The organism is Paraburkholderia sp. BR14374, assembly GCF_040948685.1.
GTDB lineage: Bacteria > Pseudomonadota > Gammaproteobacteria > Burkholderiales > Burkholderiaceae > Paraburkholderia > Paraburkholderia youngii.
The window spans coordinates 1-57,671 of sequence record NZ_JBFPKF010000014.1 but is presented as its reverse complement, the minus strand read 5'-3'; the positions used below and the strand labels follow the sequence as shown (position 1 = coordinate 57,671).

Here is a 57,671-nt window from a genome sequence, read left to right as displayed (position 1 = left end):
ATGATCGATGCGGAATTGAACACCAGTACGGCACCTGCGCCGATCGATAGTGCGAGCCGAACCGCCGCGTCGGCAGTCAGGGAGGTGACGGCAAAGTACACATAGCCCACGGTCGCCCACAACAGGAGGAGAGCGATTTGCGCCATACGCTTGTCGCGGGAAAACATTCGATCAATACGCTTACGGATTGCGTGTTCCATGTCGTCCACTCCTTCCTGGGGTTACGCCGGAGACTCCGGCAAAGATCACTGATCGGGCTATCTTCCTGGTTCTGTGGGGTCAACAGAGTTTCGTGACAATATCTGTGTGTCCGGGTGGCCTTGTCAACAACGGGCAAGGGGTAGCCCGTTTAAGGGTGACTGCGCCTACCTTTTTGGAGGTACTCGCGTTTCGTACTGCTCGACGGAGTTCGCGACCGATGCGCGTGATGGTGAGGCGAATCGTGGGGAGGGGAAAAGTATTCCTAAAGTCGTGGTGGGGCGGGCTTTCGACCTGCCTGTCTGGGAGACGGCAGCGCTTGTGCGAGTGAGCGGCAATTCGAGGCGATACCCCTTAGGGTGTACTCGTGTTCCCTGACGAGAAAAAAAGGTGATTGGCGTTGACGCTTTGGGTGTGCTTCGCTACTGTTGGTCTCTGCCATTTCTCATTGATTCGCGTGACAGCGCAACGATGATGTTTCTTCATCCACGGACACGGAAACCGGCCAATGAACAGCAACCGAGCGTCTTCTATTGAACAGCCTCACATCATCGATGGCGTAGCCGCGGCCTCGAATGTCGTCGAGTCAATCAAGGCGAAAGTGCAGGCCGAAAAGCTACGGCCCGGTCTGGCCGTGGTTCTCGTGGGAAGAGACCCGGCAAGCAGCGTCTACGTGCGGAACAAAAAACGCCGTGCCGAAGAATGCGGATTTCTGTCCCGTCAGTACGATCTACCCGAGGCCACCAGGGAGGTCGAACTGCTCGCGCTCATACGGGACCTCAATCGGGATCCCGAGATTCACGGCATCCTGGTGCAGCTCCCCCTTCCACCGCAAATCAATCCCAATGCTGTTATCGAGGCGATTGCCCCGAACAAGGACGTCGATGGATTTCATTATTCAAATGCGGGTCGCTTGGGAACGGGAGACATCGAACAAGCCATTGTTCCTTGCACGCCACTTGGTTGCCTGCATTTGCTAAAGCAGGTGCTAGGCGATGGTCTGCGCGGCAAGCATGCGGTCGTGATAGGGCGCTCCAACATCGTCGGCAAGCCGATGGCGAACTTGTTGATGCACAACGATTGCACGGTCACCATCGTCCACAGTCGTACGGTCGAGCCGCAGAACATTTGCCGTCAGGCTGACATCGTCGTTGCCGCGGTCGGTATCCCGAAGCTCGTGAAAGCGGACTGGATAAAAGAGGGAGCGGTCGCAATTGACGTAGGTATTAACCGGGTCACGAGAACCAATGGCGAATCCGGCCTCGTCGGCGACATCGACTACGACAACGTGTTGCCGCTAACCACCGCAATTACGCCGGTGCCGGGCGGGGTTGGCCCGATGACCATCGCGATGTTGATGCTGAATACGCTGAACGCTGCGGCGCGTTCGAACCAACCAGCCGCAACGTTGACAGTTTGAGTGGGACAGTGTCTTGAACGTGTATATCGTCATTAGACCGCGAGACTGCGCGTGATAGCGACCACGAGGACCCCCGCGATGATCGTCCAATAGGGCAGGAGTCCCGCACGCCTGCTCGATTTGCCTTCTTCAGTCCGATGCATGTCCTCCATCATCGTTTCGGGAAAAATCCCTTTATCAGTGATGTAATGGCGATAAAGAAAAACGGGAATAATTATTGCGGCGAAAGCGAGGCCAGAAATGAGCGTCCCCGAGCCCCAGATGTTCGACCCCATGCCGAGCAGTCCGAGATTGACGAATGAGAATAACGTTCCGAGCGCCAGCAGCCAGTTAGGAGCGCGGAACGGCCGGTGCCAGTCCGGGCGGTCGCGCCGGTGAATCCAGGCAGCGTTCAGATTCAAAAAAATGAAGATGATATAGCCAACGTTGGACATGGCCAGCACGAATACATAGTCCGACATCAAGAGGAGGATCAGGTTGAAGCACAGGTCTGTCCACATCGCCCGGGTCGGAGCACCGTCTTGATTGACGTATGAGAGGTATTTCGGCAACCAGCCTTCCCGCGAAGCCTGATAGAGCGTCCTGGAGGACCCCGCCATCGCTGTCATGATGGCCTGCACGAGCGCCAGCACCAGCATGACCGCGAGCACGCGTTCTACAAGCGGGCCACCGTGGATCATCGGTGCCATTGCCTTCGCGATACCCAGACCGCTATAGATGCCGGGGGCCAGCATGCCGCTATAGACGGCCGGTGTCACGACGTGCCCGGCTGCGTCCTTGACTTCAGGGGTGACCAGGTGGCCCAGCCCGAGCACACCCTGAAAGGACAGAGGCAACACCGTGAATACGAAGATGCACAGCAGGCCTGAATAGAGATTGGCCTTGAACGTATCGACCTTCGGATCACGGAATTCGCGCGTATAGCAGATGGCTGTCTCAAATGCATAGGTCGAATAGCCGGCGATGAAAAGTCCACCCGCCATCAGGGTGATCCCGGCGCGTCCCCATGTGCCATCTACGATCTGTCCGCTCGCGTCTCGCGCGAACGGAAGGAGCGGCAAAAGGTTGTGAAGCGGCAGATCAGCATGCAGAAGGGGCACGGTGCCAACGATGATCAGCGGTATGAGCGCAAGGACGCCGAGCGTCATCTGGATGCGCGCCGTGCGCAGGATGCCGCGATTCTGCATCGCAAAGGTGACAAGCAGAATCGCTGCACCTAGTATGAATGTCGCGTTGATCCGGAGGCTCAATCCGCTTCTCAACCAGTCGAGATTGACGAGTGTGATCTGCCAGGTATTGATTGCGGCTTCCGGCGGGAACATGATTGTCAGGACATAGCCTGCCCCAAGTCCGGATCCAATCGCAATCACCGGCGACCATCCGAACCAGCTGCACCACACAGATAGCGGTGCGAGCAGTTTTGCGTAGCGCACCCATGCGATTGCACCGTAGACCGAGGCACCACCAGACTTGTGCGGGAACAGCCCCGCAATCTCCGCATAGGAAAACGACTGGATAAAGCCGAGACCTATCGAGATCATCCAGACCGCCCACGAGAGTTTGCCGACTGTGGCGGCAATCGAGCCGATTGAGAAAAGGACCAGCGCCGATGCGCCGCTTGCCACCCAGAATGCGCCCGTCCACGTTATGCTTCTTTTTAACGAACCTTGCGGTTCGAGGGCGTGGGGTTCGGGAATCGCGCTCATTGCTGTCTTCCTTTGCCGATGGGACACCTCGTGGGATGCCCCTTTCCATTGGTCGATTGAGGGAAAAAACGATCGCGCGAGTGCGCTACGGTTCGTGTGCGCCTTATGGCACAGCGAGCGCTTGTCGGTAACCGAATGTAGCACGCATGTGCCGATGGAAAAAAATCATGCTTCTGCGGCGCGAGCCCATTCGACAGCGAATCGGGCCTTCAGTCACTCTGACTGCCAGACGGACGTTGGCTGGGGCGCCGGTCAACTTTGCATGTACCAACGTCTTACGAGTGCAGTTAAGCTGCTATACGGGCCGTTTCGCTCGGGCGACGCGGCGACGAGAACCCGTCTGATGAGTGGCTTCCATCCGCTTTCAGGAGCGGGCCGGTTGCCGCTCCGCGAACGCTTCTCTGCCATGCCCGACACTACGGCGTGCCTTGGAGAACGCGAAGCTGCGCCTGCCGGATGCAAGGACGAAGCTCTACTGCCCGAACCGCCGAGGCGTGGCCGAAGTGCGTTCACCAAGGCGTTGGAGGTGCGCAGCAGCCATGCGAGTTGTTCTGCGTCTCGCGCGCGACCAGTCAGGTTTAGCTCAATTTCAATTTCCGGATATTGCGCCAGAAATTCAAGAACTAATGTGTTCAGACGCAGTTCACCACGGCCCATCGGCGCGCTGATCGTCAATCTGCCGACCGGTCGAAGGCTACAGTCCGACCGGGACGCGCAGTCGGTACTGCCAGTGCTGGCGGCCGCCGTCGGCGACCCGACGCTGAAGATCGTGGCGACGCGCATCGGTTCGGGCGCTCAACTCGGCATGCTGGTGGCACCGAAATCAACCATCCGCACCATCGCGGATCTGAAAGGCCGCACGGTGTTCGTTTCGTCGGCACGCGGCAGCATTTCGCAGTTCCAGTTATACGGTGCACTTGCGGAAGCCGGACTCACGAAAGACGACGTGACGGTGCGCTTCATCCTGCCCGTGGATGCGTTTGCGGCCTTCGCATCCGGCGCGATCGAAGTGTGGGCGACCTTTGATCCGTACTACGGCATCGCTGTGCAACGTGGCGGCCGGATCCTGCGCGACGGCTCGGGCATCAATAGCGGATTGGGCTTTATCACCGCTTAGAGCGCATCGCTGGCTGATCCGCGCAAGCATGCCGCTATCGCTGACGTGCTCGTTCGCTATCAACGTGCGGGCGACTGGGCGCTCGCGAATCCAGACGCCTACGCGCAAATCTACGCGACGCTTACACGCACGCCGCTCGATGCCGCCAGGCAGATCACGCAGCGCGCGTCGCTCAAGCAGCATTTCGTCACCGACGCCGATATCGCAGCACTGCAAAAAGTAGCGGATCGTGCGCATCAGGATGCGATCCTGCCGCGCCGCATCGACGTGCGCGCGATCTCGGAGACGCATCTTGCCAGCGCATGAACCTGGATTGATCGACGGAGCACGATGACATGTCCACGCAAACACAAACGCTTGAGCTTGCTGGTGTCGCAGAAGAGGGCAAGCGCGACGGACGCGAGCACGGCAAACGCCTGGTCGCGTTGGTGGCCGCGCTCGGCTGGCTCGGCGGCGCGGCCGCTACACGATGGTGGCCCGCGCTTGACGACTGGCCTTATACACGCGAGCTGTCGATTCTCAAGCTGCTGTTGGCGGCATTGTCGCTTGCCATATGCATCGCGGGTTGGCGTACGAGCAATACCCGAAGCGCGCGCGTCGAAGCATGGCTCAACGGTGCGCCGTGGCTGCTCGCGCTATCCATCGGATTGACCGCATGGGAAGTCGTCACCGCGCAACTCGAATGGCTGCCGCGGCCATTCTTTGCGCCGCCTCAAGCGTTGATCGCCGTTTATGCGGACGACCTCCCACGCCTCGCCGCGAGCGTCGCACATTCGTTCGAATTACTCGCATATGGCTACGTGCTGGGCGCGCTGACGGGCTTCGTGATCGGCGTGAGCATCGGCTGGTCGAAGGCAGTCGGCTACTGGCTGCATCCCGTGCTGCGGCTGATCGGTCCGCTGCCGGCTCCGGCCTGGCTGCCGCTCGCGTTCTTCTTCTTTCCGTCGAGTTTCAGCGCGAGCGTGTTCCTGATCGCGCTGGCGACGGCGTTTCCCGTTGCGGTGCTCACGTGGTCGGGCGTCGCGAGCGTCAATTCAGCGTTCTACGACGTGGCGCGCACGCTCGGCGCGAACCCTTCGTTTCTGATCCTGCGCGTCGCGATTCCCGCTGCGTTGCCGTCTGTTTTCGTCGGGCTGTTCATGGGACTTGGTGCCTCGTTCGCCGTGTTGATCGTCGCGGAGATGATGGGCGTGAAAGCGGGCCTCGGCTGGTATCTGCAATGGGCGCAGGGGTGGGCTGCCTACCCGAACATGTATGCCGCGCTGCTGGTGATGGCATTGATGTGTTCCGGCTTGATCACCTTGCTGTTCCGCGTTCGTGACCGATTGCTCATCTGGCAAAAAGGAATGCTGAAATGGTAGCCGCTTCTTTGTCTCAAACGTCTCACGCGAAGCGGGGCGCGCGCATCGACGTGCGCAACGTCACACATCGGTTTGCGCTGCGCGGTGAAGCGCTGCCCGTGCTCGACGACATCAGTCTGACAATCGAACCCGGCGAATTGGTCGCGCTGCTCGGACCGAGCGGTTGCGGGAAGTCCACCTTGCTGCGGCTCGTGGCGGGTCTCGATGCTCCCGCGCAAGGCGTCATTCATGCGGACGGTGAAACCGTCACAGGACCCGACCCGTCACGTGTGGTCGTGTTCCAGGACCCGACGCTGTTTCCGTGGCGCACGGTGCGCGACAACGTGGCGCTCGGTCCGCAGGCTCAGCGTGAGCAGCGCGCGGCAAAGCGTATCGATGCCGCGCTCGAACTCGTGGACCTGTCGGCGTTCGCGAAAGCCTTTCCGCATCAGCTCTCGGGAGGGATGGCGCAGCGCGCGGCGCTCGCGCGCGCTCCCGTCAACGATCCGCAACTTCTCGTACTCGACGAACCATTCGGCAAGCTTGACTCGTTGACGCGCATCCGGATGCAGTCCGAGTTGGTACGTCTCTGGCAGGCCGAAAACTTTTCGATACTGCTCGTCACGCACGACGTCGAAGAAGCGCTGTATGTCGCGAACCGGGTGATCGTGCTGAGCGAACGCCCGGCGCGGATCGTCTTGCAAGTGCACAACGACGCACCGTGTCCGCGTCATCGCGACGACCCCGATCTCGTCAGGTTGCGCCGCGAAGTGCTGGGGCTGCTCGGCCTCGACACCTGAGCGGCGCTAACCAAAACAACTTCACTTAGGGGAAATCACGCGATGAAGCATTCAGGCGACAACACACCATCGAACGCGGCGCGCCGCACGTGGCTGCGCAACACGGCATGGACAGTAGGCGCTGCGGCTCTCGGCGGCGCGACGTTCGGACTGCCCGGCGTGCGCGCATCCGCCGACGAAGCATTGAAACCGCTGAAACTCTCATGGAATGCGGGCGCCATCTGCACGGCGCCGGTGCCCGTCGCCGTGCAGCAGGGGTTTTTCCGCAAGCATGGCTTGCAGGTCGAACTGATCAACTTCGCGGGTTCGACCGACCAGCTACTCGAAGCGATCGCTACGGGCAAATCCGACGCGGGCGTCGGCATGGCGCTGCGCTGGATCAAGCCGTTGGAGCAGGGATTCGACGTCAAGCTGACGGCGGGCATCCACGGCGGCTGCATGCGCCTGCTCGCGACGCGCGCATCGGGCATCGTCGATCTGCAAGGGTTGAAGGGCCGCACTGTCGGCGTGAGCGACATGGCGAGCCCGGCAAAGAACTTCTTCGCGGTCTCGCTGAAGAAGATCGGCGTCGATCCCGACAACGACGTGCACTGGCGCCAGTATCCGGCGCCGCTGCTGGGTGAAGCGCTGAAGAAGGGTGAAGTGCACGCGATCGCCGATGGCGACCCGACCATCTGGACATTGCGCGTGGCCGATCATCTGCAGGAAGTGTCGAACAACCTGTGCGGCGAGTATGCGAACCGCGTGTGTTGTGTGCTAGGCGTTCGTGGCTCCCTCGTCCGCAAGGACCGCGCGACGGCTCAGGCGCTGACGCAGGCCTTGCTGGAAGCCACCGAATGGACCGCGAATCATCCCGCCGAGGCCGCGGCGATCTTCGCGCCGAATGCGCCTGGCGCGAACGTCGCGCAACTGACGGAGATGTTGAAGAGCCACACGGATCACCATCATCCCGTGGGCGATGCCTTCAAGAAAGAGATCTCGCTGTACGCCGACGATCTGAAATCCGTAGGCGTGTTGAATTCGGGGACGAACTCGGAGCGGTTTGCCACGCGGGTGTTTGCCGACGTATTGGCTTGATGGAGGAACGCAGCGCGCCGGCGTCGGCGCGCTGCGTTTGCGCAGAGTGCGGAAAATGAGCTAAGCGGGAAGGGCTTCTCGCGTCCGGTTCCTATCTGCGACCGCGTTGCGTACGAGCGGCAATAGATCACGCCCGTAGGCCAATGCATCCTCGAGCGGATCAAATCCACGAATGAGGAAGGTCGTTACTCCAAGTTTGTGATATTCGACCAGCGCGTCGGAAACCTGTTGCGGTGTGCCGACAAGCGACGTCGAATTTCCCGCTGCCCGCGTGAGTGCGGTGATTCCCGTCCACAGACGCGTGTCGACCACGCTTCCCTTGTCCGCCTCAGCGAGCAATCGCAATGCGCCGACATTCTTCGGCTCCTTTGGTCTGCGCGTGAAATTCGGCGAGGCAGCGACGACACCCTTCGCACGCTCCAGAATCGACTCGGCGCGCGCCCATGCGGCCTCTTCCGTCGCGGCGATGATCGGGCGAAGCGACAGACTGAAGCGGATGAGCTTTTCCCGTCCATGGCGCGCAGCAGACTGGCGCACCTTCGCTATCGTTTCTTCGACGGCGGCGAGCGATTCGCCCCACAGCGCATACACATCGGCATGCTTGCCCGCGACCTCGATTGCGGCGTCCGACGAGCCGCCGAAATACACGGGCAAATGCGGCTGCTGCAACGGACGGATCTGTGACTTGTGACCCGCGACACGATAGTAACCGCCTTCGTGATCGAACGGTGTTTCACTCGTCCATGAACGCCTGACGACGTCGAGATATTCGTCCGTGCGCCGATAGCGCTCGTCGTGCGACAGAAAATCGCCGTCGCGCTGCTGCTCGATGTCGTCGCCGCCCGAAATGATATGGACGGCCGTGCGTCCCTCGCTGAAATGATCGAGCGTAGCAAGCTGACGTGCCGCGAGTGTCGATGCGACGAAGCCCGGACGATGCGCGAGCAGGATGCCGAGGCGCTTCGTCTGTTGCGCGACGAACGAGGCGATCTGAAAGCCGTCGGGCGACGCGCTCGAATGCGCAATAACTCAATGATTTTCATGCAATACCATATCGGTAGAAATTAGATCGGTGGGCGCGCGGGCAGCGTTAGCATGCACAACCTTCCAGATAGTCTCTCTGCTCCTCGAAACAAGTGAATGGTGCGTGTCGAATCTCCGTTATGGAGCGCAGGCAATGAACGATATCGTTATCGAGCAGCCGGCCGTCGTCGAGGCCGCGTTGAACTATCTGGTTGCGAACGGCGAAAAGCCCGCCACCTATGCGTATGAGCCGCCCGATGGTGCGCCGTTGCGTAGCGGCGTCTACCGGACGCAGCGCGTGAATGTCAGCAACGCGCGCATAGCGCCGCCGCCGGGTGGTTTGTCGCTCGATCGTAACGGCTTCGAACTACACCATCACCCAAGTGCATTGAACGATTTTTCCGACCCGACGGCGATCGAACGCGTTTATTACCCGGAGTCTGAAACGCTGCTCAAACGGGCACGGGCGCAAAGCGCACCGTGATTTTCGATCACACGCTGCGCGATGGCCGGACCGAGCGGGCCGACGGTGTGCGCGAACCCGTCAAGTTCATTCACAACGATCAGACTTTCCTGTCGGGCCCGCGCCGCGTGCGCGATCATCTTCCACCGCATGAGGCGGAAGATCTGCTGAAAGGCCGCGTCGCGATCGTCAATCTGTGGCGGCCGATCGGAGGGAGAGTCGAGTCGTCTCCGCTCGCACTGTGCGATTCGCGCAGCATCTCTCTCAATGACCTCGTGCCGTCGGACCTCATCTTTCGCGACAAGGTCCGCGAGACGTATGCGTTCGTGTTCAACCCGCGGCACCGCTGGTACTACTTTCCGCTGATGTCGCCGGACGAAGTGCTGCTGCTGAAAATCTACGATTCGGCGGGCGACGATGTCGCACGGCTGACTGCACACACGGCGTTCGATGATCCGTCCTCGCCGCTTGATGCGCAGCCACGCCGAAGCATCGAACTGCGCGCGCTACTGTTCTTCTGAGCGTTTGCGGAACCGCCGTACGAGTTCAAACGCAGAAAAAGCCGCCCGTCGGCCGAAGCTGACCTGTCAATGCGCTTTGCCCGAGCGACTTCTCCTTGTAAAGGCGTGGATTGTGCGAAGCGATGAGCTTGATATGCGCCAGTGCCGGTCCAGCCCGCCCGCGCGGGGGACGACGGAGCCTCAGCCGAGATCGATGAGCCAGCTGACGGCGAAACAAGTCGCGGTCCGCCGTTAGCCATTTTTATTTCGCCCATGCGCGAGCCTTTTTAAACCTTGACGCTGTAATCTGCGACCTTCATGCGCGAGTTGATGATCTTGCGTTCCGCGAGCCAGTCGGCGGCGCGTTGAAACTGCGCGATAAAGGCTGCCTGCCACGCCCGACGGGTGCGAAGGGAAGCTTCCGTTTGAATCCCGAAGCCCGTTTTTTGACCCGAGAAGCGATAAGCGTTTAAGACACTATGACTTTCCGTGAGGCAGAGGCTGGCCCGCCGTGAGGAATCAAACGCGGGTTAGCATCTCTGCCAGAGCCGCACGGTGTGGACAGCGCCACACCCGGCGATTTCCGGCACGGAGGCCAGCATGGAAAACGATAGCACGGTGTACGTCGGCCTGGATGTTCACAAGGAATCCATCACGGTTGCCTATGCGCTTGGCACGGGCGAAGTCGAACTGCTCGGCAAGACCGGTACGACGAAGACGGATATCGATCGCCTGTGCAAGCGACTTCAGTCGAAAGCGAGACACGTACAGATTGTCTACGAGGCAGGGCCGTGTGGCTACGGCCTCTACCGTCAACTGGTGCAGAAGGAGTTCGACTGCATGGTGTGCGCACCTTCACTGATTCCCCAAAAGCCCGGAGAGCGCGTCAAGACAGATCGGCGCGATGCCGTCAAGCTTGTGCGATCCCTACGGGCCGGGGACCTGTCAGCTGTCTACGTGCCAACCATCGAGGACGAGGCATTTCGCGACCTCGCCCGTGCATGGATGACGGCCAAAGACGATTTGAAGCAGGCGCGACAGCGGCTCAAGTCATTCCTGCTCGCGCACGATGTACGGTATACCGGTCGCGCCGACTGGGGACCAGCTCACCGGCGCTGGGTGAGCCAGTACGCGTTCGCTAGCGAATGGCAACAATTCGCGTTCGAGGAACTTCGGCGCACGATTGAAGATCGGCTCGCGCAATGCCGGCGTGTTGAATCCGCCTTACGTGAGGCAGTGACAAACTGGCGGTTCTATCCAGCCGTCCTTGGTCTGCAGGCTATGCGCGGTGTGCAGTTCACAACGGCCGTTGGAATGCTCGCCGAACTCGGCGATCTGTCACGCTTTGAGCATCCGCGTCAACTGATGGCGTGGCTCGGCGTCACCCCATCGGAACACTCTTCGGGTGACAAGCGACGGCAGGGGAGTATCACCAAGACCGGCAATAGCTATGCAAGAAAGCTGCTTGTGGAGGCCGCCTGGAGCTACCGCCATCCGGCACGTGTCAGCGCCGACATTCAGCGTCGTCATGAAGGCATTCCCAAGCCCATCATCGATCGCGCCTGGGACGCGCAGATTCGACTGTGTCGCCGATATCGGCGGCTGGCCGCGCGTGGCAAGCATGCCAACACCACGGTCGTGGCCGTCGCTCGCGAACTGTCGGGTTTCATCTGGGACATCGGGCGCCTGGCGATGTCGCTCGCAATACCTTATCGTAGAGAGGGAACCTGATTACCAGACACCACGTCGCTCCCCCCTATAGATTCACGAGTTTCCTGAAGGCGGCGTAGCCCGGCTACTCGAGCAACCCACGGCATAATCCCGCAACGGATACATCCGACTTGCGGCTTAAGAATGCGGCAGGCTCATGAGACGGTCCACTGTAATGCGGTAACCAACCCGCGGATATCAGGATGATCCACCGTCGAGATTTACTGCTACGTCGCCCTCAGGGAATTCATTTGCGTATGCGAACACTGCGACCCACACATCCCGATTGACAAGGAAAGTCATATCGGGTTATTCGATGCCTGCCCTTATTGCGACGATGGGCGAAACTGCCCGGCTAAGGCAGGGCTTGCTGCATTACCTTCATCTTTTCACTTGCTCATCTGCAAAACCGCCCATCTTCCCTAGGCACCGTGCGTGCGGGTTTATGCCCGTAATATTCTGTAGGAAATTTTGTTTACAATACGCGCGCCTCCCGGCATATCGCGACGCCTGTCCCGTCGACGACAACCATACAAGGCGCAACTAACGTTGCCGCCGCGCGTAAGCAGAGACCACCGGCCTCAGCGACAACGACGAGGCGCCGCGCGTCTATGCGCACACGCACGATCCGTGGCGGCGCCGAAACGAAAAATATCATGCATGACTTAAGCGAAATCGCCCAATGGCTGGAGAGCCACACTATTCACCACGTATCTGACGTTCACGCAACACTGCCGGATCCCACCTTCATTTCAAATGGGCGTCAATTCGTTTCGTTCAGTTCGAACAATTATCTGGCACTGGCGAATCATCCCCGATTGGTGGCTGCCGCCAAGCAGGGACTTGATCGCTATGGCGTCGGTAACTGCGAGTCGCGCCTTCTGGGCGGCGATCTGGAGGTCTACCGCGAACTCGAGGCACGCCTGGGTGCACTCAAGCACAAAAGTGACGCAGTACTGTTCGTGACTGGCTACATGACCAATCTCGGCGTGCTCTCGACGCTGGTCAAAGCCGCTACGCTGGCGCGCTTACACGGCTACCGCCCCAAGACTCGCCGGAAATATGCTTACTACTCGGATGAGTTCAATCACGTCAGCATTCGGGAAGGCATCCAGATGTCCGGCGCACTGCGGCACACCTACCGACACCGCGACCTGAATCATCTGGAGTCGCTCCTGCAGAAGGGGGACCGCACCACACCAATTATCGTCAGCGACGGCGTGTTCAGCATGGAAGGGACGATTACCCCCCTGCCGGAGCTGGTGGCGCTGGCCGAGCGCTATGGCGCCATCCTGTATATCGATGATGCGCATGCTACCGGCGTACTAGGCGAGCATGGCGGGGGCACCTCGGAACATTTCGGTTGCTACAGCCCCCATATCATCCAGATGGGCACGTTGAGCAAGGCATTTGGCGCCATTGGCGGGTTCGTGGCAGTCGATCGCGATATGGCTGACGTGATCCGGCTTACTAGTTCCGCCTATGGTTTTACCTGCCCGCCGCCGCCGGACCAGGCTAGCGCCCTACTTGCTGCGCTCGACCTGTTGGCCGAAGAGCCGCAACGGCGGCAAAAACTGTGGGACAACCAGCGTTATTTCATTGATCGTATCCGCCCGCTCGGATACCAGCTGTTGTCGACCGAGACGGCAATCGTCCCCGTGCTGATCGGCGAGACGGAACTGTGCGCGCGTTATGTCAAGGTCCTGCGTGAAGAAGGTGTCCACGTCGACTCAGTCCAGTTTCCGGCCGTGCCACTCGGACAAGCACGACTACGTTTCATGATGAATGCTGCACATACCAAGGTGCACATCGATCATGCCATCGCGGTAATGGAAAGCATCGGCGCAAGGGCGGTGTCGTAGCTTTCTCCCGCGGTGCCTTTCCCAATGGCCGATGTGCGCGTTATTGCGGCCGTTTGATCATGAAATGGTCAACGGCGCAAGCGGGTCGGCTTGGTGCACTCGCCGACGGGACGGCGGCGGCCAAGAGCCAGCGTTCGCTAGCGGCAGAACCGGGCCACAAGCGGCCCTTCGGCGCTCACTTCTGAATTCGTAACAAGTCAAAGGTCCGGCGCTGACCCGCCACCGACCGGGCGGGAAATCGGACCGGCCAATCATTGGCATCCTGATCGTGTGCGCTATCTATTCCGCTGTCGAGGCGTCTGCGGGATGATGGTGCATCATGCCTGGATCGTGCCCTGCCATCGCGTCGTGGCCATGATCGGACAACTGGGCGTCGAACCATTCGTGTAGCGCCATGACGAGGCGAGGCTCGTCCGCGTGATATACGATTTCGCCTCCATCAGGCAAGTCGTGATAGTGGATCGTCAGTTCACCCTGCTTCGCGGTACGTAGTACGGCTAGGCCCGGCATGTCGTTGCCGTGGATCTGCACCGGCGCATTGAAATCTCCCTCCGAAAACTGCCGGGCGATCATGGCCAGGTGTCCGCGGATCATGGCGGCCTGCTTCGCATCATGATGCTTCGTGACGACCTGCTGCGTTCCGCCGTTGGCCGTCTTCGTAAAGATGTGTGTGGTGGCCGCAAGGGAGAACGGCATTACCTCCGTGCCGTGTTGCTCAACTTCCCTCTGGCGTGGCGTAACGTCGGCGATGGCGGGCGACGAAAGAACAGCTATCCCGAGAAGGACCGCGGTTGAGACCGCGACAACAGCCACCGACGGGCGCGACATGGTTTGCTCCAATCGAAAGAGAGAACGCATAGTCTAGCGTTCAATGTCCGTTTCCGGTATTGGCGAACGTCCCTTCAGGGTCGGGAGTACGCACTGCCGACTGGCCGCTTACGGGCCGCGGAATTCAGTGACCGTTTTCGGGCGACGAGTTTCGGGAGCGGACTGAAGCAGCCCGACCGGTTTCTGACGCTCGATACAACACCGCCTTAACGACAGCTTTCAAGGTACATCGGTCAATGCTGGTCGAGATACAGCTTTGCCAGTCGTACCTCCGGCCGGACCGTGTCCGCGTTTTGCGTGAGCGTGACAAGCTTCGCGTAGTAGAGTTGCGCCTTCTGCTTATCGTGCGCTAGGTCCGCTGCTTTCGCCGCACCATACAGGCCACGCAGACGGTTCGGGGTTGCTTGCATCGATGCCTCATACTCCTTCAGCGCATCGGCAGGTCGCTTCAGATCGAGCAACATTTCGCCCAGCAACTCGCGCATCGGGTAAAGCCGGTTTTCCATCGCGACCTGCTTTTCGCTGCCATCCTCCAGATCGGCGGCGGCGTGCATCTGCTTAAGCGCTTGATCGTCCTTGCCCTGAACATGATCCAGCCACGCCGAGGCGGCGAGGATTTGAATCTGGACCTGATCGGCCCAGTATGGTTGCCTAGCCTCTTCGAGCTTGGCGCGCAACTGCATGAGCATGTCGATATTGGTCTGCGCCATGTCCGCATTGCTGCTGCGAGCGCAGCCTAGTGCACGGGCAAAATACGTGATTGCCTCAGCTTGCGGCCAGCGGCTGCCACGCGGCTCAAGCGTGGCAGCCTCCTGCCAGTCGCCGCGCTCGAGCGCATATCGCGCCGGGATGGCAGCCAGCGCCGTGTAGACGGCCAGTCGGTCAAATGGAAATTTCGTGGCAGCGTTGGCGTCATCGCGGACTTGTTTTGCATGCGCGTCCTGGCCCAGCTGTAGATAGGCGTACTCCATGAAATCCCAGGAATGGGGCGCCCCTGTATGGGTGGCGCCCGGCCAGCTTCTGGCGGCTTCTTCCTGCATCACCTTCAGCGCCGCTTCGTTCGATTTGATGGATGCATCCCACATGCCGAGCATCGAGTAAATATGCGACGGCATGTGCAGGGCGTGCGGCGCCGCCGGGGCGATCTGCGCGTATTTGTTGGCAAACGGCAGTCCGCGCTTCGCGAGCGGCGGGTAGTCGTAGCTGTGGATCAGGTAGTGCGCGACACCGGGGTGGTCGGGCTGCTCGCGGTAGATTTTCTCTAGGATCGTTGCAGCCTCCAGTTGGTTGGCATACGTCTTGTCGCTGGGGTCCGCGGCCTCGTTGAGCGCAAGCGCATAGAAAATCGCGGCTTCCATATCGTCGGGATATTTCTGCGTCAGGCGCGCCATCGCATGCTCGTATGCCAACGTGCGCTGGCTTTGTGGGACTTTGTCGTAGTCTTTGTAAAATGCTTCGGCAGCCAGCAGCCAATCGCGCTCCCGTTCGGTCTTGGGATCCAGCGCCAATCCCTTCTCCGCAGCTTCCCATCCGCGCTTGAGTGCCGTCTCGTCAAACGGCGGGACCAGCGGATTAGGACGCTGGGCAATTGCAATGCCCCAGTATGCAATCGCACATTGCGGATCGATCTGGGTCACTGCCTCGAACGCCTTCAGTGTCGAAGGATAAAAGAAGGAATGCAGCATCGCCAATGCCTTCTCAAACTGGACTTGTGCCGCAGGGCTGCATGAAGTGGGGAACTTCACGGTGCCGAACTTGCCGCCAGTCGGTAGCGCAGCGGGGTGTTCTTCGTGCTGGGCGAGCGCGGGAGCAGAGGCGAGGACCGCGAGCAGGCATGCGGTTATTAGTTGCTTGCGATACATGTTGATCTCCCCCGCAGGATGAATGGCAAATTTCACGCGAGATCGTCGAAAGCGGTGGTGCCAGGCGGCCCGACGGCGATGCCCATCCCAATGACATTGTCGTGGGCGAGGGCTCCGGGCGCCATGGACTATTCCGACGGGAGTGAGTGGTGGGCACTCTTTTTCTAGTCAAGGCGTTACGTGCCCACAAGCTCGGAAACCCTGGGCGGCTGCACATTTTCACTAACGGATCGAACGGCCGGTTACGGATGGGGAACGGACGCGTCAATGTCGCTGGTACGGTTCGGTCGGATGACCCTTGGTGGCCGATTGGGAGAAGTCGCCAACGGCTGCTTAGGGGCACGCCGGTTCACAAAAACTGAATTCAGCTGACTGACCGGTGTGGAGAAGGCAATCTGACCGGAGTGGGTCGGCTTGGTGCACTCGCCGACGGGACGGCGGCGGCCAAGAGCCAGCGTTCGCTAGCGGCAGGACCCGGCCAACTACGGTCGTTCCGCCGACGCGCAGATCGCCATTCAAGCGTCGGCTTCGCACCCGGCACCAGACCGTCGCGGTTGGAGTCATCTCGACAACATGTCGGCCTTTATGGGAATTTTTTCTCGTGTTGCTGACCCAACCGTCGACGCTGTGAACGACGCACGCCCATGCCCCATCCAGCACCTGCGTCTCAAGATGGTTTACTGCCGCGCCGCTATCCGCACGCGCTCGCCCGCTTTGGTTCGCGCCGACGCGATCGACATGCCCAGGCCGAGCAACGTCAGGCAGACGACGGGCACCAGCATCGGAGCGCTTGCGTTGCCCGCGACCTTTCCTATGTAAGGCATCAGGTTCTGCGCGAAGAAGCCTCCGAGATTGCCAATCGAATTGATCGCCGCGATGCTGGCCGCAGCGCGGGCGCCCGTGAAGTATCGCGGGGGCAGCGACCAGAAGCATGGATAGAGCAGGGGAATGCATGCGCCGCCCAGCACGAGCGCGGCAAATTGCAACGGCAGACCCGGCAGCACGAGACTTAGCGCGAAGCCGATCACGCCGACGCCCGCAACCAACGCCATCGACCTGAGCACCACACCCTCGCGTTTCAGCTTCGCGGGCAGCCACAACAGAAGCAGCGCGGAGAGCATCCACGGAATCATGTTGAGCAGGCCATTGAGCGACGAATGCGAGACGCCGCCGCTTTTCAGCAGCGTGGGCAACCAGTAGGTCACGCCGTAGAGCGAGGTGGACATCAGCATGTAGCCGCACGCGAACATCAGCACGCGTTTGTCGACGAGCGCCCGCCACGGATGCCCGGCGGCCGCTTGCGCCGGCGCCTCTCGCCGCAGCGCCGCGATCATCAGGGCCTTTTCTTCGTTCGACAGGAACGGGGCGCGTTCGACGGACTCAGGCAGAAAGCGCAACGCGACGAGTGCGACGAGGACAGCAGGTATACCGGTTGCCACGAACACCCATTGCCAGCCAGCGAGACCCAGATTGCCGTCCAGCGACAACAGCAAGCCGCCCGCGAGCGAGCCGAGCATGTTGGCGAGCGCGCTGCCGAGCGTGAAGAAGCCGAGCATGCGTGTGCGATGACTCTGCGGAAACCAGAGCGTCAAATAGAAGATGACGCCCGGATAGAAGCCCGCTTCGGCGACACCCAATGCAAACCGGAACACATAGAAGAGTCCCGTTGAATGTGTGAATGCCATCGCCACGGTAATGGCGCCCCAGGTCGCCATGATGCGTGCGAGCCAAAGGCGAGCGCCGAAACGATGCAGCGCAAGCGTGCTCGGCACCTCGAACAGCAGGTAGCCGATAAAGAAGAGCGACGCGCCCAGACCATATGACGCTTCCGACATTCCCAGCGCATGCACCATCTGCAGTTTGGCAAAGCCGACGTTCTGCCGGTCGATAAAGGCGATCAGGAACATCACGATCAACAGCGGCATGAGCCGCCAGGCGACCTTTTTCACGACAGCCTGCTCGGCAAGCATGGTTTGGCTCACAATCAATCTCCGTTCAAGAATTCATATATATGTTTATGGGAATCCGTTTTCTCAACAATGGGTAGAAACCCGCTTTGTACATATTGAAAGGGGCATTTAGGGTTATCACTGATCTGCTGTTGGGCTTGAACATGAAATCATATAGATGAATTGAACGGAGACTACGATGCCCGCCGATGACCGGTTGCCCCGTTACCAGCGTTTGCGCGACGAAATGGTCGCTCTGATCGCGGCTCGCCATTGGCGGCCGGGTGAAGCGATCCCTACCGAGCAGGCGCTCGCCAAAAGCTACGATGTGGCGGTCGGGACGGTCCGCAAGGCCGTCGATCTGCTCGTCGCGGAAGGCCTGCTGGAACGCTTTCAGGGCAGAGGGACGTTCGTGCGCCGCGCGAGCTTCGACAGCTCCCTGTTTCGTTTCTTCCGCTTCCAGACACGGCAAGGCGAACGACGCATTCCAGAGAGCCGCATCTTGCGACGCGAGGTCGTCGATGCGCCGTCGGCTGTCGCCGCGATCTTGCAAATTTCGAGTAGCGCGCGCGTGATCCAGATGACTCGCCTGCGGCTGATCGACGGCGTGCCGATGCTCGCTGAAGAAATCTGGCTGCCCTATGTCCGTTTTGCGGCGTTTGCGCAGATGGACCTGAATGAAGTCGGTGACCTGCTGTACCCCGTGTACGAAGCGCAATGCAATCAGGTCGTGGCGTCTGCCACGGAAACTCTGACAGTCGAAGCCATTGGCCCGTTGCATGCACGGCTGTTACGCATAGAGCCGGGTACGCCCGCCGTCGTCATCGAGCGTCTTGCATACGGCTACGACAGACAGCCGCTCGAATGGCGCCGCTCACGCGGGCCTGCCAGCGAATTCATCTATCAGGCCGAGATCCGCTAGCGATTGCGCGCCTTCACAAACAAGTTGTTCCCACGCAGGAACGACGACTTGGGAGACAACAATGTTCAAGTGGTTCAGCCAGATTTCAGGCAATGAACGCCGGACGTTCTGGGCGTGCTTCGGCGGATGGGCGCTTGATTCGCTCGATGTGCAGATGTTCAGCCTCGTGATTCCGGCGATCATCGCCGAGTGGTCGATCAGCCGCATGCAAGCGGGGCTCGTCAGCGGCGTCACGCTGGTGGCGTCGGCGCTGGGTGGCTGGATTGCGGGCATGATGTCGGACCGGCTGGGGCGCGTAAAGACGCTGCAATGGACGGTCGCGTGTTTTTCCGTGTTCACGTTCCTGTGCGCGTTCGCGCAGAACTATCCACAGTTCCTCGTGCTGAAGACTCTGCAGGGGTTCGGCTTTGGCGGAGAATGGGCGGCGGGCGCCGTGCTGATGGCCGAGACCATCCGCAATGAGCATCGCGGCAAGGCGATGGGCAGCGTGCAGAGCGCATGGGCGGTCGGCTGGGGCGCAGCGGTGCTGCTGTATGCGCTGATGTTCTCGCTACTGCCTGCGGATACTGCGTGGCGCGTGATGTTTGGGGTTGGCATCGTTCCGGCGCTTCTGATTCTGTACGTCCGACGCGGCGTGCAAGAGCCTGCCGCGCCGGCGCGCGATGCGGGAGCGCGTCAGCAGCCGACGCCTGGCCTTGTCGTCGGCATCTTTTCTCCGCAAGTGCTGCGCATGACGCTGATCGGCGCACTGCTCGGCGTTGGTGCACATGGCGGCTACTACGCGCTGATGACCTGGCTGCCGACGTTTCTGAAAAGCGAGCGCCATCTGTCGGTCTTGAGTACGGGCGGCTACCTCGCCGTCGTGATCGTCGCGTTCTTTTGCGGGTGCCTCGTGAGTGCGCAGCTGCTGGATCGCATCGGACGCCGCAAGACCATACTCACGTTTGCGATCTGCTGCGTGATAACGGTGATCGCGTATCTGTTCCTACCGCTCGGCAATACCGCGATGCTGTTCTTCGGCTTTCCGCTAGGCTTTTTTGCAGCGGGCATTCCAGCAAGCATGGGCGCGCTGTTCAACGAGCTGTATCCGCGCGGGATGCGTGGCACTGGCGTCGGGTTTTGCTACAACTTCGGCCGCGTCGTGTCGGCGGGATTTCCGGTGCTCGTCGGGCACATGTCCGCGACCATGTCGCTTGGAACGGCGATCGGCATCGATGCGGGACTCGCATACGCAATTGTCGTCCTGTCCGTGCTGATGCTGCCCGAGACACGCGGCCGCACGTTGGGCGAAGCCACGTTCGAGCCCGAACACACAGGCGCGCTTTCTCACGCGCAAAGGCATTGACGGGCAAGGCATTCGCCGTAGCCGCGCAAGACTGGTGATGAAGGAACGTCCATGATGGAGAAGTCGAGGATAGAGGCGAGCCACCGGCAGGCTGTGTATCGTCCAGCCCACATTGCCTCTGTCGATACTCATGCTCATGTATTCGAGCGCGGCCTGCCGCTCGCCCAAAAGCGTCGCTACGTGCCCGACTACGACGCCACACTCGACGCATACCTTGCCCAACTGGACACGCACGGCGTATCACACGGCGTGCTTGTGCAGCCCAGCTTTCTCGGCACCGATTGCAGCTACATGCTCGATGCATTGCGCCGCGCGCCGCAGCGGCTACGCGGTGTCGCGGTGATCGAGCGTGATTGTCGGATCGACACACTGACGGAGATGGCGAATGCGGGCATTGCAGGGATTCGGCTGAACCTGATCGGACATGCCGATCAGCCGCTCGACAGATGGGTGAGCGCGCAAACGCTCACCCATGTCCGCGATCTGAAATGGCATGTCGAAGTGCATGCGGAAGCTGCGCGGCTGCAGGGCATCGTCGAGCCGCTTCTGGACGCTGGCATGAATGTCGTCGTCGATCACTTCGGCAGGCCCGATCCGGATATCGGTGTAAAAGACGTAGGCTTTCGCCGTCTTCTTCAACTGGCTGACACGCGGCGTGTGTGGGTGAAGATATCGGCCGCGTACCGGAATCGACGGCAGCTTCGCCCGGATGACCATGATGCGCATGAGGCATTTCATTTTCTGAAAGCGGCCTTTGGCGTGCATCGCCTTATGTGGGGCAGCGACTGGCCGCATACGCAGTTTGAAGCAGACGAGGATTTTACTCACGCGCTCGAACTTCTGCGCGCGCTGCTCCCGGTGGAAGAAGAGCGCAGGGTTGTCCTGGCAGACACGCCTGCAAGACTTTACACGTTCGACATTGCGTGATTCACTTCGCGCATTGCAACCGCAGCACTGGCTAAACGGGTTGCCTAGCCGCGCAGCGGCGATAAGGTCTCAGTGCGACGTACACCGGTCATAGTCATACGCGCCTTCGGAACCGGCGATACGGCTCAGGCATTCTGCCTTTCGGCGTTGCGTCCTCAACGGCTCAACCATGTCCTCGCTGGCCGGCACGGTGGGCGTCGTATGCTGGACGACGAGGAGCTGGAGGAATTTCGCAGGTCGCCTGGTTACGCCCCTAGAGTACGACGACCAGCTTTCCGGTGACCTCGTTGCGCTCCATCAATTCGTGAGCCCTCGGCACGTCGGTCAGCCCGAATACACGCATTGGGCGGCCTCGATACAAACCGCTCGCCGTTAGATCCACGATTTTCTGCATGGGCACGTCCGACAGCGGAAATTCTGAGGTCCCGAAGGTAAAGCTTCCAAAAAAACTCATCTGAACGCCGCTTGGCATCTGGCCAAGCGGATCGAACTCGGCGAGGGGGGTAAGCCCCCCAAGAAATCCGGCGATGCATACGCGACCGCCGCGACGTGTGGCCCGCAATGAGTCGAGAATCGTGCTGTTTCCGATAAGATCGAGTACCGCGTCAGCCTTGCCATCCGGCCAACCTGGCGCGGTAAGCAAATCGCCAACCGTCGTCACGACGTGTGCAGCGCCAAGCGAGCGCAGCAAGGCTTCATTGGTTGATCGACGAGTGGTTGCAATCACCTCGGCACCCAGCTGTCCACCGATGTCGATGGCAGCCTGCCCGAGGCTCGACGTGCCTCCGCGTACGACGAATCGCTGTCCTGCCCTCAATTCCAGATTCCGGTGAAGGCATGTCCAGGCAACCGCATAGGCTTCCGGCAGCGCGGCGAGAATGTCCCAATCAAGCGTGGTTTCAATTGCGACTACATTGGAAGCGGGCACCGCGACATATTCGGCATAGCTCCCATTGATAGTTCGGCCCATCCCACCCATCAACGCCATGACGGTTTGACCCTCACGGAGAACATCCGTCGCATCCGAAACAACGGTCCCGACACACTCGATACCGCTAATGTCGGCGACTTCCCCCCATAGCCCACGACGCATATAGAGCTCGGCCCGATTCAGACCGAACGCCCGAACACGAATCAGGACGCAACCCGGCCTCGCTCGGGGTTCCGGTACGTCGATGAGCTCCAGCATTTCCGGGCCACCAAACCTTTTCCTCACGATTGCTTTCATGTCGATCTCCCCAACAGGAGAACGAATGGTAGGATCTGTCATCGTCGAATAAAATTACCATGTTTCGACAGAGACTGAAGGCGCGGCCTACAATGAATGAGCCTACGTTACTGCAGTTGCAATGCTTTGAAGCTCTTGTATCGGAAGGTAGCTTTGCCGCGGCCGCTGCTCATCTGAACCGAACCCATCCGACGGTTCACGCGGCTGTGACGGCGCTGGAAGCCCAGGTAGGCATGACCCTGCTCGACAGGGCCGGGTACCGGGTCACGCTCACAGCGCAGGGGGTGGCGTTTCGCACGCGCGTGGCAGTGTTTCTTAACCAGTATGAAAACTTCCGGCGGGACGTGGCTCAACTCGCTGCTGGACAAGAGGCCGAATTGCGCGTGGTCGTGGGTGACCTGTGTCCGTTGTCGGAGACATTGGGGTCTCTGAAGCAGTTCTTTGCGAGCAGTACCGGCACGCGCCTGGCGTTGCTGTTCGAGGCCATCAGCGGTCCATGGGAACGGCTACGAAATGGCGATTGCGACTTGATCTTTCATCACCTCGACAAGCCTTCGCCGGCAATCGAAACCATCGAACTGTTCGATGTGAAGCTGGTGCCCGTCGCAGCGCCCGGATTTCTCAGACAGCCTCTTGATGAATCGCTCACGCCCGATGACTTGAGGCCTTATGTCCAGTGCGTCATTCGTGACACGAGCAAGCAGCCGTCAGACGCCAATTACTATCTGATCGAGGGCGCACCGACCTGTACTGTGCCTGACCAGTTGATGAAGCGTGAACTAATCGTGCAAGGGCTCGCGTGGGGACATATGCCGTCTCACCTGATCGCCGCCGACCTCAAGGAACATCGGCTAGTGTCGCTCGAAGGGCGTCATCTGCGCGGCGCCACGCTCAAGCACTATGCGGCACGCCGCCGGGACGACGCTCACGGTCCCATTGCGCAGAGGCTCTGGATGCAGTTGCTGGAGCAGGAGAGAGGTTGAACAGGGGCTAGCTGACATGTGGCCAGTTGCGATCATTGCCCTTGCATTTTCAAGGGCAATTGAGCGTCGGCTATGCAGCGCACCGCGGACATCGACTCATCTACTGTGTGTAAAGTCTCATAGAGCTCCTGTGAACAAGGGATCACAATGACAGCCTCTGGGCGGCCGACCTCGGTGACACGAAATTGACGTGTTCGATCCAACGACCGCTGAGTTCGTATCTGGCGTTACCTCGTCCGAGGTTCGCAGCACGCGCGCTTGTACCATCTTCCTGTCGAAATCAACCGTCACCGCGCTGACGCCCGACGGCTTCCGACGAAGCGACGCTCCACCGGCGCTTACGTATCAGATGGTCGAGCGACAAGGTTCCGGCACCACGGCACAACAGGACGAGCAGCATGGCTGCCCACTGAATATGTGTCGGCCACGCCTGTGGGTACACAAAGATTTCGATCACAGACGTCATCCCGAGCAGGACCAATGCGGCAGGCCTGACGCCCAGGCCGAGCACGAGCAACACCGGCATGCTCAGTTCTATCGATACGGTAATGTGCGCTGCCACATCCGGCGGCAACAACGGCAGCCTGTATTCGTCGCGAAACAGTGCTAGCGCCGCATCCCAGTTTGCGAGCTTGGTCATCGCGGAATTCCAGAATATCGTTGCAACCGCGAGGCGCAGCGGAATGGCCAGCAGCCAGTAAGGCACGTTTTCCAGCCACTGAACTGCGCGCTGAAATACGCTACGGCCGTCTGCAGGGTTGGAAAGGCGAGTCATGTTGACGATCCCTGGTCGAACCGCATACGGCTGGCAGTCAGCGACGTCTGCACGACGCACCCACGCGCCAGGTATGCGCCGATGAGTGCATACCCGTCCGCTTCGGGCGCACATGCCAGCGCCGCGTCGAGCGCTTCGCCTGCAAAAAGTGCCTTGCTGATGCGCCACTCTCCGGTGCACAAGCGCAGCGTATCGACGCCTTCGTTCACGCGTTGCACGAGCAGATGCACCGGGCCGTCCGCAAGCACGATCGCGCGCAGCGCTGCGTCGTCCTGCTGGAGCACCGCACGCCAGATGGTGTCGGCGGGCGAGTCGCAACGCAGCAGCCGCGTGGCCGGATGAAGCGACAACCGCAGCGAGCCGAGCGCGTCCTCGTTGAGCCCTGCGAGACACGCTGGATCGAGCGGCGCGATGTCGGGCGCGTGCAGCACGCCATTCACCTGGCATTCGAGCTGCGCGACGTCGACCACATACGGCATCGATGAGAGCTGCGGCATCTGCGCGAGGAAGGCCGGGAATTCCGCGCCATATTCGTCGAGCCATGCGGTGCGCGGTGGCGCGGTGCGGACGAACAGGCGCACCGCGCCCTCGAAGAACTCCGCGCCGAGCAGACGTTGCACGGCGGGAAAGGCGAGCCGCAGCGCATTGACCAGCACGCCCTCCGCGGTGTTCCGGTAGATGTTCAGGCGTGCCTGCGGATCGAGTCCGTCGGCCAGCACGGTGGAGGCCGCGTCTCCAGCAGCGCTTTCATGGGCATCTTCGAGCAGGCTGCGACGCATGGCCTGTTGGAGATCAGCCAGCGATGGCGTGCGCATACTCATGGCGAACCGCCTCCAGTGCCGATTCCGCCGTTGCGGCTTCTTCGATGAGAACATCGAGCGGCGGCACGTCGGTGTCCCATTCGATCAGCGTCGGCACCGGCCCGAAACGTTCTAGCGCAGCTGCATAGAGCGCCCACACCTGCGCCGCGACACGTGAGCCGTGATCGTCGATGCGCAAGACCCGGCCGCCCTCTAACTGCCTCACGCTGTGGCCGGCAAGATGGATCTCGCCGATGGCCGCCGGCGGCAGCGCGTCGAGGTACGCCTGCGGATTCCATCCGTGATTGCACGCGCTGACGTAGATGTTGTTCACGTCGCACAAGAGTCCGCATCCCGTGCGTTGCGCGAGATGCGCGAGGAACTCCCACTCCGGTATTGTCGAATGCGCGAAGCGGAGATAAGTGGACGGGTTCTCGACGAGAATCGGCCTCGCGAGCGCCGTCTGCATCCGATCGACGTTGCGACACACGACGTCGAGCGATTCTTCGGTCATCGGCAACGGCAACAGATCCGCCAGATACGTACCGCCCGTCACGCTCCACGCAAGATGTTCGGAGACGAGGCCGGGCTGCACGCGCGCGACGGCCTCGCTCACGCGTGCAAGATGTGCGGCGTCGAGCCCATCGGCGCTGCCGAGCGAGAGGCCTACGCCGTGCAGGGAGACCGGATATTCGCGGCGAATCGCATCCAGATCGCGCGTAGCGGACCCGCCGCCCATGTAGTTTTCAGTGTGCACCTCAAACCACGCCGCAGCCGGTCGTTCGTCGAGCACGGCGCGATGATGGCGAAAACGCAGTCCCACGCCGGCCCTCGAAGGAATCGGGCCGGCTGGCGCGCGCGGGCGGGCGACCGTTGCGCTCATGGCCGCAGCGCCCCTCAACCTGCCTTCGCCTGACCGCCGGCGATCTTGCTGCAATCGCCCGCCGGCAACAACACGAATGACTTCGGGTCGCGCGCCTGAGTGGCCTGGCCAGCGCACGAGTGCGCCCCTTCGGCGCAGTCGTTCTTCGCGACCGCGTTGATGCCGTAGCACTTTTCGAGGTGGTTCTGTGCCATTCTGGTCATGTTGTCCTTCACGACCTGTGGCGGGTTGCCCATACCCTGCGCCTGCGCGGGCAGCGCCTGCATCGCGAGCGCCACGCCGACTGCGGCGGACAGCGACGAAATGGTCAATGCGGACTTGCTCATAATGTCTTCTCCGAGGGTTGGGATCGCGAAGCTGCGATCTCCTAAGCAGATTCGGTCCCAAGCGGCCAAAGGTTACGCCGCGCGCAAATTATTTTTTGTCCAATTGCCTCTTCCACTGAGTGCAACGATGGCCGACTATCGACACCGCTGCGCCGCGCGCAAGCTGCCCGAGCGGTCCACACCGGCAGGCGAGGAACCGTGCGGCGCCGTGCCGGATGACGCAACGCGACCCGACGGCACGCCCGACTGGTCCGTTTTGATGGCGCGCGCGCAGCAAGGCGATCGCGACGCCTACCGCCGCCTGCTGCAGAGCATGACGCCGTATTTGCGCAGCCTTGCGGTTCGTCATGGGGTAAGTCCCGACGCCGTCGAGGACGTCGTGCAGGACATCCTCTCCACCGTGCATCTCGTACGCCATGCCTATGACCCTGCGCGGCCGTTCGGCCCCTGGCTGCTGACTGTCGCCATGCGCCGCATCGTCGATACGCTGCGCCACGCTGGCCGTCTGGACGCCCGCGAGGTGCCGCTCGACGTTGGACATGAAACCTTGGCCGACCCCACAGCGAATCTAATGGAAGAGGCCAGCGATGCGCGCATGCTGCGCGAGACAATCGAGCGCCTGCCGCCAGGGCAGCGCGACGCGATACGTTTGCTCAAACTCGAGGAAATGTCATTGAAAGAGGCGGCTGTGGCGAGTGGAATGACCGTTGCCGCGTTGAAGGTCGCGGTACATCGCGGGCTGAAAGGCCTGCGCAAGCTCCTGACGCAGGGAGACCGAAAATGAGTCCGACCTCCGATCTGATCGAATCGCTGGTTGCCGACGCGAAGCCGGTGCGCCCGCTTCGCGCGCCCGCCGTGCGGGCGTCTGGCTGGCTGCTGTTCGCCACACTCGTGCTCATTCTGGTCGGCGTGGCGCACGGTGCGCGGCCCGATCTCGCGACGAAGCTCCAGCAGCCGGTGTTCGTGACGAGCGTGGCGGCAGCCGCATTGACGGGAATTCTCGCTGCAGTCGCGTCGTTCGTTGCCAGCGTGCCGGGAAGGTCGCTGCGCTGGCTACTGTTGCCGCTGCCCGCGCTGGTGGCGTGGGTAGCGACGATCGGCTACGGATGCTTGACGAACTGGGTGCAGCTCGGACCGGACGGCATGTCACTGGGGGAAACCGCGCGCTGTTTTGCGACGCTCGGCCTCACGGGCATTCCGCTCTCGCTCGCTCTGCTCATCATGTTGCGCCACGTTGCACGGCTTGCGCCCGCTCTGGTGGTGATGATGGGCAGCCTGGCCGTTGCCGCGCTCACGGCTGTGGCGCTCTCGACGTTTCATCCGCTCGACGCGACAGTCATGATCCTGGTGTGGAATTTCGGCGTCGCGGCGATGCTGTTGTTGATCAGCGCGTGGTACTCCCGAAGATTGCTCGCGTGGGTGATATCGCCTGTCCGGTGACAGCATTGGTGGGCCTTGCCTTCACACGCGCATACTCGGGACCGCGGAAGGGAGCACCGATAGTCCCGACTGGAACTTGAACTTACGTAGCGCTGCTCGTGACCTCTCCGGTGTCCGACGTGCGTACCATTGACCTTCGCGACACAAACGCGGGTATCGCCCATCGCTCCCCGCTGTGCACAGCTCGTGTCACTGTCGTGCACAGCTCGTATCACTGTCGACTAAGAGAACACATTCCCTGTGCGCAGTCTCGCGTCGATTTCGCAAGCGCGTCAGATGGCCCCCACTACAAGCGGCCACAAAGGCCGGGGCAAGAAGGCGCAAGAAGCAGAGGTATCGGCATGCGATCCACGCGTTTCAGGTCGACTCCGCGGGTCGTCGGCAGCCATTCCGCGCTCGACGCGGAAAGGGGGATGTATGTCACGTTCAGAACTACATCGGCCCGCGCGACGCGCACTGCGTCGTCGGCAGTCGCGCGGACACATCTGGCTCGCCATCGACATGTCGCTGACTGGACTGTCCCTGACTCCAGCGGCGTTCGCGGCAGGCCTCCTTCCGCAAGGCGGCACATACGTCGCCGGCACGGGCACGATAGCCAGCCAGGGGAATGGCCTCGTGATCACCCAACCAGGTTCGACGCGCGGCGTGATTGACTGGAACAGTTTCTCGATCGGCAGGCATAACAACGTGACGTTCGAGAACGGCGCCGGCGCGACCCTGAACCGGGTAAGGGGTGGCTCGCCCTCGGCCATTCTTGGCAGGCTCAGCGCAACGGGAAGCCTCTATGTGATCAATCCGCAGGGCATCGTCGTGGGTCCGTCGGGTGTGGTCAGCACCGGTGGCCGCTTCGTCGCGTCCACCCTCGATGTCTGCAACAGTGCATTCATGAGCGGCAGCAGCGCGCTTACGCTCTCGGGCGGCTCCGATGCAAGCGTGGTCAACCTGGGCAGCATCAGTTCGAGCGGCGGCGATGTGTTCCTGATTGCGCGACACGCAGTCATCAACGCCGGCACCGTGGCAGCGCCCAACGGCACGGCGGAACTGGCCGCAGGGGGCCAGGTGCTGTTGCAGGACTCAGCGGGCAGCCGGCAGGTGTTCGTGCAGACGGGCAGTCAGGGCATCGTGGTCAACAAGGGACTCATCAACGCCGCGCAGGTCAACCTGCAGGCCGCCGATGGCAACGTATATGCGCTTGCAGGTGGCGGCACGCGCATTCGCGCAACCGGCACGGCCAGCCGCGACGGGCACGTCTGGCTCGTCGCCGACAGCGGTGGTGTGGAGCAACTCGGCAAGATCGCCGCAAGCAACGCGGACGGCCGCGGCGGAACCGTCGATACACAAGCGGCACAACTGACGTTCGGCAGGCACGCGGTGGTCGATGCAGGGCAATGGAATCTCTCGACGCCCACCTTCACCATCGATGATGTCGCAGCGCATGCGTTGCAGCGCAGCCTGAACGCGGGCACCTCGGTCGACGTGACCACGACGGGCGCGAACGGCGCAACGGGCGACCTCGGCGTCGCTTCGAGCCTGCGCTGGTCCGGTCCAGCCTCGCTCACGCTCGCCGCGTACCACGACGTCTCTGTGACGACGGGTACGACCATCGCGAACGCCGGTGCGGGCAACCTGACGTTGCGCGCCGACGCGTCGGGAATTGACAACGGTGGCAGCGTCGTCAACAACGGCACGATCGACTGGTCGAAGAGTACGGGCATCGTTAGCACGCTTTACGATATGAACGGCAGCTACAGCCCCGGCACACTCGTCGCCAATTCGGCCTGGACCGCGCCGCTCTACAGCGGGCTCGTGACACAGATAACTGGATATCAACTCGTCAATTCGGTCACGGACTTGCAGAACATCCAGAACAATCTGGCCGGCAATTACGCACTCGGCAAGGACATCGATGGGAGCAATTTCGCATTCGTAACACTCGCTAATCCTCCCTACCCTGGGTATCCGATCATGTTCACGGGCCAGTTGGACGGTATGTGGCATACGATTTCCAACGTCTTGCCGAGCGATGTCGCGATTTTTGGTGATATTGGCGCAACCGGTGTCGTGCGCGACGTGAACGTCACCTCGAACGTCAGCCTCACGGCTCCCCCCGCAACCTTACCCCTCGGCGCCGGGATACTGGCCTTTTATAACTACGGAACGATCGCCAACGTCTTTACCTCCGGGGCCTTTGGCACACCGGTCAGCAATTCATACACCGAGATCGCCGGACTTGTCGCTGAGAACGACGGGCTGATCGCGCGCTCGGGCAGCAGCGCAACCCTCCAGGGGGGTAGTGCCGCCGGGCTGGCCCTCACTAACGGAGGCACGATCACGGAGTCATACACAATCGGATCAGTCACCGGATCTGAACGTGCTTTCGTCTCCGCGGGAGGACTTGTACTGAGCAACCAAAGTGCAACGTACGTGGGACACGGAATAACGATCAACCAAGGAACGATCACTCAGTCTTTCGTTGCGGGTCCCGTGAGTTCGGGCACGACCGGGGGTTCGAGCACGACCGGCGGCATCTGCGCACCCGCTTGCGGTGGCATCATTGGGAGCGACGTTTACTGGAACGTACAGACAACTGGACAGTCGTCGAGCGGCGGCAACCTGCCAGCGTCGAACGGGCTCACTACGGCCCAGATGAGCGACCCGGCCAGTTTCGTTGGCTGGGACTTCGGGCCGAACGGCGCATGGACGATGCTGCCCGGAGCGACGCACCCCGTTCTGACCTGGCAAGTTACTGGGCACTGAATCTTAGCCACCGCACCGACGCTTGCATGAGCGTCTGCCGCGTCGCGAGACGCGGCAGACAGATCTTTCGCCAGGTTCGTCCTGAGCCGATATATTCTGCTTCGAAGCAGGCATAAGGCTGCGAGGAATCAAATAGCAGATAGGGGTCGATCTGGTGCATTCACCGACGGCGTGGTGGCAGCTAACTGTCCCCGGTCGTCAACGGGCAGAGCCCGGCCAAACTGAGCCATTGCGGTATGACCGGCGAGCGTCGGCTTCCCGTCCGACTTCAGACCGAAGAGCGACATTTGAACAGCACGAAGAACTACGCGTTTCACTAATTGAGCGGTCTCGCGCTTGCATGGAAGTCGTTCGTGTCTTCCTCGGAGCGAGCAAGGAGTATCCTTCCAGTGAGGCCGACGCATTTCGGTTTCGTCTCCCGGAAGTGCAACTGCCTGCAAGGCAGGTTTCAAGCGTCGAAGCACCCGTCAATGGAGAGTAGGCAGGTGGCCGTCGAAGGTTGCCGTGCGGCCAGACGGAAAAAGGAGGCAGGTATGAGCACTTGCAGCGAACCGCATCACGCACACCATGACCATCAACATGGCCCGGGCTGTGGACACACCGCGATCAAGCATGGCGATCACATAGACTATCTGCACGATGGCCATTTGCACCATCCGCACGGCGATCACGTGGACGAACACAAGATCGACGTTAGCGCAAAAAATCCGGACCAATGCACACCAGACTGCGGTGGCCATGAACCGGGCCACATCCACGGCCCAGGCTGCGGACACGACCCAGTACCGCATGGCGATCATGTCGATTATCTGGTTAACGGCCGTCTTCATCACCCGCACGGCGACCACTGCGATGACCACGGTCCGGTGGAACTCGCCTGAGCGTTATTGAAGCGCGGGCGGGTCCGGGAGTACGCTCGCGCCAGCCTGAACCGCTCCACGTTTTCCCGAGGCTGTTCAGCCGGTCCGGTCACTCGCACCTTCTTGACCGGACTGCCCCGCCGTCAGCGCGAGGGCCTGAATGAATCAGCCACCGATAGGACTCTTCCGTTGTTCTCGCTTCAATTCCCGAGCTTCATCTGCGCCTTGCGGTCGACGCGTCCTTGTAACCATGTCGTCGCCGCAGCCGTGATCGAAGTGCCGACTGTAGGCCCACGGGCTTGTGGAAACTCGACGACGGTTTGAAGTTGTATGCTGTTTATCGCGAGTTGGGGAGGCACGATCTTGCCTGCCTGCGACTCCACTACCGTCACAAGCTACTTCAAGTCACGTGCATATTGCCTGCCCTGGCCGTCAAATGGGTCGTCATCTCAAGAGGAGGGCAGGGCGAGTTGCGGCCGATCGGATGAATCCATGCTGGCGTCCTTTACGCGCGGTAACCCGCTTCCTGTATCAAGCTTGTCAAGTAGGTGCGAGCGCTGCTTCACCGCTTCGCCTCCATCGGCTCGCCGAGCACGAATGGGCCGCCCTGGAAGCGTTGCGCGGGGTCGTCGTGCGAGTCGCCCGGTGCAGTCGCGGGGAAACGTTCTGCAAACTGCGCAGCGCTGTCGCGCGGGTTGAAGCCGAGGAAGCTGGCTTTCGTATTGTCCCACCACTTGACCGGATTGTTCGACACGCCGTATACGACCACGTGCCCGACGCGGTTCGTGAACAGCGAACACCGCACCAGTTCGATGAAGTCGCGATAACTCAGATACGTGACGAGCATGCGTGGATTCTTCGGCTCTTCGAATGACGAGCCGATTCGCAGGCACACCGACTCGATGCCGAAACGATCGTAGTAATACCGCGAAAGCGCCTCGCCGAAGCACTTCGTCACGCCGTAGAGGCTGTCCGGGCGCTGCGGCGCGTCGGTGTCGAGCACTTCGGTGACCGGATGAAAGCCGATCGCATGATTGGAGCTCGCGAACACGACGCGCTTGACGCCGTGCTTGCGCGCGGCCTCATACACGTTGTATGTGCCGGCAATGTTCGCTCCGAGCAGATCCTCGAACGGGGCGTCGATGGAGATGCCGCCGAGATGCACGATCGCATCGACGCCCTCGACGAGCTGCATCACCGCCCGCCGGTCCGCCAGATCGACGATGGTCGTTTCTTCATGTGGCGCGGGTTCGCTGAGCTTCGCGATGTCGCTCACGCGCACGACATCGGCCCAGTTGGCGAGCGCGCCGCGCAACTGGCGGCCCAGGTTGCCGGCGGCGCCGGTCAGAAGCAGACGCCGGAAGGGCTTGAGCGACGCTGTGGTTGTTTGGTTCATCAAGAAAAATTCCTGAAAAAAAGATTGTTTGGAAAACGTTTTCTAAAACGACGGGCGATATGCAGTGCCAATTGTCGAGCGCATCGCCAGCAGCTGGGCGGTTTAATTTGGTGGCATTTGCCCGCGGCCCGCGTTTCCTGCGACAATCTGTTAACAAAATGGAAAACGTTACCTTCCGCATGAAAAAACTGTTTCCAACGATTCGTGACGTCGCCGCTGCGGCTGGCGTGTCGGTCGCCACGGTGTCCAAGTACATGAACGGTGCCCAGCGCTTCTCCGCGCCGGTTGAGGCGCGCCTGAAGGCGGCGATCGAGGAACTCGGCTACCGCTCGAATCCGCTTGCGAGATCGATGATCACCGGCCGCTCACGCACCATCGGGCTGACCATTCTTGACATCAGCAATCCGCACTTCACGAATGTCGTGAAGGGCGCCAATCGCGTCGCGCTGCGCCACGACTACACGCTTCTGCTCGTCGACACCGACGAAAACCAGGCGCGCGAGCGTCCGCTGATCGAAGCGCTCGCGCAGCGCGTCGACGGCCTGATCGTCAGCTCGCGGATACCCGACGACGAGGCGCAGTGGCTGCTCGATCTCGACAAGCCACTTGTGCTGTTGAGACGTAGCGATGCGCTGCCGCTCCCGAGCGTCGGCATCGACAACCGGCTCGCAACCTACATGCTCGCGCGGCATCTGCTGAACCTCGGGCATCGTCATATCGCCTACCTCGGTTTCGGGCAGGCGCGCATCAACGACGAGCGCATTCGCGGTGCGCGCGAGTGTCTCGAGGAAGCCGGCCTCGCGCTCGACGTGTACGACGCTCACGCGCCGACCGCGCATGCAGGCGAGGACGCGTGCTCGCGCGTGATGCTCGGTCCGCGCAGGCCGCAGGCGGTGATCTGCTACAACGACCTGATCGCGCTCGGCTTCATGAAAGAGGCGGCGTCGCTCGGCATCAGGGTGCCGCACGAGCTGTCGGTGACCGGCGTCGACAACGTCCCGTACGGCGAGTACGCAGCGCCCGCGCTGACCACCGTCGACATCCAGAGCGAGAAGATGGGCGAGCTCGCGATGCAAAAGCTCATCGACGCGCTCGCGGGCCACGCGATGGCCGGGCATTCGACGTTCGAGCCGAGGCTCATCGTCCGTGAATCGACCGCGGCCTGCGGCTGACACGCCTCGCGCCTTCACGCGTCGAGCTTCGCGGGCGTCATGCGCGGCGTCAGCATCTGCATCACGGCCAGGGCGACGAGGTAGGCAAGTGCGCCGATCGCGAACAACACCCAGTAATGGCCGGTGCGTTGCAGGACCTGCCCGATGACTTCCGAAAACAGCACCGCGCCGATCGAGCCCGCCATCCCGCCGATGCCGACCACCGCGCCCAGCGCGCGCTTCGGGAAGAGATCGGACGCCGTGGTGAAGAGGTTCGCGGACCAGCCCTGATGCGCTGCCGCCGCCAGTCCGACGATCGCAACTGCGCCCCAGAGGTTGTCGACTTGTGAGACGAACGCGATCGGCAGCACGCAGCACGCGCAGATCAGCATCGCTGTCTTGCGCGCGGCGTTCACGCTCCATCCTGAGCGCAGGAGCGCCGAAGAGAGCCAGCCGCCGCCGATGCTGCCGAGGGTCGTCATCGCATAGATGCAGACGAGCGGCAAGCCGATGTGCTGCATGTCCATACCGCGCGACTCGTTGAGCCACTTCGGCAGCCAGAACAGATAGAACCACCACACCGGATCGGTCAGGAACTTACCGATCAGGAATGCCCACGTCTGGCGCTTTCTGATCAGTACACGCCAGCCCGGCGCGCGGGCATTCACGTTGGCGGCATCGAGCACCTCGACTTCGTCCTGCCCCTGCTCGAGGGAGCGTGGGTCGGCGGATCGGTAGAACGCGAACCATACGGCCAGCCAGACGATGCCCGTCGCCCCGATGATCACGAACGCCGCGCGCCAGCCGAACGCCAGCGCGAGCGGCGGAATGATGGCGGGCGCGAACACCGCGCCGATATTGGCGCCTGAGTTGAAGATGCCGGTCGCAAGCGCGCGCTCGCGGCGCGGGAACCATTCGGCAGTCGTCTTGATGGCGGCCGGGAAGTTGCCGCCCTCGCCGATGCCGAGCAGCGCACGCACCATGGCGAAGCCGGTCACCGAGCCGACCGCCGCGTGCAGGACTGCAGCCACGCTCCATATCAGCATGGCGAGCGCGTACGAAATGCGCGTGCCCAGCCAGTCGACGATGCGGCCGAAGCACAAGAGGCCGACTGCGTAGAACGCTGAGAAGGCGATCACGATGCGGCCGTACTGCACCTGGGTCCAGCCGATGTCGTGCTGCAGCACTGGCGCGAGCAGACCGAGAATCTGACGGTCCATGTAGTTGATCACGGTCGCGAAGAAGAGCAGCGCGCACACCGCCCAGCGGTAGCGGCTGGCGGTGCGGGCGAGCCCGATGACGGCAGTTTGCATGTAAATCTCCGTTGCGCGGCGTCGCTCGTCGCGCCGCGCTATGTGTGATTGATGTCGGGGAGCGCCGAGCCCGCGACGCATGGCACTGCGGGCGGAGTTAGTCACGAGCAGGTCCCGTTAGGAAAACGTTTTTCTAAGATAGAAGATCTGTGACGCTTTTACTAGCCCCGTGGTTTACCTAGTCTTGCGCTCTAGGTAGCAACGGTGTGACCATCCTGTCCTGACATTTAGTTAATCGTTTTCTTTGACGCCCGCAGCAGCCTGAATCACGCCGAGATGGTGCGACGTCGACGGCGATCGAGGGGACGCGGCGGGCGGAATATGGGTGGTTCATGCGTCGGCGCGAACAGAGTGAAACGACGCGAGCGGATTTTCGAAGGGTTTTCTGACTTCCGTCGAGCTGGTGCGCAGTTGCAAACCCAAGAGAACGAATAGCCAGATGCGTTGGTGAGATTGCTAATTTCGGCGTCGATCCACTTACAATCAGGAGACAAATATGCGTCCATCGCGAAAATCATCCGTTATGTTTGCGTTCAGTGCACTGACGCTTCTTCTCGTCAGTGCCTGCGGAGGCGGCGGGATTGACGCTGTGAAAAATCCGGTTTCTTCTGCACCTACAGTTTCTCTTCACGGAATTGTCTATGGAGCGACGGATACGAGCGTCCCTTCAGGCGCAGGGGTGCCCATCACCATGATGGGACAGATGAGAGCGCTTTTTGACCTCATCAGGAAGGCACCTGATTTCACGCAAGTGGTCATGGACTTGGGCGACGGCAGCCCGGTGCACGTGCTCGATACCAACACGGGCGATAAATTCCTGCCTGGCAAACTGGCGCTCGGTCTGTCGTACATATTGATCGATATGAAGGCGAAAGGGGATCCGAAATACGCGGATTACCTCGCGACGTATCAAAAGATAACGACCGCGATGATGGCGCAGACGAGCGGCGCCAGTTACACGTACGCAAATACGTCATGGGGCGAGTACTACTACCTCGTTGCGCTCAATAATTTCAAGGCGCACGGTATGCTCAACGAAGTCTTCAGCGACGCCATGCTGGCTACGCTGCAGAATCGCCTGACCTTCTGCGATATGTTCGGCGCGGATGCAAGCGGCACGAAAAATACGTGCCCCGCCGCAGGTGTGCCGATCGACGTTGCATCGCTTAATACCGCACAGAATTACTATGCGGTTTCTTACGGTATTGCGGGCCTGAGACAGAAACTTGGATGGACCAATCCGACTTTCTCTTCCGCCACCGACCCGGCTGTGGCATCGATGGGCGCGCGCGACGCGCTGCTGTACACACTCACGAATCACATTAGAAGAGACTCGTCCGGCGGTTTTTCCGACGAGGCCTCGAATACACATACGACCTATTTTGATCAGGCACGCTTCGATCGATACAGCACGCTGCTCATTGGAGAAGTCGTTGAGCGAACGTTCGAAATGGGCAATGAGGCCAATCTAACACCTGAATTGAAATCCTATCTGCGCAAGTCAGTCGATCTGATTCTTCCCCAACTCAACGCAGACGGGCAGGGTTTCAATTATGGCCGCTCCATCGGCCCATACGGCGATACAGCCTTCATGGAAATCCTGACCGCGGCGGCCAATGCAGGCGTGTTGACCGCGCAGGAAATGCAGGTCGCCTATTCGTTCATCTATAAGGCGGCTTACCGCTTTGACACTTTCTGGTACGACCCGACCCTGCCGACGCCGTCGGTGAATATGTGGGTCAAAGGGCGCGGAACCGATGCGTATCGCGGCAAACCTCGAGTCATGGGTGAGAATTTCAGTCTTTTACACCAGTACATGTATGTGAATGCCTGGTGGAACAAACTGGGTTTTGGCGGCAATGCACCCATGGCTGATTCCGACCTGCAAGCCTGGCTGGATGCGAGGCCGCATTACACGCTCACGTGGTACAACCTGCCCACGGACACGGCTCACCCATACAGCGCAGCGCTTATCACGGTGCGCGATGGCAAGCGCGTCATCAATCTCAACCTGAACCAGGCACCCGACTACAATTCGTACACGCCCTATTACCCGACACCGTTCTCCGACAACCTGATTTATGGCACAACGGATCAGGGCTATGCGTTGCTGATTCCGCAAGTTTCCTATAACGGGAAAACTTACATTCCGGTCACGTATTATAGGAACCTGAACGTTCAGGAAAATAACGGCCAGGTGATCGTCTCTTTCGACACGACCAAGTTCCGGCAGGCCGTTAAGAATGCAACCTATGCCACGGATATCGACCTGCAGGTCCACACGGTCCTAACCTTTGGTCAAGGCACACTGACGCGAGCCGATACGCTGAATTCTGGAACGTTGACCGGCAACATCGCGGTCGAGACGGACTTCACGTCTTTTGCAGATGTCCAGCACGCCATACCGGGTAGCGATGGTTACTCGGTTCGCTACTCCAATAGTAATGCGACCAGCTATGACACTACGGGTTTTGACAGTTGTGTCCTGTCTAACTTCGAGATGGCGGGCGGGGTCACCAATCCGCTGTCGACAACGCCGATTGGGCAACTGCATTCGAATTTCGCGTGTACGACGCGCCCCTTCGCACTCAACGCGGGCAGTAGTCGTACGTTCACCTGGACTCTGAAGTACTCTGGTTTGAATTGATCCTGCGAAGTGGGCCGGCCCTTATAAGGGCCGGCGTTGCCCTGCAAGGCAGTTTATTAGCTGAAAAGCTTGGTATGGTCGAATTTTCCTGATTTGTAATTTGATGTTCAGCTTTCCTCTCACACAAAAGGGAGTGCTGTGCCAGTTAGTGAGTCATTCAAACTCACGTCCCTCGGGGCGAGGCGCGCAAATCTGTGCGTCGAAGATGTCATTGGCCGGCATTGATTTCAGCGGTGTGCTCGCAGCTTACGGATGTCGCGTCGGCGTCGACCACATGGCGCACCTTGGGTCGCAAATGAGCCACCTTCGGCCACACTGCGTGCACGTCTATAAGCTCAGTTGAAATTTCGTCGAGGAATGATACCAATGCGCCTGACTCGCGATGTGGCCTTATGAGGGACATCGGCATCTGGCACACCCCCGTGCCCGCGACTGCAGCATGCCTCAGGGATCTGGGATAACCTGAAGGTACGCGTCACCTGAGATTCCAGATTCCCCAGATCGCAATGGCTGTGCCGATTGCTATAACGCCGCCGAAAAGTACGTAAGTTTCCACGGATACCTCCAGGGATTGTTAAACGCAGCCACGCTATCAAGCGCATGGGCTAGCGATCCTACGCGATGGTTCTTTCAGTTTCGCTACAGTGCATGGTGGATTTCTGCAGTACACCACCCGACCCGTGTGTTCGGTGTCGGCGACAGGCTAGGTGGCATGCGGGTAGGTGTTGTCCAACGCTTCCCGCAAGCCTGCCGTGGGGCTGGTCGCATTACCCCACAATGTGACGGACGAGCTACGCACAGAATTCGGCCAATATAACTGGCCGCCGTCGCTTCACTGACGTTCACAACGGGTATGGATCAACGAGGACATTCGCAAGTGCGAATGCGTCAGAAACATCAAGAACCCTCCCTGTGGCATTCAAAGTCACAGGAAAAAGTCGGGGCGTTCAAGCGACCGGCAATCGTGCTCGGTTCGAAGCCGAACTATGAAAACGCTTGCTAACGATATTGATCGCTGTTCCTTCTCCACTGCATTCATCAACCTGGTGAGCGGACCTCGAACGCTCACCAGGAGATGAAACACGAAATGCTATTGATCGAAGACTTGCATCATCGACATTAGAAGCCCAAGCCCGGCAACACTTGCGTGCCTTCCGCCGCGACCGAATGCAGGAGCGACGGATCCAGTGCCAGCGACTTCAGAACCGTAGGCGCGACCTGGGTCAAGCTGACGGTTTCTGTGTTCGTGGCCGCCTGAAGCGTCGGGTACGAAACGAGCAGACCGACATGGCTATCGTCCGGCGCGTTGCCGCCGTGTTCGGCATCTTTCTTCGTACTGCTCGTATAGATGACGCCCGGATTAGGCTGCACGATGATATCGGGCGTGCGACCTTGCGCCGGATCGCCGAACTTCGCTACCAGTGCGGCGCCGGTTAGGATCGAAGCCTGCGGACCGTCGGCACAGATTCCCGTGGAAGTACACGAGAGATTGGCCTGAAGTGTCGCCACGACCTGAGCCGCTTGCGCTGGGTTACGTAGCCAGATCAGCCCGACATCGTCGGTCTGAGCCATGCCAGTGCCAGCGAGCCCAGTGCCATCGTTAAGCGAGCCGCTAGTCGTCGAAAACTGGCCGAATTTGCCGTTCGCATCAAGATAGTTGTTCGCCTCAAGCAGCGCAGTCAGCGTGTCACCGTTTTTGACCAGCTTCGTATGGTCAGACGGCGACTGGCCGTGTTTCGCCGTGACGACGACTACAGTCGACGCGTACAGGTTCTTTGCTTTCAGCTCCGTGACCATCTTACCGATCGCTCCATCGACGTAAGCGATGGCGGCGCTGACTTGCGGACCCGGCGTGAAATTGGCATCCGTGTAGCCACCGCCCGATGCGTTCGTCGCTTTCTGTGCAACGCTCAGCGTTTGGAAGTTTGTGCCGAACACGGTCGGTACACCCGGCGTGGTCGCCCCCGTCGAATCCTTGCCGTCGATCTGATTGAGAATCGCCTGCACATGCAGATTGTCAAAAGCTTCTGTGTGCGTGTAGATGTCGGTGTAGTCGCTGTTCGTCGTCGGGTCAATCGAATTGATTTCAGTGCGGGCGAGGTCGTCGACGCCCTTGCCTGACGGCCCGTTGACCCAGTCATAACCCCATGCGTGCTTGTCGGCCCACGCCGTGCGGGCGTTCGCCATCTGTGACTTGACGACTTCGAACAGGGTGTTGGTTTTGATGTAATTGTGAGGATAGACTGGCGTACACACGCCGTTCACCTTCGCGTTCGGGATTGCCTGCGGGTTAAAGCCGCCGCCTCCGTTAAGGTGCGTCAGTGCCCCACCGTTCATCGCGTCGATGCCGGTCGTTTCATCGAACACCACGTTCCATCCCTGCGGGCCTGCGCATTGCGTATCGCTCGGTGCGTAGAGCGTGCGGTCATAGGAGACGTCATAAAAAAGGCCGGCGGTTTTCGGTGATCCGCCGGTTAGCAAAGCAGCTAGGCCTGGGAACGAATCGGAGAGCCCGGGTGTCGACGCACTTGAGTATGTGACGCCGGTTTGCGCGAGTGCCGCGATGTTGGGACAGGTCTTCGCGGCAACGCAGTTGGCGAGGTCCTGCTGATGCATTCCGTCGATACTCACTAGCAGCACGTGCTGCGCGTTCGCTATTCCGCTCGCTACTGGCGTACCTGGATTGCTGTTGTCGTTGCTGCCGCATGCGGCGAGCACTGCGGCGGCGATCAAGCCTGAAGGTAGCGCATAGCGAAAGGGAATGCTCATCAAAGTTCTCCGGACGACATAATTGTTGGTTTAGGGGTGCGCCTGCGTTCGCATACGCGACACGCGAGCGGCCCGCCATTCTGCAGACGGAATAAGTCGTCCACGTTACAGGGCGATTCAACCGGACGACGCCCCCCTTTTTTGATGTCGGATTAGAGAATCAGAGGGTGAAGTGTAGATTGGAGTGCCCCCACCGATGCCCAAACACTCAAGCCGATCACCGACGCTTTCCGAATCAGAGGGGATATCGCGCAGGGTGAGTATGGCCGTGTCGGCGCGTCAGATCGCGCGGCAATCGCAGCAATTACCGGCTTGGCTCCGATGACACAGATTCTCCGCGGCAAGCGACAACCAGTTCTCGCTGTTGGCGGAAACAACCGGGCGCATCAGGAAATTACGTATCTATGACGCGGCTTTGCGCGCTATGAATCGGGAAAACGGCCTCGCACTTTATAGGTGTCGAAGCGCTCGTATGGCCAACCTTTCGACGTCGGCAGCAGGCGAGGGACCAGTCAATCGAAGCTGTATGAGCGAGCGTCTTTTTATGGCCGAGAGCACCAGTCCAATTAAGGTCCTGTAGAGCGACCGTTGAAATCGTCGACGGCCTGCTTTCGGGCGGCTTCTGCGAATGAGTGCAGTCGGGCCAGCTTCGGCCGTTCGCAAGCAACTGCAGCGCAGACATCCAAATGTCTCCTCGGGCTGGCAAACAGCCATACGATTTGGGCGCACACCACCCAGAAGTCTGCGGCCCTCTGGCCTCAGCGCCGCACCGACAATGATCTACGCCAAACCGTTCAACATAAGAAACGTATACCCCCGTACCCTATCTAAGAGTAAAATAGCACCCTACTGTATTCAGAGGGCTAGCCGTGAGCCATACGATTCGCGAGAAACAGAAGCTGCTCAACCGCGTTCGCCGCATCAAGGGACAGGTTGAAGCCATCGAGCGTGCACTTGAAGAGGAGCGCGGCTGCATGGATGTGCTCCAGCTCATCACCAGCAGCCGTGGCGCGATGAACGGGTTGCTCGCCGTGGTTCTCGAAGACCACATCCGGACGCATCTCGTCGACGCAGAGCCGGACGACGAGCACGGCAGCGGCACCGAGCAGCTGATTGAAGTAGTCCACAGCTACTTCAAGTAAGAGGGAACCATGAGTAACTTTGAAGATGCCGCTTTCGGAGCGGGGCACGATCACGTCTTTCTGGGCGCGGCCCATGAAGACAACGAGCGCAGGACGTGGATGGTCATCGCACTGTGCAGTGCGATGATGGTGACTGAAATTGTTGGCGGAAGCCTGTTCGGCTCGCTGGCGCTCGTCGCCGATGGCCTGCACATGTCGACACACGCCGGCGCGATGCTGATCGCCGCTTTGGCATACACCTACGCGCGCAGACACGCGAGCGATAGCCGCTTCGTATTTGGCACCGGCAAGCTGGGCGACCTGGCGGGTTTTACCAGCGCTATCGTGCTTGCCATGATAGCGCTGCTGATTGGATATGAAGCCATTTCGCGCTTTCTCTCGCCCGTGCCCATCCACTTCGGTCAAGCGATTCCCATCGCGGTGCTCGGCCTGCTGGTGAATCTCGCAAGCGTCTGGCTGCTCAGCGGAAACCATCACGGCCACGATCATGGACATGGGCACAGCCACGGTCACGGGCATGGACATGAAGACGCACACGGTCATGAGCAAGAGGCGCATCGCATCTTCGCTAACGCGGGCGTTTTCGCCGTGTCGGTCTTCGAAGATGGTGTGCCGCCCGTTTTCCGCATCACGCCTGAAATGGCTTCTTCGAGACTGACCACCGACGCGGTATCAATCACGACGATTCGGCCCGACGGTTCCCGGCAGACCTTCACGTTTGAAGACCGTGGGAGCTATCTGGAGTCGAAAGATGACATTCCCGAGCCACATGCGTTCAGGGCCGTTGTCAGCTTGCCCGATGGTGAACACTCAATCGAGTTCGAAGAACACGATCACAGTCACGACGAAGCGCATGCAGCGGCGAATCGCGATCACAATATTCGCTCGGCCTACATTCATGTCATCGCGGACGCGGCAGTTTCCGTGCTCGCGATCATCGGCCTCCTGCTGGCCCGTGCGTTCGGCTGGGCCTGGATGGACCCGCTCGCAGGCGTAATCGGCGCCCTGGTAATTGCGAACTGGTCGTGGGGCCTGATGCGCGATACGGGAGGCATTCTGCTCGACATGAATCTGGATAAGCGCATGGCCGAAAACGTTCGTCACGTCATTGAAGACAACGGTGACGCCGTGCTTGACCTACATGTCTGGCGCGTCGGCCCCGGGCACATGAGCGCGGTGGTATCGGTCGTCACCAGTGAAATACAACGCAGCCCGAGCTTCTATCACGCGGCGCTCAAACGTTTTAAGGGGCTGTCACACGTGACGGTAGAAGTGAATCCGACGCGTGCCGGCGCCTGAGACTAAGCGATGGCAGTCATATCACCGTGCGTCGAGGTGTGCGCTTCCGACGGTAAAACCGAACTATGCATCGGTTGCTTTCTTTCGAACTCGAGAAGAAATTCGGGATTGGAAGAAGCTGACGGACTACCGGCGGCGCCAGATCCTGAATGAGAAATCCCGGCGACCGGCGAAGGTGATACGAGGCGCACCGACGGCCCAAGCGGAATGCTGAAGAGGTGCGTGTGTGGCCTACACCACTTGAGTGTCCGTTCTGCAGCGTCTTGTGGTCCGTTGGCGGGGAACCGGTCAACGGCGGAGGTACGGCCGACCGCTTCAGGCAGTCGGCCATGAACGATCGGCCGTACTTTTCATGCTTGTATATGAACCCCTTTACCCCGTAGCGTGTATTGCGCCTGCCGCGGCGCGGGTCGGTTCAGAGCGGCACCGTTTCTGATGGCACCGCCGGATCCGTCAACGGTCCTCAAACGGCAGGTTCCAGTCCGTGATTGCGTTCGTATTGTCATCGACCGCGGCAAAGTGCACGTGCTCGTTCATCACCCGACCAAACGCGATGCCGAACGCACCGTCTGGCGCCGGATCAATCGGCAGTTGCGCAACGAATTGCCCTTGCGGCGTGAACTCTACGAGTTCACTCGGCTGTGCCGGATCGGGGTTGATCGCGTCGCCGTTTGAGGTGAAGAGATGGCCGTTCGGTCCCGCCGCTAAACCGAGCGCTCCATGCAGGTGCTTGTTGTCCGCGTAGATCACCACGCCCTTGCCGCCGTCATGCTGTGAGGTGCCCGCACCGAACACTGCGAAGATCGCATTGTCGACGATCGACGCAACGTAGAGCACATCGCGTAACGGATCGTACACGAGTCCGGCAGGCCCGATCTCCACTGCTGCCTGGTCGCCGCGGAACTGGTAGCCGGATGCGACCTGGGTTGCCCTCACGAGATGCACGCCGCTGTCGTCGACCGTGACGTCGAGCCGCACAACGGTTCCGTTCAGCACGTTCGAGACGAACACTTTCGCGCGATCGCCCTGGTCGAAGACCGTCATACCCCATGGTCCATCGATCTTCGCGGCGGTCGTCCACTGCGCGATCATGTTGCCGCTGCGGTTCACGATGATCAGCGAGCCGGGTTTGATCGTGTGGAACGTGCCGTCAGTAGTGGGGGTGTTACCGACCAGCACGAAGCCGCCGCGCAGCACATTGAGCGCCATGGTGAGGCCAAGCCCGGGGGGGCCCTGGAAGAATGTCGCGGCCTGCTTCGCGCCCGGCACGATCTTGACGATGGTAGTGCCGGTGCCCTGCACGTTCTGCGCATTGTTGAAGTTAGACACCAGCAGGTCGCCCGGCGCGATGGTGCCGTAGGTGGGAAAACCGGCCGGCACGAACGCGACGCCATACGGATTGAGGTCACCATTGGCCGGCACGGTGGTCGATGTGACTGAGGGTGGCGGCAGCAATGGGACGGAATCTTCGGCGTACGCAAAGTTTGCCGCGCCGAGCGCGACGCCGATGCCGCACAGCGCGAGCAGCAGACGGCGCCACGGGTGGCCGCGTGCGCTGCGCGCGGGACGGCCCGAACGGGCAGTACTTCGCGCGAGCATGGGCTGCGTTGCTTGCCCGGGGTTGGCAGGCGCCGCAAGACGCGGAGCCAGGCGTGTGATGACAGTTTTCATGACTCGACTCTCCACGAAGTCTGCGGCAGCCTCCATCCACGTACGCGCGAACGCTCCGTGGGTAGTGTGCTGGCTGTCGCGAGCGATCCCGCCTGATGCGTTGCATTTGCGCCACGGCGAGCGCGCGAAGGCCCCTCACCGGCGGCGGGTGATGCATCAGGCGATACAAAGGCGGCGTTGTGGCAAGGTGCGCGGCAACACCGTTCTTGCCGGCACGACCGGTCCGGCAGTCACGGCGGCCCGGCCGCGATACGGAGGGGACCGCACGTACGCACTAAACGGCTGCGCGCGGCAAATATTCCGGCGATAGCAGTCGAAATGCGCTTGCCGACGCCTCGGCTCAGCCGCCTTGCTCCTGACGACCTGGACAGGACGAGGCAGCACCGCTTGACGCCGATGGCCCTCAGCGACGATTGGCAGCGGCGGGAACGAGTATTCGCATTGCATTCGCGATGCGCGAGTCGGCCTTCGTTCGAGCGTCTCTGTTCGTCAAAGGCAAACTGCGTGCAGGCGCTGGCAGACGAGCAGGAGCTTAGCCAGCGACGATGCGCCAAACTTCAGGTCGCATTGCCGGCATGACGCACGCCATTTCCAGGCAGAAGATCAAGCAGGCCGTTCGGCGGAACACTTAAGCTTTTATGCGCGTCACGCGATGTGTTCGCTTGCGAACACATCCAGATCGAATGCGTCCATGCTGTGATCCATTATCGGGCTAGCGATGTGAGACTATGTGCTCTCCCACGCTGGCCACGCTGCCTGCGATAAAAAAGTCGACCGTAGGAGACGCGCATTTCATTGGGAATCCTTTGGGGGTTTCTACCATTAACTCGACCATATGAGGATTTCGATGACACTGAACGTGGACGGCACGGCTGGCGTGCCGGATGAGATCGTTACGACGCCGACCGATGAGTCAATCCAGGAGCCCAATGCGTCAGGAGACGTTGCGGATCTGGCGGTAGCTGAGTCAGCCGACGTTGCAGATGCGGCGGTAGCTGAGTCAGCCGACGTTGCAGATGAGGCGGTAGCTGAGGCGGGCGACGTTGCGGATCTGGTGGAAGCTCAGTCAGGCGACGTTGCAGAAGTTGCGCAAGCTGGGTCAAGCGACGGTGCAGTTGAGTCAGGCGACGCCGTTGATGCGCAGGTAGCTGAAAGTGCGGGGGCGGATGCCGGCGCACCCGCTGATGAGAACCAAGCGGCCGATCCAGTAGATCCGGCCGTCGATCAGGACGGCGAAGTCAACGAGGATTGACGATCGGCACTCCGGGCAATCCTTGTACCGCCCCGTTTCGCACCCGGCACCGGGAGTTGCGTAACCGGTGCCGGAGCCACAGCCGGGGACAACGGACCTTCGTGCCGCGCGTTCCCGACAACGGCGGCCACGTTGCGCGAATCAACGTGCGACAGCCCGGCAGGTTAAAGTGTCCGCTCGCCTGCCTGGCCGCCGGGAGTATGTGGCGGTTGGCGGCACATGTTGCGCCACCTTTTCGAAACACGTACCTCGCTTGACAACTCTTATTTTCGAAGCCAGTCGTCCCTCCCAATCTGGAAGATAGTTGTATTCCAAGCTGGACCTTTGAAGAAGAGGTCGTCAACACGTTCCGTATAAACGCTCACGGTCGACGTGCCTGGGCCCTCTGCACGCCTGCTTGCGGATTGGGAAAGCGAGGTTCCCATCGAAGACGACACTTCGGCATCGCTGCAACGGGATGAAGAGCAAGTCTGTTTGATCGGCGCACAATCCGCTGTGTGTCCAGAATCTGGCCGCTGGTACATCAACGGTCTGCGCAATCACGTTTTTCGGATGGTGACTCTCACCGCGCGGTTCATAAACCCTCGATATCCACCCGTACTCTTCGGCGTTGACCTTGGCGTGCATGACAGAACCGGATGATGCAGCCTGCGCGAATGCGGAAGTTGCGCAGAACGATGAGCACACTGCTGTTAAGTCGGGAGGCGAAATACATGATGGGATTCCTTATCGATCAATTGTCGTTTTCTTCTTCTCTGCAAGCAGATGTACTGCTGGTAGTTCTGAATCTCTTTAGAGCGTGCACGTAGATGCCGCCCCAGACAGCGTCACAACGTTCCGCAGTCATTCCGCATGTTGCGGCCCACCGATGCAGGTCGAGGGAGCAGTCGTAGATCGCGCCACCCTCAGCGCATCACGTGGGTCGATCGTCAATGACGAACCATCGGAGCGTGCGAGCCGGTTGGTCAGGCACGGCAATTAGCGTGGGCAGGCTGCCGATCACGCCCTTCACCTGGGCGACAAACGCGTCACCCTTCATTGACCCGCGGGAGACGGTTTCCAGGCCGCACTGCGCCGCCGTGTTCAAGCGCGAGTGAACGATGGTGAGCCACCGGTCCGTCATCGTGTAGCCCGTGTCGTGGGCTTCGATGCATGTCCGATAGTTCGAAGCGACAAACTTCCCCGCGTCACCCGAGGCCGCAACCACCGCCCACGCCTTCTCGTAACTCCCGTCAGCCCGTCCCGCAGCGCCCCCCTCCATCGACTGCGTTTGCAGGCCATAGGCCACGGCGACGCCTGCAATTGCAACGAATCCAGCGAGATGCACGGGACGACGCTTCGCTGCCTGACGGCCCGATTTCGGTACTGAAATCATGACGTGATCCCCTTCGTTCGACGACAAGGTCGGATCCCCGTATCTGTGATTGTTATGGTCACCCTGCAATACAATTGCGGGCTGGACCTTCTATGGGATCGTAGATTATTCGCTGACGTCCGAACATAACCTGAATAGGTGATCGCGTGAGCCCGGCCAGTGCCGACGGCGCCGCTCCCGTTCACTTCGGAAAGAAAGCCTGACGGCGCGATATTCGCACTCCGGGATGAGCTCGCGGACTTCGCGGTCGGTGACGGCGAAGCCGCCGTTGGGCACCTGCTGTCGCGGAACTAATCGGCGTAGTACCTGACGGACACAGTTGAGGGCGCGCCGGGGCCAGCGGCGCGCCACTGCCGGGCTCAGGCGGGTGATATGGGTCTGGAATTCCCTGAATCCTGGGCTTTGGATATCGTTGATCCAGGTCGTCAGGGCGAGGTGTGAATTGGGAGGTACGTCTGACTGACTGCCCTAAGGCCCGCTGCTTGCAACGCCCCAGCGCCTGCAGTTTGCTATCGCAACTTGCCGAGCCACAGCGCGGTCAGCGTCGAGCGATTCCGGACGTTGAATTTGGCGTAGATCGACTTGATATGGACATGCGTCGTGTTCGGACTTTGGTCGAGTTTCTGCGCGATCTGCTTTTCCGTGAGTCCGTCGAGCAGCCCCAGCAGCACCCTTCGCTCGGCCGTCGTCAGCGGAGCGTCGGCGATGAGCAGGCCATGGCTGAGCAGTTGCTGCCGGTTGAACCATCTCAGCCCATGCATCACGAAGCCCAGACGCTCGAGATCCGGCGCAGAGAAGCGAGGTGCCCGCACATCGCGAAACACGAAGAGATGAATCCGCACATCGTCGTTCAGCGAGCAACGCACCTGGATGCTGTCGCCGTGGCCGACTTCGAGGTAGTGGCGCCGATAGTGCTCACCTTCAAACCATTCGGCGGGCATCGCCTCGAAGAGCAGGTTGGCGCAGAACGGCTCGTGCCCTGACGCGGCCACGACATGTGACGAGTCGACGTGGCCGGACCAGAGCGTGTCGTACTGCTCCTGCACCGAAGCGACCATCGCCGGTACCGGATGCAGGAGCCGAACCAGTCGTGGACGCCAGCCGAACAAAGGATCCTTTGGCGCGAGCGAAGGCAATCGCACAACAACGGCCCAAAGCGCATTCTGTGCCTTGACCATAGCACAGAGCGTGGTTAGCAGATGGGGCAGCGCGACATCGCCATCACCTGCTGAGAACTCGGCCAGCCGATCCCAGAGTGCATAGACGTCATCGTGGACCGGTGGATTGGTGGAATCCGCGAATGGAAGCATGTCGTCCTCAAGAAAAATGCGCGGATCACCGGTCTTCGGTGAGCATGAGGGTATCACCTTTTTAGGTAGTACCCACGCGCATCACGGTGCTCGATACTGATGTGCCGCTCACAGCCGCGACCGTCATCAACTGGAACTAAACAGCACTGGGTCGCCGCGCGCACCGTGGCGAGCCTGAGAAAGATCCCCTTGAATCTTGCGCGCATGGCACAACAGCGGCAACTGGAGAAGGGCAGTCTGAAAAACATCTGCAACCTGGCGGCATGGGACACCGTCGTGCGAGAGTCGACTCGCGCCAGACGAACGCCCGTCCGCAATGTGGTCGCGCTGATCGCCCCGCATGTTTGCGGTGCTGAGGAAAGGAACCGTGATGAATGCATATCTGGATCCCGCAGACGCGAGTGCAATCACACCTTCTTGCGCCTTGCAGGGCGCGGCCGCTATCGCTGCATTTGCCTCGAACGCTCTGCTGTGTCGCGTCGCGCTATTCAGCAACAGCATCGACGCAGCTACGTTTTCCGATATCCGGCTGCTGGCCGGAGGCGCGACATTGCTGGCCGTGACGAAACTTAGGCCGGAACATGCTCGGCAATCCAGTCCTGACTGGGTTTCGGCGACTGCGCTAGGCACTTTCATGATCCTGTTCTCGTTGTCGTATCTATCCCTCGGTGTCAGCACCGGTGCGCTGGTCCTGTTCGGGACGGTACAACTGACGATATTGACTTCTTGTCTCCTTAAAGGCGAACGCTTCCACCGCGTGGCGCTAATTGGGTATCTGGTGGCTATTGCCGGACTGCTATGCCTGACAGCTCCTGGCGCCGGCGTTCCGGGATTATCTGGCCTGCTTATGATGGTCGGGGCGGGGGCTGCATGGGGGCTCTATACCCTGAGAGGCAAGCGCGTCGCGAGTCCACTATCAGCAACGACAGGAAACTTCCTTCGGGCGACACCGATCTGCATCGTCTTAGGATTGATCCTTCACGCCCCTGCACATGCGAGCGCAGCCGGAGTTGCCCTCGCTGTGGTTTCTGGTGCCGTGACATCAGCAATTGGCTTTGTAGTGTGGAGTTCGACGATCCGAAGACTGACGGCAATGTCCGCGGCTGCCATCCAACTGCTGGTGCCGCCCGTTGCGGCGCTCGGCGGCGTTCTGTTCCTACATGAACCCATGAGCACGCGTCTCACTTTCAGTTTTGTTGCCGTCCTTGTCGGCATTTCGCTGACAGCTTCGGCCGGCGCCAGACGCAACGGCAAAGCTCGATAAGCGCGCGGCCTATTCGCGCAAGACGCGTCCTGCTGTTTTCGTTGACGTGGTCATCTGGGTAAGGGCCGGCCTGGCTCTGTGCATCCCTCCGCGAGATTTCGATCACCTGCCATTGCCCAGACAGCGAGGTGTCACCATGAAACAAGCTATTGGCTTTGCCATCGCCTGCTGGCTGTCTGCTGCAATCCTGCTTTTCGTGGATTCTACGGCCGCAATACCGCTGAGTGTCACGCTGGTCCTAGCGGGGATGGATCTGTTCGCGCCTTAGCAAACCGCTGCGATCCTCGGTGCAATCCACGCTTCAATTCTTGCGCAGACCGTTTTTGTGGCCTGTGTCGTGAGGCGTGGATGCAACGTCGAGTCTCGATTGCAAATGGCAGAGGTGGCTCCGGATATCCCAGACTGCCAGCGTCTTCCCCCCGGCGGGGCGGCGAGCGTCGCAGACAGGCAATCACGGCCTCAGCCAGCCTCGGCTGATCGGCCATGCGAGCAACGTACGATAGAGCGTGACCACCAGATCTGTCATCGCCGTGCCGCCCGTTTGCCACAGCCGCGCAATTGCCGCATAAGCGATGCACGCGACGGCCACTGCCCCGATCATGTCGAGCGGAAAATGAACGCCGAGAAACACGCGTGCCCACGCGACGATGATACCCACGACGAGCGTCATGCCACCGAGCCAGCACATCCGCCCGAAGAGCAGCGGCAGCGCGATGCTGGCAAAGAGGGTGGCGTGATCGCTTGGGAACGACGAATCGGGCACATGCGCCAGGAACGTGTGGCCGAGCCCGATCATGAACGGGCGGGGGTGCTGCCAAACGAGACCGATCAACTGGTTGACGCCGAGCGCCAGCAGCGCGACGCAGCAGGCACGCAGGGCCAGCTCGCGCCGCTGGCGGTCCCCAGAAAGCCACATCATCACCAGCATGAGGGGGACTAACCAGATCAGATAATTTGCAGAGACGAGCGCCGTGCTGACCAGCCATCCCGGCGTTGCCGGCGTGCCGTTGATCATCAGGAAGAGCGCGTGGTTGAATGCTTCGATGGTATTCATTGCGTCGTTTTGTGCTGAAGATGAAGAATGCGTCAGCCGCCGTGCGTCTGCGGCTGCGGCGCTTGGCTACACATGACAAGCGGCACCGCAGCGAGCGCGCCCTGCTCGCGAGATTGGATACGCCGAAAGCGGCCGTAGGGTAGTGCGGCGAAACCTTCCCGGCGCAGGCCGAGTCTTAGTCCATTGCCGATCAGCGGATCGTCCTTGGCCAGCAGTATTCGCATCCGTCGTCATCCTGTTCCCGCCGGTTCCCTGACGCGGCGTCGCAAGCTTACCGGCCGGAAGGTTAACACTGCATTAAGGGGCGGACACCGCGCAGGGTCGCCTTCACTCTGGCTTCAGCCTCGGGTCCGTAGACTGCTTTCTGTCGCGACCACGATGTCGCCCGTTCAAGGAGAACCAATGAAGAAGCTCATTGTTGCCTGCCTGATCGCCACGTCCGCCGCAGAGGCTCACGCGGTATGCACAGGCCCTGGTGCCGAAGCGACGGCCACGACGGTCCAACAGCTTCGCGACGCAGGCAGGGAAGACCAGCGCATCGCACTGCGCGGCCATATCGTGAAATCCATCGGCGACGAAAAGTACCAGTTCGCCGACAGCACGGGAGAGCTCCCGGTCAAGATCGACCCCAAACGCTGGCCGGCCGCACAGCCGGTGAATCAGACGGGCACCATCGAGCTGACCGGCAAGTACGACAAGGAAATCGTCGGCGCATCAAAGGCCAAGGTCTATGACATCAAGGTGGTGCAGTAATGGTTGCCGGCCCCCTGCACACGTCCCGGCTGTTTGCACGGGAATGGGCGACGGCGCCCTGGTCGGTCGGCGCCATCTGCCCGAGCTCACGGCGACTCGCCGCGCGCCTCGCGCGGGAGGTGCCGGCAGGCAACGGTGTGGTCATCGAACTCGGTGGCGGTACCGGCGCGGTCACGCACGCGTTGCTCGAAAGCGGCGTGCCAACCGACCGGCTGATCGTCGTCGAGCGCTCCCCTACCTTCGTGCAGCATCTGCGCGGGCGATTCCCGGATGTGCCGGTCATGCACGCCGACGCTGCCCGCCTGGCCTGGTGCCTGCCACTGGACCTGCGCGTCGACGCGATCGTGTCGTGCCTTCCCTTGCGCTCGTTGCCTCATCGCGAGGTGGATGAGATTGTCGACCAGTGGCGGCAGGTCCTGCGTCCTGGTGGTGTCGTGATTCAGTTCACCTACGATCTCCGGCCGGACCGGAACGTCGTGAATGCCGGTGGGATGAGCGACTTTGTAATGCTGTCGAGCCGGATCATCTGGGCTAACCTGCCGCCGGCCCGTGTCGTGACGATGCAACTATGAGCGGCACAACACGCGGCGGGAGCGCCTCGCACCTGCATTGCCAGGACTACTCTTCTTCCGCTTCTCGCACGACGAGCGGCGGTAGCGGGCAGCCGAGCGTATCGCAGATGGCGCGGAGCAGCTCCGCTTCGCGGACGGTGACCTGCTGGTTTGCCAGGATGCAGGCCGCGCAGGCGGCGACGATCCGGCGCTTGATGGCCGGGATCGATTGATTGAGCGTTTGCAGGGCCGCGTCGAATCCGGCGAGGGAGCACTCTTCGCGAGGCCGCAAGCGGTAGGCGTGCTCGCCGCCGATGTAGCCGCGCATGCCCGCATCGAAAGCCCGCGCGGCCTGGTCGGTTTCCGGTTGGCCTTCCCAGGCCAGTAGCGCCAATACCGTTGCCACCGGGTGCGCGAGGCTCTGCAGGGAACCGCGCATTGCACGCGCCGGGCGCTGCGGGAGGAATTGGGCGTCGAGATGGCGATGCAGTACACAGCGAAGCGTGTACTCGAACAAGCTCAGCCGCTGGTCGGCGATCATTAGCATCTCGACCTGAGCGCGGAATGAACGATGCTGCCGCGGCGACATCTGCCGCAGTGCTGGCAGGCTCAGGTCCAGAAGGGGTAGCCGATGCGTGTCCGGCAAAGCCTGGACAGGGGCGATCAGCCGCAGGGTTTCGGCAAAGTCCTGAGGCTCAGCGCCGGCTTTCAGCCGGGTCAGCTGAAGTTTCCGCAGGTCCGACCCCGGGTCCATGAGGAGGGCGTAGACCAGGGCGCGAGCACTGAACGGCTCCTGGGCGGCGACCCGGAGCACGTCTGGCATACCGTCGTGTAACCCCTGCGCATAGCTAATCAGTTCCGGATCGATGTGGCCGACCCGGGATGCTGTTTCGTCGGCGAGCCCCAGGACCGGCACCGGCACCTGCGGAAGCCCCGGTAACGTAGGAGCCCCGCCGAACGGCGGGGCATGGCTGGGCCGGGGGCCTTCAGGTTCTTCCCGATCGACGCCTACCGGCCGCACCTCCGGGAACCGGCCGTCGAACTGGGGATTGAGCCGGCGGATGCGCTCGACGAGGGGCGGGTGGGTAGCTAGCAGTCCGGCGAGTCCGTCGCCAGCGAAGGCGTTGGCGAAAAACATGTGGCCGGCCTCTGCGGCTTGGGGGTCGCCTATGCGTGAGCCCTCAGCCAGACCGCCGATCTTCTTGAGCGCCCCGCCGATTCCGTCGGGGTTGCGCGTGAACTGGACGGCACTGGCGTCGGCCAGGTACTCGCGCTGCCGCGACACCGCCGCCATGATCAGCCGACCGAAGAACGCTCCCACGAGGCCCAGCACGAACACGCCCAGGCCCAGCAGCACCATGCCGCCCTGGGCATTCTGCCTTCCCGACGAGCGTCCTCTGGAAGCGAACATGAGGCTGCGGCCGATGATGGACAACACCATGATCCCGAAGATTAGGCCGATTAGCCGGATGTTGAGTCGCATGTCGCCGTTGAGGATGTGGCTGAACTCGTGGGCCACCACGCCCTGGAGCTCATCGCGGGTCAGGTAGTCGAGGCAGCCCTGCGAGACGGCGACCACGGCATCTCCCGGAGCGTAGCCGGCCGCGAAGGCATTGATCCCGGGCTCATCCAGAACATAAACGGGGGGTACCGGCACTCCCGCAGCGAGGGCTATCTCCTCGACGACGTTGAGCAGCTGTTTCTGCCGCGGGTCGGTGGTCGTGCCGGGCACCTCTACACCGCCCAACATCAGGGCGACGGCCTGGCCGCCGGAAGCGAGCTGACTCACCTTGAATGCGCTGGCACCGCCGACCACAAGGCCCACCCCCAGCGCCGCGAACAGGAGCATCTCCGGCTGCCACCAGGACACGGGTGCGTGGGCGTCATACGTGCTGAACGCCACGAGCAGCCCGTAGACCAGGGCGATCAGTATCAGGATCGCCAGGACGAAATAGACCACCAGCTGAAAGGTCTTGCGTCGGGCCGAATCCTGCTGTTGAAAGAAATTGGTGGTCACGGTCAGAGCGGCTTGGGGAGCATGAGACGCATAGAGAGATGCGGTCCCGGCTTACCGGAACGACACCTTGGGCGCTGCGCGCTCAGTCTCCGCGGTTTCCAGTAGCGTCGCCTGCTTGAAGCCAAACATGCCGGCCACCGTAACCGCCGGGAAGACCTCGCGCCGGATGTTGTACTCGGTGGCGGCGTCGTTGAACGCTTGCCGGGCGAAGCCGACCTTGTTCTCGGTCGAAGTCAGCTCTTCCTGCAAGGCGAGCATGTTCTGGTTGGCCTTGAGGTCCGGGTATGCCTCGGAGAGGGCAAAGAGCCGGCCCAGGACGCCGCCCAGCTGAGCCTCGGCCTGGTTGAACCCCTTAATGGCCGCCGGGTCGCTGGGGTTGGCGGCGACTTTCTGCTCGGCAGCCATCGCGCTGTTGCGGGCCTTGATGACGGCGTCGAGCGTCTCCCTCTCGTGGCCCATATAGCCCTTGACCGCTTCGACCAGGTTCGGAATCAGGTCATAGCGCCGCTTGAGCTGCACATCGATCTGCGCGAAGGCGTTCTCGAAGCGCTTCCGGGCAACCACCAGCCCGTTGTAGATGCCCATTAGCCAGAGCGCAAGCAACAGCCCGATGCCCAGCAGCACGAGCAGGGTGACGATGACGGGACTCATTGGCCGTGACCTCCGACGAGAGCACTGCTGGTTTGGACCACCGCATGACTATGACTATGGAAACAGGATAAACGAAATGGCGTTCAATTCAATCAAGTCGGGATGCCGATACAAGTAAAACGGCGGAGATTCATGCGCTGCCGCTCGCTGCCAATCCAGTTGCGGCGAGGCCAGAACAGCATCGCCGGTTGAGTCGGTGCATGTATTCAGTCGTCCCGCCGATCCGCCGGGAGATTATGGTTAGTTATCGTCGATCTGGCTAACTGGTCACGAACTCGACCTGACGATATGTGCTTTCCGGGTCAAACTGTCAAGGTGCGCGTCGATGCCTCATGACCCGCGCGAAGAACAATGCGGTTGCGCTCGAACATCTCCGCCCAACCTTTGGGCGACACCATATAGTCGCTGCAATCGCCATACTCGACGATCGAGTCGCTGAAGATTTCGGAGCCGCGATACGAAAAAGCATCGAAACCCGGCTTGTTCGTCGCGAACAGATCGAACCGCGTGCGCGGCAGAAGCGCCGAGAGCACACGGTGAATCTCGATGCATTGATCGGGTTGAATGTCGCCGTAATCGCCATTCAAATACACCGGATCGTTGCCGCATCTGTTTCGAACGAACAACACCTTTTTGCCGTCCAGTTCGTTGACGAAGCGATCAATTCTCCGGGCATATTTCTTCCGCAGATCCGGAAGCTGCTTTTCGACGTCGTCCACAATCACGCGACCTTCTTCATCTCTCGCGAAATCGTGGTGATACATGAGATTGAACCGCGTATCGACGACGGTGCCTCGATCCGCAGGAATAGCCAGATGCGACGGCTCGAAAAGACCGCTGAATCGCGCATCCAGAACGTCGAGCAGAGCTTGGAAGGGCGTCATCCACCAATCGAACGGATAAGCCGTTCGCGTCTCGAAGTGATGACGGATATTCCAGGTCACTTCGCAATTCGAGCCAATGCTTATGACCCGATCGTACGATCTGGTGCGCGGATTCTTTCGGTTAAAGACGGCGAATTTCTCGAGGAACTTTAGCTTGGCTTGCATGAAAGTTTCGGCGGCAATGCATATCGCTCCGGAACTCTAAGTAAAGCAAACCAACGGGGCTGAGTGTGTGATGGGCGTCACAAATCGTGACGCATGGATTGGAATGCTTAATCGGTGCAGCGTCGCTCCTGCCAGGGTCTATCTCGAACAACCGGTCAGGAGGGGCGCGATTGCCCGACCGTAGCGCCTTCGCCCATCGCTTTCGCACGTAGTTGCAACTCAGCCTCGCCTCTCGCAAGCTTGGCCAGCATTTCCGCATTGCGAACGATCAGGCGTCGATAGTCACGTTCGATCACCTCTCCGTCGATAAGAGAACGGATCGCGCGCGATACTGTTTCGCGGCTCACATTGGCCATGATCGCAATGGCCTGCTGGTTGGGTAGATTCTCGATGGTCAACAGGCCGCCTGCACTCGTTTTCATGGAAGCCTCGAGCACTGAATAGACCCTGGCGTAAGCGCGCGTCAGACCCAGCATCGACCGGTAATTCGAAGCCTGGCGAATCGTGCGGCACAGCCGTTGCAACAGCGCCTCCACCACTGCGGGATTACGGTAAAAGAGTGTTTGCGCCTGATGCTTCGGCAAGAAGCCGACCACTGATTCCGTGATCGCAATGATCGAAGCCGAGCGAGGACCGCCGTCGATAATCGACAGTTCGCCAAAATACTCACCCGGCTCGACGAAATCGAGTCCCACCTCGCGGCCGTCTTCCGACAGTGCGATCACCTGCAGGCGGCCGGACATCAACATGAGTAGCGATGAACCGGCGTCGCCCTTATGAACGACGAATTCCCGCTTCGAGAAGCGGCGATAGCGAATGTGGCGGCTGGTCTCTTCAATGACTTCGTTCGCAACGTTGCGTAGCAGCTTTTGTTGTTTCAAGAGATCAATGGCCTTTAATGGGCCGCCATTGATCCTTTCTTCTTCGGTCGACATCTCTCTCAATTGTAATTTGCTGACACGGGCACGCAGGACGATATGCGTATCGAGCGCTGACATCTGTGACGGCCGTCACATCCTAATTACAAAATTTCGCTAATCATTACCGGATTATTCGATCGCAGTGCCGTGAGGATCTCGGGGAAAAGATCAGATGCAGGAACGCATACTTCGAGGGGGTCGTTCGGCCGCATTGCAGTTCGTTGTTTGCACGGCGTTTCTTGTGCACCATGACGCGCATGCGGAGTCCGCGACGATTGGCAATGCAGTCGTCGTGATTGGACAGGCGTGTGCACAACGCGCGCAAACGTTTTGCACCCCGCTTGCCAAAGGCGCCTCCATTGAGCAGGGCGACACCGTCGAGACGGGCAAAGATGGCTACGTGTACATCACCACGGTCGATCACGGCTTTATCAGTGTGCGACCCAATTCATCGCTGACATTCGAACGCTACGAATACAACCCGGGCGATCCACGCAAGACGGTCATCAAGCTGTCGCTGACGAGGGGCATGGTGCGCGAGATATCGGGTACGGGTGCTCAGGCCGCGCGCGACCACTATCGGATGAACACGCCGGTCGCCGCGCTCGGCGTGCGCGGCACCGATTTCACCGTGTTCACCGACGAAAACGTGACGCGCGCAGACGTGCTTAGCGGCGGCATCGTGATGACGCCGTTGGGCGCCGGCTGCTCGGCGACGGGCGTGGGTCCTTGCGAGGGCTCGGCTGCGGCACAGCTATTTGCTGGCAAACCGAACGAATGGCTGCAGGTGTATCGCGGCAGCGCTCGCCCTGTCGTTATCGACTCCGGACCGTCGCGGGTGATGTCCGAGCAGGCAGTGGCCGAGTTGAAGAGCGAGGAAAGCAGCGCTCGCGCGGCGACCGCCCAGGCACCGGTCAGTCCGGGCGTTGCGCCCGCGGAGTTAACCTTCCCGCTGACGACACCCGTCCCCGCCCCGGCCCCCACCC

General features: G+C 60.8%; 47 protein-coding genes and 5 pseudogenes (1 of these 52 running past the window's edge). 26 read left to right on the top strand and 26 right to left on the bottom strand.

Annotation, left to right across the window (positions count from 1 at the left end; translation table 11 throughout):
- Positions 1-200, bottom strand: partial view of a hypothetical protein gene (locus AB3X86_RS26775; protein WP_368598337.1) — the 5' portion only. It extends 136 nt beyond the left edge of the window; 200 of the gene's 336 nt are visible here — the first part of the coding sequence; the start codon lies at positions 198-200; its stop codon lies beyond the left edge, outside the window.
- Between the two features lie 506 nt (positions 201-706).
- On the opposite strand from AB3X86_RS26775, the gene AB3X86_RS26770 reads away from it, so the two are divergent.
- Positions 707-1,618 carry a bifunctional 5,10-methylenetetrahydrofolate dehydrogenase/5,10-methenyltetrahydrofolate cyclohydrolase gene (locus tag AB3X86_RS26770; RefSeq protein WP_368598336.1) on the top strand — a complete coding sequence of 304 codons (912 nt, stop codon included), beginning with the start codon at positions 707-709 and terminating at the stop codon, positions 1,616-1,618.
- Positions 1,619-1,650: 32 nt separating this feature from the next.
- Here the strand turns inward: AB3X86_RS26770 and AB3X86_RS26765 are convergent, their stop codons facing one another.
- Positions 1,651-3,324 carry an APC family permease gene (locus tag AB3X86_RS26765; RefSeq protein WP_368598335.1) on the bottom strand — a complete coding sequence of 558 codons (1,674 nt, stop codon included), beginning with the start codon at positions 3,322-3,324 and terminating at the stop codon, positions 1,651-1,653.
- 724 nt (positions 3,325-4,048) lie between these two features.
- On the opposite strand from AB3X86_RS26765, the pseudogene AB3X86_RS26760 reads away from it, so the two are divergent.
- The 4 genes and pseudogenes from AB3X86_RS26760 to AB3X86_RS26745 form a co-directional block, all read left to right on the top strand.
- Positions 4,049-4,747 (top strand): annotated as a pseudogene (locus AB3X86_RS26760) (ABC transporter substrate-binding protein); the annotation flags it as partial.
- Between the two features lie 29 nt (positions 4,748-4,776).
- Positions 4,777-5,802, top strand: coding sequence for an ABC transporter permease (locus tag AB3X86_RS26755; RefSeq protein WP_368598334.1), 1,026 nt, complete (start codon positions 4,777-4,779; stop codon positions 5,800-5,802).
- Entirely contained in the window at positions 5,796-6,581 is a 786-nt protein-coding gene (locus AB3X86_RS26750) for an ABC transporter ATP-binding protein (RefSeq protein ID WP_368598333.1), read from the top strand. Before AB3X86_RS26755 ends, AB3X86_RS26750 begins: the two co-directional genes overlap by 7 nt.
- A 42-nt stretch (positions 6,582-6,623) precedes the next feature.
- A complete protein-coding gene (locus AB3X86_RS26745) occupies positions 6,624-7,658 on the top strand; it encodes an ABC transporter substrate-binding protein (protein ID WP_368598332.1) in 1,035 nt (344 codons plus the stop codon).
- Between the two features lie 60 nt (positions 7,659-7,718).
- Here AB3X86_RS26745 and AB3X86_RS26740 read toward each other — a convergent pair.
- A pseudogene (locus AB3X86_RS26740) lies at positions 7,719-8,642 on the bottom strand (LLM class flavin-dependent oxidoreductase); the annotation flags it as partial.
- 193 nt (positions 8,643-8,835) lie between these two features.
- Here AB3X86_RS26740 and AB3X86_RS26735 point away from each other — a divergent pair.
- Positions 8,836-9,665: pseudogene (locus AB3X86_RS26735) on the top strand (CmcJ/NvfI family oxidoreductase).
- Positions 9,666-9,690: 25 nt separating this feature from the next.
- On the opposite strand, the pseudogene AB3X86_RS26730 reads toward AB3X86_RS26735, so the two are convergent.
- Positions 9,691-9,869, bottom strand: a pseudogene (locus tag AB3X86_RS26730) (acyl-CoA dehydrogenase); the annotation flags it as partial.
- Positions 9,870-10,244: 375 nt separating this feature from the next.
- Between AB3X86_RS26730 and AB3X86_RS26725 the strand changes: the two are divergent.
- Together AB3X86_RS26725 and AB3X86_RS26720 are read left to right on the top strand one after the other, a co-directional pair.
- Positions 10,245-11,375, top strand: a complete 1,131-nt coding sequence (locus tag AB3X86_RS26725; protein ID WP_368598331.1) for an IS110 family transposase — start codon at positions 10,245-10,247, stop codon at positions 11,373-11,375.
- A gap of 590 nt (positions 11,376-11,965) precedes the next feature.
- On the top strand, positions 11,966-13,216 hold the full coding sequence (locus tag AB3X86_RS26720; RefSeq protein WP_368598330.1) for an aminotransferase class I/II-fold pyridoxal phosphate-dependent enzyme: 1,251 nt from the start codon (positions 11,966-11,968) through the stop codon (positions 13,214-13,216).
- Between the two features lie 279 nt (positions 13,217-13,495).
- Here AB3X86_RS26720 and AB3X86_RS26715 read toward each other — a convergent pair whose 3' ends face one another.
- From AB3X86_RS26715 to AB3X86_RS26705, 3 genes are all read right to left on the bottom strand, one after another.
- Positions 13,496-14,044 carry an aspartate carbamoyltransferase gene (locus AB3X86_RS26715; protein ID WP_368598329.1) on the bottom strand — a complete coding sequence of 183 codons (549 nt, stop codon included), beginning with the start codon at positions 14,042-14,044 and terminating at the stop codon, positions 13,496-13,498.
- Between the two features lie 233 nt (positions 14,045-14,277).
- Positions 14,278-15,942 carry a hypothetical protein gene (locus tag AB3X86_RS26710; RefSeq protein ID WP_368598328.1) on the bottom strand — a complete coding sequence of 555 codons (1,665 nt, stop codon included), beginning with the start codon at positions 15,940-15,942 and terminating at the stop codon, positions 14,278-14,280.
- A 641-nt stretch (positions 15,943-16,583) separates the two neighbouring features.
- A complete protein-coding gene (locus AB3X86_RS26705; RefSeq protein ID WP_368598327.1) occupies positions 16,584-17,888 on the bottom strand; it encodes an MFS transporter in 1,305 nt (434 codons plus the stop codon).
- Between the two features lie 166 nt (positions 17,889-18,054).
- Between AB3X86_RS26705 and AB3X86_RS26700 the strand changes: the two genes are divergently transcribed.
- From AB3X86_RS26700 to AB3X86_RS26690, 3 genes are all read left to right on the top strand, one after another.
- Positions 18,055-18,777 carry a GntR family transcriptional regulator gene (locus AB3X86_RS26700; protein ID WP_008922347.1) on the top strand — a complete coding sequence of 241 codons (723 nt, stop codon included), beginning with the start codon at positions 18,055-18,057 and terminating at the stop codon, positions 18,775-18,777.
- A gap of 61 nt (positions 18,778-18,838) precedes the next feature.
- Positions 18,839-20,122 (top strand): MFS transporter, encoded by a 1,284-nt coding sequence (locus AB3X86_RS26695; RefSeq protein WP_368598326.1) that lies wholly within the window; start codon positions 18,839-18,841, stop codon positions 20,120-20,122.
- 51 nt (positions 20,123-20,173) lie between these two features.
- A complete protein-coding gene (locus AB3X86_RS26690) occupies positions 20,174-21,049 on the top strand; it encodes an amidohydrolase (protein WP_368598325.1) in 876 nt (291 codons plus the stop codon).
- 253 nt (positions 21,050-21,302) lie between these two features.
- On the opposite strand, the gene AB3X86_RS26685 is transcribed toward AB3X86_RS26690, so the two are convergent.
- The gene (locus tag AB3X86_RS26685; RefSeq protein ID WP_368598324.1) at positions 21,303-22,277 is read right to left on the bottom strand and encodes a zinc-binding dehydrogenase; all 975 of its coding nucleotides are present in this window, start codon (positions 22,275-22,277) and stop codon (positions 21,303-21,305) included.
- A gap of 92 nt (positions 22,278-22,369) precedes the next feature.
- Here AB3X86_RS26685 and AB3X86_RS26680 point away from each other — a divergent pair, with 92 nt between their 5' ends.
- Positions 22,370-23,260 carry a LysR family transcriptional regulator gene (locus AB3X86_RS26680; protein WP_368598323.1) on the top strand — a complete coding sequence of 297 codons (891 nt, stop codon included), beginning with the start codon at positions 22,370-22,372 and terminating at the stop codon, positions 23,258-23,260.
- Between the two features lie 280 nt (positions 23,261-23,540).
- Here AB3X86_RS26680 and AB3X86_RS26675 read toward each other — a convergent pair whose 3' ends face one another.
- From AB3X86_RS26675 to AB3X86_RS26660, 4 genes are read right to left on the bottom strand one after another with little or no spacing between them, the layout of a single operon-like run.
- Positions 23,541-24,035, bottom strand: a complete 495-nt coding sequence (locus AB3X86_RS26675; protein WP_368598322.1) for a DoxX family protein — start codon at positions 24,033-24,035, stop codon at positions 23,541-23,543.
- Positions 24,032-24,856, bottom strand: a complete 825-nt coding sequence (locus AB3X86_RS26670; RefSeq protein WP_368598321.1) for a putative DNA-binding domain-containing protein — start codon at positions 24,854-24,856, stop codon at positions 24,032-24,034. Before AB3X86_RS26670 ends, AB3X86_RS26675 begins: the two co-directional genes overlap by 4 nt.
- Complete coding sequence (locus AB3X86_RS26665; RefSeq protein ID WP_368598320.1) at positions 24,828-25,718, bottom strand: DUF692 domain-containing protein; 891 nt, start codon at positions 25,716-25,718, stop codon at positions 24,828-24,830. The genes AB3X86_RS26670 and AB3X86_RS26665 overlap by 29 nt, the downstream gene beginning before the upstream one ends.
- Positions 25,719-25,732: 14 nt before the next feature.
- Positions 25,733-26,044, bottom strand: a complete 312-nt coding sequence (locus AB3X86_RS26660; protein ID WP_368598319.1) for a DUF2282 domain-containing protein — start codon at positions 26,042-26,044, stop codon at positions 25,733-25,735.
- Between the two features lie 127 nt (positions 26,045-26,171).
- Here AB3X86_RS26660 and AB3X86_RS26655 point away from each other — a divergent pair, with 127 nt between their 5' ends.
- The 3 genes from AB3X86_RS26655 (at position 26,172) to AB3X86_RS26645 (ending at position 30,241) form a co-directional block, all read left to right on the top strand.
- Positions 26,172-26,828, top strand: a complete 657-nt coding sequence (locus AB3X86_RS26655) for a sigma-70 family RNA polymerase sigma factor (RefSeq protein WP_368598318.1) — start codon at positions 26,172-26,174, stop codon at positions 26,826-26,828.
- Positions 26,825-27,484, top strand: coding sequence for an NrsF family protein (locus AB3X86_RS26650; protein ID WP_368598317.1), 660 nt, complete (start codon positions 26,825-26,827; stop codon positions 27,482-27,484). The genes AB3X86_RS26655 and AB3X86_RS26650 overlap by 4 nt, the downstream gene beginning before the upstream one ends.
- Positions 27,485-27,901: 417 nt before the next feature.
- Complete coding sequence (locus AB3X86_RS26645; RefSeq protein WP_368598426.1) at positions 27,902-30,241, top strand: filamentous hemagglutinin N-terminal domain-containing protein; 2,340 nt, start codon at positions 27,902-27,904, stop codon at positions 30,239-30,241.
- A gap of 467 nt (positions 30,242-30,708) precedes the next feature.
- Here AB3X86_RS26645 and AB3X86_RS26640 read toward each other — a convergent pair whose 3' ends face one another.
- Together AB3X86_RS26640 and AB3X86_RS26635 are read right to left on the bottom strand one after the other, a co-directional pair.
- Positions 30,709-31,101, bottom strand: a complete 393-nt coding sequence (locus AB3X86_RS26640; RefSeq protein WP_368598316.1) for a hypothetical protein — start codon at positions 31,099-31,101, stop codon at positions 30,709-30,711.
- A gap of 562 nt (positions 31,102-31,663) precedes the next feature.
- Positions 31,664-32,497 (bottom strand): NAD-dependent epimerase/dehydratase family protein, encoded by an 834-nt coding sequence (locus AB3X86_RS26635; protein WP_368598315.1) that lies wholly within the window; start codon positions 32,495-32,497, stop codon positions 31,664-31,666.
- 158 nt (positions 32,498-32,655) lie between these two features.
- On the opposite strand from AB3X86_RS26635, the gene AB3X86_RS26630 reads away from it, so the two are divergent.
- On the top strand, positions 32,656-33,669 hold the full coding sequence (locus AB3X86_RS26630) for a LacI family DNA-binding transcriptional regulator (RefSeq protein ID WP_368598314.1): 1,014 nt from the start codon (positions 32,656-32,658) through the stop codon (positions 33,667-33,669).
- 14 nt (positions 33,670-33,683) lie between these two features.
- Here AB3X86_RS26630 and AB3X86_RS26625 read toward each other — a convergent pair whose 3' ends face one another.
- On the bottom strand, positions 33,684-34,961 hold the full coding sequence (locus tag AB3X86_RS26625; protein ID WP_368598313.1) for an MFS transporter: 1,278 nt from the start codon (positions 34,959-34,961) through the stop codon (positions 33,684-33,686).
- A gap of 496 nt (positions 34,962-35,457) precedes the next feature.
- On the opposite strand from AB3X86_RS26625, the gene AB3X86_RS26620 reads away from it, so the two are divergent.
- Entirely contained in the window at positions 35,458-37,608 is a 2,151-nt protein-coding gene (locus AB3X86_RS26620; protein WP_368598312.1) for a hypothetical protein, read from the top strand.
- 208 nt (positions 37,609-37,816) lie between these two features.
- Here the strand turns inward: AB3X86_RS26620 and AB3X86_RS26615 are convergent, their stop codons facing one another.
- Positions 37,817-38,056, bottom strand: coding sequence for a LysR substrate-binding domain-containing protein (locus AB3X86_RS26615; RefSeq protein ID WP_368598425.1), 240 nt, complete (start codon positions 38,054-38,056; stop codon positions 37,817-37,819).
- Positions 38,057-38,727: 671 nt separating this feature from the next.
- Positions 38,728-40,377, bottom strand: a complete 1,650-nt coding sequence (locus tag AB3X86_RS26610) for an alkaline phosphatase family protein (protein WP_368598311.1) — start codon at positions 40,375-40,377, stop codon at positions 38,728-38,730.
- An 869-nt stretch (positions 40,378-41,246) separates the two neighbouring features.
- Here AB3X86_RS26610 and AB3X86_RS26605 point away from each other — a divergent pair.
- The 3 genes and pseudogenes from AB3X86_RS26605 (at position 41,247) to AB3X86_RS26595 (ending at position 43,032) form a co-directional block, all read left to right on the top strand.
- Positions 41,247-41,519, top strand: coding sequence for a metal/formaldehyde-sensitive transcriptional repressor (locus tag AB3X86_RS26605; protein ID WP_028206235.1), 273 nt, complete (start codon positions 41,247-41,249; stop codon positions 41,517-41,519).
- Positions 41,520-41,528: 9 nt separating this feature from the next.
- The gene (dmeF, locus tag AB3X86_RS26600) at positions 41,529-42,818 is read left to right on the top strand and encodes a CDF family Co(II)/Ni(II) efflux transporter DmeF (RefSeq protein ID WP_368598310.1); all 1,290 of its coding nucleotides are present in this window, start codon (positions 41,529-41,531) and stop codon (positions 42,816-42,818) included.
- Between the two features lie 9 nt (positions 42,819-42,827).
- Positions 42,828-43,032, top strand: a pseudogene (locus tag AB3X86_RS26595) (DUF1289 domain-containing protein).
- 239 nt (positions 43,033-43,271) lie between these two features.
- Here the strand turns inward: AB3X86_RS26595 and AB3X86_RS26590 are convergent.
- Positions 43,272-44,489, bottom strand: coding sequence for a hypothetical protein (locus AB3X86_RS26590; RefSeq protein ID WP_368598309.1), 1,218 nt, complete (start codon positions 44,487-44,489; stop codon positions 43,272-43,274).
- 847 nt (positions 44,490-45,336) lie between these two features.
- On the opposite strand from AB3X86_RS26590, the gene AB3X86_RS26585 reads away from it, so the two are divergent.
- Complete coding sequence (locus AB3X86_RS26585; RefSeq protein WP_368598308.1) at positions 45,337-45,741, top strand: mucin-associated surface protein; 405 nt, start codon at positions 45,337-45,339, stop codon at positions 45,739-45,741.
- Positions 45,742-46,654: 913 nt separating this feature from the next.
- Here AB3X86_RS26585 and AB3X86_RS26580 read toward each other — a convergent pair.
- Both AB3X86_RS26580 and AB3X86_RS26575 read right to left on the bottom strand, forming a co-directional pair.
- Positions 46,655-47,143 (bottom strand): hypothetical protein, encoded by a 489-nt coding sequence (locus tag AB3X86_RS26580; RefSeq protein WP_368598307.1) that lies wholly within the window; start codon positions 47,141-47,143, stop codon positions 46,655-46,657.
- Between the two features lie 482 nt (positions 47,144-47,625).
- The gene (locus AB3X86_RS26575) at positions 47,626-48,426 is read right to left on the bottom strand and encodes a LuxR C-terminal-related transcriptional regulator (RefSeq protein WP_368598306.1); all 801 of its coding nucleotides are present in this window, start codon (positions 48,424-48,426) and stop codon (positions 47,626-47,628) included.
- Positions 48,427-48,796: 370 nt separating this feature from the next.
- Here AB3X86_RS26575 and AB3X86_RS26570 point away from each other — a divergent pair, with 370 nt between their 5' ends.
- Positions 48,797-49,690 carry a DMT family transporter gene (locus AB3X86_RS26570; RefSeq protein WP_368598305.1) on the top strand — a complete coding sequence of 298 codons (894 nt, stop codon included), beginning with the start codon at positions 48,797-48,799 and terminating at the stop codon, positions 49,688-49,690.
- A 136-nt stretch (positions 49,691-49,826) separates the two neighbouring features.
- Positions 49,827-49,958, top strand: a complete 132-nt coding sequence (locus tag AB3X86_RS26565; RefSeq protein ID WP_368598304.1) for a hypothetical protein — start codon at positions 49,827-49,829, stop codon at positions 49,956-49,958.
- A gap of 183 nt (positions 49,959-50,141) precedes the next feature.
- Here AB3X86_RS26565 and AB3X86_RS26560 read toward each other — a convergent pair whose 3' ends face one another.
- Together AB3X86_RS26560 and AB3X86_RS26555 are read right to left on the bottom strand one after the other, a co-directional pair.
- Entirely contained in the window at positions 50,142-50,744 is a 603-nt protein-coding gene (locus tag AB3X86_RS26560; protein WP_176379796.1) for a phosphatase PAP2 family protein, read from the bottom strand.
- 32 nt (positions 50,745-50,776) lie between these two features.
- Positions 50,777-50,968 (bottom strand): hypothetical protein, encoded by a 192-nt coding sequence (locus AB3X86_RS26555; RefSeq protein ID WP_368598303.1) that lies wholly within the window; start codon positions 50,966-50,968, stop codon positions 50,777-50,779.
- Positions 50,969-51,146: 178 nt separating this feature from the next.
- Here AB3X86_RS26555 and AB3X86_RS26550 point away from each other — a divergent pair, with 178 nt between their 5' ends.
- Together AB3X86_RS26550 and AB3X86_RS26545 are read left to right on the top strand one after the other, a co-directional pair.
- Entirely contained in the window at positions 51,147-51,497 is a 351-nt protein-coding gene (locus tag AB3X86_RS26550) for a NirD/YgiW/YdeI family stress tolerance protein (RefSeq protein WP_368598302.1), read from the top strand.
- Positions 51,497-52,069: a class I SAM-dependent methyltransferase gene (locus AB3X86_RS26545; protein WP_368598301.1), complete on the top strand. Its 573-nt coding sequence runs from the start codon at positions 51,497-51,499 to the stop codon at positions 52,067-52,069. The genes AB3X86_RS26550 and AB3X86_RS26545 overlap by 1 nt, the downstream gene beginning before the upstream one ends.
- Positions 52,070-52,115: 46 nt before the next feature.
- Here AB3X86_RS26545 and AB3X86_RS26540 read toward each other — a convergent pair whose 3' ends face one another.
- From AB3X86_RS26540 to AB3X86_RS26525, 4 genes are all read right to left on the bottom strand, one after another.
- Positions 52,116-54,065 carry a M48 family metallopeptidase gene (locus tag AB3X86_RS26540; RefSeq protein WP_368598300.1) on the bottom strand — a complete coding sequence of 650 codons (1,950 nt, stop codon included), beginning with the start codon at positions 54,063-54,065 and terminating at the stop codon, positions 52,116-52,118.
- A gap of 51 nt (positions 54,066-54,116) precedes the next feature.
- Positions 54,117-54,716, bottom strand: a complete 600-nt coding sequence (locus AB3X86_RS26535) for a LemA family protein (RefSeq protein WP_176368220.1) — start codon at positions 54,714-54,716, stop codon at positions 54,117-54,119.
- A 302-nt stretch (positions 54,717-55,018) separates the two neighbouring features.
- Complete coding sequence (locus AB3X86_RS26530; RefSeq protein ID WP_368598299.1) at positions 55,019-55,765, bottom strand: DUF1796 family putative cysteine peptidase; 747 nt, start codon at positions 55,763-55,765, stop codon at positions 55,019-55,021.
- 155 nt (positions 55,766-55,920) lie between these two features.
- Positions 55,921-56,763, bottom strand: a complete 843-nt coding sequence (locus AB3X86_RS26525; RefSeq protein WP_368598298.1) for a Crp/Fnr family transcriptional regulator — start codon at positions 56,761-56,763, stop codon at positions 55,921-55,923.
- Between the two features lie 163 nt (positions 56,764-56,926).
- Between AB3X86_RS26525 and AB3X86_RS26520 the strand changes: the two genes are divergently transcribed.
- Positions 56,927-57,671, top strand: a 745-nt coding sequence (locus AB3X86_RS26520) for a FecR domain-containing protein (protein WP_368598297.1), incomplete at its 3' end; no start/stop codon positions are given.

What these genes read in the sequence shown, in the direction of transcription:
- AB3X86_RS26770 (WP_368598336.1), top strand. Translation starts at nt 707, where the DNA reads ATGAACAGCAACCGAGCGTCTTCTATTGAACAGCCTCACATCATCGAT.
- AB3X86_RS26765 (WP_368598335.1), bottom strand. Translation starts at nt 3,324, where the DNA reads ATGAGCGCGATTCCCGAACCCCACGCCCTCGAACCGCAAGGTTCGTTA.
- AB3X86_RS26755 (WP_368598334.1), top strand. Translation starts at nt 4,777, where the DNA reads ATGTCCACGCAAACACAAACGCTTGAGCTTGCTGGTGTCGCAGAAGAG.
- AB3X86_RS26750 (WP_368598333.1), top strand. Translation starts at nt 5,796, where the DNA reads ATGGTAGCCGCTTCTTTGTCTCAAACGTCTCACGCGAAGCGGGGCGCG.
- AB3X86_RS26745 (WP_368598332.1), top strand. Translation starts at nt 6,624, where the DNA reads ATGAAGCATTCAGGCGACAACACACCATCGAACGCGGCGCGCCGCACG.
- AB3X86_RS26725 (WP_368598331.1), top strand. Translation starts at nt 10,245, where the DNA reads ATGGAAAACGATAGCACGGTGTACGTCGGCCTGGATGTTCACAAGGAA.
- AB3X86_RS26720 (WP_368598330.1), top strand. Translation starts at nt 11,966, where the DNA reads ATGCGCACACGCACGATCCGTGGCGGCGCCGAAACGAAAAATATCATG.
- AB3X86_RS26715 (WP_368598329.1), bottom strand. Translation starts at nt 14,044, where the DNA reads ATGTCGCGCCCGTCGGTGGCTGTTGTCGCGGTCTCAACCGCGGTCCTT.
- AB3X86_RS26700 (WP_008922347.1), top strand. Translation starts at nt 18,055, where the DNA reads ATGCCCGCCGATGACCGGTTGCCCCGTTACCAGCGTTTGCGCGACGAA.
- AB3X86_RS26695 (WP_368598326.1), top strand. Translation starts at nt 18,839, where the DNA reads ATGTTCAAGTGGTTCAGCCAGATTTCAGGCAATGAACGCCGGACGTTC.
- AB3X86_RS26690 (WP_368598325.1), top strand. Translation starts at nt 20,174, where the DNA reads ATGATGGAGAAGTCGAGGATAGAGGCGAGCCACCGGCAGGCTGTGTAT.
- AB3X86_RS26685 (WP_368598324.1), bottom strand. Translation starts at nt 22,277, where the DNA reads ATGAAAGCAATCGTGAGGAAAAGGTTTGGTGGCCCGGAAATGCTGGAG.
- AB3X86_RS26680 (WP_368598323.1), top strand. Translation starts at nt 22,370, where the DNA reads ATGAATGAGCCTACGTTACTGCAGTTGCAATGCTTTGAAGCTCTTGTA.
- AB3X86_RS26675 (WP_368598322.1), bottom strand. Translation starts at nt 24,035, where the DNA reads ATGACTCGCCTTTCCAACCCTGCAGACGGCCGTAGCGTATTTCAGCGC.
- AB3X86_RS26670 (WP_368598321.1), bottom strand. Translation starts at nt 24,856, where the DNA reads ATGAGTATGCGCACGCCATCGCTGGCTGATCTCCAACAGGCCATGCGT.
- AB3X86_RS26665 (WP_368598320.1), bottom strand. Translation starts at nt 25,718, where the DNA reads ATGAGCGCAACGGTCGCCCGCCCGCGCGCGCCAGCCGGCCCGATTCCT.
- AB3X86_RS26660 (WP_368598319.1), bottom strand. Translation starts at nt 26,044, where the DNA reads ATGAGCAAGTCCGCATTGACCATTTCGTCGCTGTCCGCCGCAGTCGGC.
- AB3X86_RS26655 (WP_368598318.1), top strand. Translation starts at nt 26,172, where the DNA reads ATGGCCGACTATCGACACCGCTGCGCCGCGCGCAAGCTGCCCGAGCGG.
- AB3X86_RS26650 (WP_368598317.1), top strand. Translation starts at nt 26,825, where the DNA reads ATGAGTCCGACCTCCGATCTGATCGAATCGCTGGTTGCCGACGCGAAG.
- AB3X86_RS26645 (WP_368598426.1), top strand. Translation starts at nt 27,902, where the DNA reads ATGTCACGTTCAGAACTACATCGGCCCGCGCGACGCGCACTGCGTCGT.
- AB3X86_RS26635 (WP_368598315.1), bottom strand. Translation starts at nt 32,497, where the DNA reads ATGAACCAAACAACCACAGCGTCGCTCAAGCCCTTCCGGCGTCTGCTT.
- AB3X86_RS26630 (WP_368598314.1), top strand. Translation starts at nt 32,656, where the DNA reads ATGGAAAACGTTACCTTCCGCATGAAAAAACTGTTTCCAACGATTCGT.
- AB3X86_RS26625 (WP_368598313.1), bottom strand. Translation starts at nt 34,961, where the DNA reads ATGCAAACTGCCGTCATCGGGCTCGCCCGCACCGCCAGCCGCTACCGC.
- AB3X86_RS26620 (WP_368598312.1), top strand. Translation starts at nt 35,458, where the DNA reads ATGCGTCCATCGCGAAAATCATCCGTTATGTTTGCGTTCAGTGCACTG.
- AB3X86_RS26610 (WP_368598311.1), bottom strand. Translation starts at nt 40,377, where the DNA reads ATGAGCATTCCCTTTCGCTATGCGCTACCTTCAGGCTTGATCGCCGCC.
- dmeF (WP_368598310.1), top strand. Translation starts at nt 41,529, where the DNA reads ATGAGTAACTTTGAAGATGCCGCTTTCGGAGCGGGGCACGATCACGTC.
- AB3X86_RS26590 (WP_368598309.1), bottom strand. Translation starts at nt 44,489, where the DNA reads ATGAAAACTGTCATCACACGCCTGGCTCCGCGTCTTGCGGCGCCTGCC.
- AB3X86_RS26585 (WP_368598308.1), top strand. Translation starts at nt 45,337, where the DNA reads ATGACACTGAACGTGGACGGCACGGCTGGCGTGCCGGATGAGATCGTT.
- AB3X86_RS26575 (WP_368598306.1), bottom strand. Translation starts at nt 48,426, where the DNA reads ATGCTTCCATTCGCGGATTCCACCAATCCACCGGTCCACGATGACGTC.
- AB3X86_RS26570 (WP_368598305.1), top strand. Translation starts at nt 48,797, where the DNA reads ATGAATGCATATCTGGATCCCGCAGACGCGAGTGCAATCACACCTTCT.
- AB3X86_RS26565 (WP_368598304.1), top strand. Translation starts at nt 49,827, where the DNA reads ATGAAACAAGCTATTGGCTTTGCCATCGCCTGCTGGCTGTCTGCTGCA.
- AB3X86_RS26560 (WP_176379796.1), bottom strand. Translation starts at nt 50,744, where the DNA reads ATGAATACCATCGAAGCATTCAACCACGCGCTCTTCCTGATGATCAAC.
- AB3X86_RS26555 (WP_368598303.1), bottom strand. Translation starts at nt 50,968, where the DNA reads ATGCGAATACTGCTGGCCAAGGACGATCCGCTGATCGGCAATGGACTA.
- AB3X86_RS26550 (WP_368598302.1), top strand. Translation starts at nt 51,147, where the DNA reads ATGAAGAAGCTCATTGTTGCCTGCCTGATCGCCACGTCCGCCGCAGAG.
- AB3X86_RS26545 (WP_368598301.1), top strand. Translation starts at nt 51,497, where the DNA reads ATGGTTGCCGGCCCCCTGCACACGTCCCGGCTGTTTGCACGGGAATGG.
- AB3X86_RS26535 (WP_176368220.1), bottom strand. Translation starts at nt 54,716, where the DNA reads ATGAGTCCCGTCATCGTCACCCTGCTCGTGCTGCTGGGCATCGGGCTG.
- AB3X86_RS26530 (WP_368598299.1), bottom strand. Translation starts at nt 55,765, where the DNA reads ATGCAAGCCAAGCTAAAGTTCCTCGAGAAATTCGCCGTCTTTAACCGA.
- AB3X86_RS26525 (WP_368598298.1), bottom strand. Translation starts at nt 56,763, where the DNA reads ATGTCAGCGCTCGATACGCATATCGTCCTGCGTGCCCGTGTCAGCAAA.